Origin of the sequence: Lysobacter enzymogenes (assembly GCF_023617245.1) — a bacterium.
Classification (GTDB): domain Bacteria; phylum Pseudomonadota; class Gammaproteobacteria; order Xanthomonadales; family Xanthomonadaceae; genus Lysobacter; species Lysobacter yananisis.
The window spans coordinates 112,976-169,483 of the sequence record NZ_CP067396.1 but is presented as its reverse complement, the minus strand read 5'-3'; the positions used below and the strand labels follow the sequence as shown (position 1 = coordinate 169,483).

Annotated in this window: 48 protein-coding genes and 2 pseudogenes (2 of these 50 only partly in view); 25 read left to right on the top strand and 25 right to left on the bottom strand. The window is 70.4% G+C overall.

Annotated elements, in window-relative coordinates:
* Window positions 1–203, top strand: the end of a protein-coding gene (locus JHW41_RS00720; protein ID WP_250448679.1) for a YceI family protein. It extends 517 nt beyond the left edge of the window; the window shows 203 of its 720 coding nt (coding positions 518–720); its start codon lies off the left edge, out of view; it ends in the stop codon at window positions 201–203.
* Window positions 204–246: 43 nt separating this feature from the next.
* Complete coding sequence (locus tag JHW41_RS00715; RefSeq protein WP_250448677.1) at window positions 247–2,313, top strand: phospholipase D family protein; 2,067 nt, start codon at window positions 247–249, stop codon at window positions 2,311–2,313.
* A gap of 289 nt (window positions 2,314–2,602) precedes the next feature.
* Here JHW41_RS00715 and JHW41_RS00710 read toward each other — a convergent pair whose 3' ends face one another.
* From JHW41_RS00710 to JHW41_RS00700, 3 genes are read right to left on the bottom strand one after another with little or no spacing between them, the layout of a single operon-like run.
* Entirely contained in the window at window positions 2,603–3,172 is a 570-nt protein-coding gene (locus tag JHW41_RS00710; protein WP_057949615.1) for a hypothetical protein, read from the bottom strand.
* Between the two features lie 48 nt (window positions 3,173–3,220).
* Window positions 3,221–4,429 (bottom strand): lipase family protein, encoded by a 1,209-nt coding sequence (locus JHW41_RS00705; protein ID WP_250448676.1) that lies wholly within the window; start codon window positions 4,427–4,429, stop codon window positions 3,221–3,223.
* Entirely contained in the window at window positions 4,426–5,016 is a 591-nt protein-coding gene (locus JHW41_RS00700; protein WP_057949617.1) for a hypothetical protein, read from the bottom strand. The genes JHW41_RS00705 and JHW41_RS00700 overlap by 4 nt, the downstream gene beginning before the upstream one ends.
* A gap of 477 nt (window positions 5,017–5,493) precedes the next feature.
* Here JHW41_RS00700 and JHW41_RS00695 point away from each other — a divergent pair, with 477 nt between their 5' ends.
* From JHW41_RS00695 to JHW41_RS00685, 3 genes are all read left to right on the top strand, one after another.
* Window positions 5,494–5,673, top strand: coding sequence for a hypothetical protein (locus JHW41_RS00695; RefSeq protein WP_250448674.1), 180 nt, complete (start codon window positions 5,494–5,496; stop codon window positions 5,671–5,673).
* A gap of 358 nt (window positions 5,674–6,031) precedes the next feature.
* Entirely contained in the window at window positions 6,032–6,391 is a 360-nt protein-coding gene (locus tag JHW41_RS00690; RefSeq protein WP_057950347.1) for a hotdog fold thioesterase, read from the top strand.
* Between the two features lie 70 nt (window positions 6,392–6,461).
* The gene (locus tag JHW41_RS00685; protein WP_057949619.1) at window positions 6,462–7,508 is read left to right on the top strand and encodes a LacI family DNA-binding transcriptional regulator; all 1,047 of its coding nucleotides are present in this window, start codon (window positions 6,462–6,464) and stop codon (window positions 7,506–7,508) included.
* 146 nt (window positions 7,509–7,654) lie between these two features.
* On the opposite strand, the gene eda is transcribed toward JHW41_RS00685, so the two are convergent.
* The 5 genes from eda to zwf all read right to left on the bottom strand — a co-directional run bounded on the left by eda (window position 7,655) and on the right by zwf (window position 13,615).
* On the bottom strand, window positions 7,655–8,290 hold the full coding sequence (gene eda, locus JHW41_RS00680) for a bifunctional 4-hydroxy-2-oxoglutarate aldolase/2-dehydro-3-deoxy-phosphogluconate aldolase (RefSeq protein WP_428995438.1): 636 nt from the start codon (window positions 8,288–8,290) through the stop codon (window positions 7,655–7,657).
* A 31-nt stretch (window positions 8,291–8,321) separates the two neighbouring features.
* On the bottom strand, window positions 8,322–9,002 hold the full coding sequence (locus tag JHW41_RS00675) for an HAD family hydrolase (RefSeq protein ID WP_057949621.1): 681 nt from the start codon (window positions 9,000–9,002) through the stop codon (window positions 8,322–8,324).
* A 240-nt stretch (window positions 9,003–9,242) separates the two neighbouring features.
* Entirely contained in the window at window positions 9,243–11,075 is a 1,833-nt protein-coding gene (edd, locus tag JHW41_RS00670) for a phosphogluconate dehydratase (RefSeq protein ID WP_078996551.1), read from the bottom strand.
* A 283-nt stretch (window positions 11,076–11,358) separates the two neighbouring features.
* Entirely contained in the window at window positions 11,359–12,114 is a 756-nt protein-coding gene (gene pgl / locus JHW41_RS00665; protein ID WP_250448670.1) for a 6-phosphogluconolactonase, read from the bottom strand.
* Complete coding sequence (gene zwf / locus JHW41_RS00660; RefSeq protein WP_057949623.1) at window positions 12,098–13,615, bottom strand: glucose-6-phosphate dehydrogenase; 1,518 nt, start codon at window positions 13,613–13,615, stop codon at window positions 12,098–12,100. Before zwf ends, pgl begins: the two co-directional genes overlap by 17 nt.
* 158 nt (window positions 13,616–13,773) lie before the next feature.
* Here zwf and JHW41_RS00655 point away from each other — a divergent pair, with 158 nt between their 5' ends.
* Genes JHW41_RS00655 through nagA form a run of 3 tightly spaced genes read left to right on the top strand, consistent with a single transcriptional unit; the run spans window position 13,774 to window position 16,725 of the window.
* Window positions 13,774–14,526: a GntR family transcriptional regulator gene (locus JHW41_RS00655; protein WP_250448669.1), complete on the top strand. Its 753-nt coding sequence runs from the start codon at window positions 13,774–13,776 to the stop codon at window positions 14,524–14,526.
* Window positions 14,527–14,576: 50 nt separating this feature from the next.
* Entirely contained in the window at window positions 14,577–15,587 is a 1,011-nt protein-coding gene (locus JHW41_RS00650; RefSeq protein WP_250451326.1) for an SIS domain-containing protein, read from the top strand.
* A 4-nt stretch (window positions 15,588–15,591) separates the two neighbouring features.
* Window positions 15,592–16,725, top strand: a complete 1,134-nt coding sequence (gene nagA, locus JHW41_RS00645; RefSeq protein WP_250448667.1) for an N-acetylglucosamine-6-phosphate deacetylase — start codon at window positions 15,592–15,594, stop codon at window positions 16,723–16,725.
* A 103-nt stretch (window positions 16,726–16,828) separates the two neighbouring features.
* On the opposite strand, the gene JHW41_RS00640 is transcribed toward nagA, so the two are convergent.
* The gene (locus JHW41_RS00640) at window positions 16,829–17,269 is read right to left on the bottom strand and encodes a hypothetical protein (protein ID WP_250448666.1); all 441 of its coding nucleotides are present in this window, start codon (window positions 17,267–17,269) and stop codon (window positions 16,829–16,831) included.
* 218 nt (window positions 17,270–17,487) lie between these two features.
* Window positions 17,488–17,835, bottom strand: a complete 348-nt coding sequence (locus JHW41_RS00635) for a hypothetical protein (RefSeq protein ID WP_250448664.1) — start codon at window positions 17,833–17,835, stop codon at window positions 17,488–17,490.
* Window positions 17,836–18,071: 236 nt separating this feature from the next.
* On the opposite strand from JHW41_RS00635, the gene JHW41_RS00630 reads away from it, so the two are divergent.
* Window positions 18,072–21,770 (top strand): indolepyruvate ferredoxin oxidoreductase family protein, encoded by a 3,699-nt coding sequence (locus JHW41_RS00630; protein ID WP_250448662.1) that lies wholly within the window; start codon window positions 18,072–18,074, stop codon window positions 21,768–21,770.
* A 255-nt stretch (window positions 21,771–22,025) separates the two neighbouring features.
* Window positions 22,026–23,405: a type II toxin-antitoxin system HipA family toxin YjjJ gene (yjjJ, locus tag JHW41_RS00625; protein WP_250448660.1), complete on the top strand. Its 1,380-nt coding sequence runs from the start codon at window positions 22,026–22,028 to the stop codon at window positions 23,403–23,405.
* Between the two features lie 54 nt (window positions 23,406–23,459).
* On the opposite strand, the gene JHW41_RS00620 is transcribed toward yjjJ, so the two are convergent.
* Window positions 23,460–24,218 (bottom strand): anti-sigma factor family protein, encoded by a 759-nt coding sequence (locus JHW41_RS00620; RefSeq protein ID WP_250448658.1) that lies wholly within the window; start codon window positions 24,216–24,218, stop codon window positions 23,460–23,462.
* A 40-nt stretch (window positions 24,219–24,258) separates the two neighbouring features.
* On the bottom strand, window positions 24,259–24,774 hold the full coding sequence (locus tag JHW41_RS00615) for an RNA polymerase sigma factor (RefSeq protein ID WP_250448657.1): 516 nt from the start codon (window positions 24,772–24,774) through the stop codon (window positions 24,259–24,261).
* A 167-nt stretch (window positions 24,775–24,941) separates the two neighbouring features.
* Between JHW41_RS00615 and JHW41_RS00610 the strand changes: the two genes are divergently transcribed.
* Window positions 24,942–26,018: a catalase family peroxidase gene (locus tag JHW41_RS00610; protein WP_250448655.1), complete on the top strand. Its 1,077-nt coding sequence runs from the start codon at window positions 24,942–24,944 to the stop codon at window positions 26,016–26,018.
* Window positions 26,015–26,572, top strand: coding sequence for a cytochrome b (locus JHW41_RS00605; RefSeq protein ID WP_250448653.1), 558 nt, complete (start codon window positions 26,015–26,017; stop codon window positions 26,570–26,572). The genes JHW41_RS00610 and JHW41_RS00605 overlap by 4 nt, the downstream gene beginning before the upstream one ends.
* A 72-nt stretch (window positions 26,573–26,644) precedes the next feature.
* Here JHW41_RS00605 and JHW41_RS26130 read toward each other — a convergent pair.
* The 4 genes and pseudogenes from JHW41_RS26130 to JHW41_RS00590 all read right to left on the bottom strand — a co-directional run.
* A pseudogene (locus JHW41_RS26130) lies at window positions 26,645–26,749 on the bottom strand (DUF6053 domain-containing protein); the annotation flags it as partial.
* A gap of 6 nt (window positions 26,750–26,755) precedes the next feature.
* Entirely contained in the window at window positions 26,756–27,343 is a 588-nt protein-coding gene (locus tag JHW41_RS00600; RefSeq protein ID WP_250448650.1) for a 3'-5' exonuclease, read from the bottom strand.
* Between the two features lie 169 nt (window positions 27,344–27,512).
* The gene (locus tag JHW41_RS00595; RefSeq protein WP_250448648.1) at window positions 27,513–29,396 is read right to left on the bottom strand and encodes a M61 family metallopeptidase; all 1,884 of its coding nucleotides are present in this window, start codon (window positions 29,394–29,396) and stop codon (window positions 27,513–27,515) included.
* Between the two features lie 179 nt (window positions 29,397–29,575).
* Window positions 29,576–31,033 carry a serine hydrolase domain-containing protein gene (locus tag JHW41_RS00590; RefSeq protein WP_250448646.1) on the bottom strand — a complete coding sequence of 486 codons (1,458 nt, stop codon included), beginning with the start codon at window positions 31,031–31,033 and terminating at the stop codon, window positions 29,576–29,578.
* Between the two features lie 407 nt (window positions 31,034–31,440).
* Here JHW41_RS00590 and JHW41_RS00585 point away from each other — a divergent pair, with 407 nt between their 5' ends.
* On the top strand, window positions 31,441–33,036 hold the full coding sequence (locus tag JHW41_RS00585; RefSeq protein WP_250448644.1) for a glucan biosynthesis protein: 1,596 nt from the start codon (window positions 31,441–31,443) through the stop codon (window positions 33,034–33,036).
* A 346-nt stretch (window positions 33,037–33,382) separates the two neighbouring features.
* On the opposite strand, the gene mnmG is transcribed toward JHW41_RS00585, so the two are convergent.
* The 3 genes from mnmG to JHW41_RS00570 form a co-directional block, all read right to left on the bottom strand.
* The gene (gene mnmG / locus JHW41_RS00580; protein ID WP_250448642.1) at window positions 33,383–35,272 is read right to left on the bottom strand and encodes a tRNA uridine-5-carboxymethylaminomethyl(34) synthesis enzyme MnmG; all 1,890 of its coding nucleotides are present in this window, start codon (window positions 35,270–35,272) and stop codon (window positions 33,383–33,385) included.
* A 708-nt stretch (window positions 35,273–35,980) separates the two neighbouring features.
* The gene (locus tag JHW41_RS00575) at window positions 35,981–36,526 is read right to left on the bottom strand and encodes a hypothetical protein (protein ID WP_175429344.1); all 546 of its coding nucleotides are present in this window, start codon (window positions 36,524–36,526) and stop codon (window positions 35,981–35,983) included.
* Between the two features lie 82 nt (window positions 36,527–36,608).
* Complete coding sequence (locus JHW41_RS00570) at window positions 36,609–36,764, bottom strand: hypothetical protein (RefSeq protein WP_157490459.1); 156 nt, start codon at window positions 36,762–36,764, stop codon at window positions 36,609–36,611.
* 418 nt (window positions 36,765–37,182) lie between these two features.
* Between JHW41_RS00570 and JHW41_RS00565 the strand changes: the two genes are divergently transcribed.
* From JHW41_RS00565 to JHW41_RS00525, 11 genes are all read left to right on the top strand, one after another.
* Window positions 37,183–37,857 (top strand): ABC transporter ATP-binding protein, encoded by a 675-nt coding sequence (locus tag JHW41_RS00565; RefSeq protein WP_250448640.1) that lies wholly within the window; start codon window positions 37,183–37,185, stop codon window positions 37,855–37,857.
* A 4-nt stretch (window positions 37,858–37,861) separates the two neighbouring features.
* A complete protein-coding gene (locus JHW41_RS00560; protein ID WP_250448638.1) occupies window positions 37,862–38,836 on the top strand; it encodes an HlyD family secretion protein in 975 nt (324 codons plus the stop codon).
* On the top strand, window positions 38,833–39,834 hold the full coding sequence (locus JHW41_RS00555) for an HlyD family secretion protein (RefSeq protein ID WP_250448636.1): 1,002 nt from the start codon (window positions 38,833–38,835) through the stop codon (window positions 39,832–39,834). Before JHW41_RS00560 ends, JHW41_RS00555 begins: the two co-directional genes overlap by 4 nt.
* Window positions 39,831–41,138: an efflux RND transporter periplasmic adaptor subunit gene (locus JHW41_RS00550; RefSeq protein WP_250448634.1), complete on the top strand. Its 1,308-nt coding sequence runs from the start codon at window positions 39,831–39,833 to the stop codon at window positions 41,136–41,138. The genes JHW41_RS00555 and JHW41_RS00550 overlap by 4 nt, the downstream gene beginning before the upstream one ends.
* Window positions 41,135–42,388 carry an ABC transporter permease gene (locus JHW41_RS00545; protein ID WP_241833684.1) on the top strand — a complete coding sequence of 418 codons (1,254 nt, stop codon included), beginning with the start codon at window positions 41,135–41,137 and terminating at the stop codon, window positions 42,386–42,388. Before JHW41_RS00550 ends, JHW41_RS00545 begins: the two co-directional genes overlap by 4 nt.
* Window positions 42,389–42,529: 141 nt before the next feature.
* On the top strand, window positions 42,530–43,531 hold the full coding sequence (locus JHW41_RS00540) for a pyridoxal-phosphate dependent enzyme (protein ID WP_078996566.1): 1,002 nt from the start codon (window positions 42,530–42,532) through the stop codon (window positions 43,529–43,531).
* Between the two features lie 220 nt (window positions 43,532–43,751).
* Window positions 43,752–44,555: a V4R domain-containing protein gene (locus tag JHW41_RS00535; RefSeq protein WP_078996567.1), complete on the top strand. Its 804-nt coding sequence runs from the start codon at window positions 43,752–43,754 to the stop codon at window positions 44,553–44,555.
* Window positions 44,556–44,755: 200 nt separating this feature from the next.
* Complete coding sequence (locus tag JHW41_RS00530) at window positions 44,756–45,454, top strand: MHYT domain-containing protein (protein WP_250448631.1); 699 nt, start codon at window positions 44,756–44,758, stop codon at window positions 45,452–45,454.
* Between the two features lie 68 nt (window positions 45,455–45,522).
* On the top strand, window positions 45,523–45,576 hold the full coding sequence (locus tag JHW41_RS26125) for a hypothetical protein (RefSeq protein WP_428995606.1): 54 nt from the start codon (window positions 45,523–45,525) through the stop codon (window positions 45,574–45,576).
* Window positions 45,566–45,646 carry a hypothetical protein gene (locus JHW41_RS26120; protein WP_428995605.1) on the top strand — a complete coding sequence of 27 codons (81 nt, stop codon included), beginning with the start codon at window positions 45,566–45,568 and terminating at the stop codon, window positions 45,644–45,646. The genes JHW41_RS26125 and JHW41_RS26120 overlap by 11 nt, the downstream gene beginning before the upstream one ends.
* Window positions 45,643–46,068: a ketosteroid isomerase-related protein gene (locus tag JHW41_RS00525; protein ID WP_057949645.1), complete on the top strand. Its 426-nt coding sequence runs from the start codon at window positions 45,643–45,645 to the stop codon at window positions 46,066–46,068. The genes JHW41_RS26120 and JHW41_RS00525 overlap by 4 nt, the downstream gene beginning before the upstream one ends.
* A 567-nt stretch (window positions 46,069–46,635) precedes the next feature.
* On the opposite strand, the gene JHW41_RS00520 is transcribed toward JHW41_RS00525, so the two are convergent.
* The 5 genes from JHW41_RS00520 to JHW41_RS00500 all read right to left on the bottom strand — a co-directional run bounded on the left by JHW41_RS00520 (window position 46,636) and on the right by JHW41_RS00500 (window position 53,909).
* Complete coding sequence (locus JHW41_RS00520; RefSeq protein ID WP_250448630.1) at window positions 46,636–48,087, bottom strand: efflux transporter outer membrane subunit; 1,452 nt, start codon at window positions 48,085–48,087, stop codon at window positions 46,636–46,638.
* A complete protein-coding gene (locus JHW41_RS00515) occupies window positions 48,080–51,253 on the bottom strand; it encodes an efflux RND transporter permease subunit (RefSeq protein ID WP_057949647.1) in 3,174 nt (1,057 codons plus the stop codon). Before JHW41_RS00515 ends, JHW41_RS00520 begins: the two co-directional genes overlap by 8 nt.
* A gap of 225 nt (window positions 51,254–51,478) precedes the next feature.
* On the bottom strand, window positions 51,479–52,699 hold the full coding sequence (locus JHW41_RS00510) for an efflux RND transporter periplasmic adaptor subunit (RefSeq protein WP_078996570.1): 1,221 nt from the start codon (window positions 52,697–52,699) through the stop codon (window positions 51,479–51,481).
* Window positions 52,696–53,685, bottom strand: coding sequence for an SDR family NAD(P)-dependent oxidoreductase (locus JHW41_RS00505; RefSeq protein ID WP_250448628.1), 990 nt, complete (start codon window positions 53,683–53,685; stop codon window positions 52,696–52,698). Before JHW41_RS00505 ends, JHW41_RS00510 begins: the two co-directional genes overlap by 4 nt.
* The gene (locus JHW41_RS00500) at window positions 53,682–53,909 is read right to left on the bottom strand and encodes a DUF2798 domain-containing protein (RefSeq protein WP_158229807.1); all 228 of its coding nucleotides are present in this window, start codon (window positions 53,907–53,909) and stop codon (window positions 53,682–53,684) included. Before JHW41_RS00500 ends, JHW41_RS00505 begins: the two co-directional genes overlap by 4 nt.
* 570 nt (window positions 53,910–54,479) lie before the next feature.
* On the opposite strand from JHW41_RS00500, the pseudogene JHW41_RS00495 reads away from it, so the two are divergent.
* Window positions 54,480–55,442 (top strand): annotated as a pseudogene (locus tag JHW41_RS00495) (LysR substrate-binding domain-containing protein); the annotation flags it as partial.
* Window positions 55,443–55,915: 473 nt separating this feature from the next.
* On the opposite strand, the gene recD reads toward JHW41_RS00495, so the two are convergent.
* A protein-coding gene (gene recD / locus JHW41_RS00490; protein ID WP_250448625.1) for an exodeoxyribonuclease V subunit alpha crosses the window boundary here: on the bottom strand, window positions 55,916–56,508 show its 3' portion. It continues 1,306 nt past the right edge of the window; the window shows 593 of its 1,899 coding nt (coding positions 1,307–1,899); the start codon falls outside the window, past its right edge; its stop codon occupies window positions 55,916–55,918.

The window sequence follows — 56,508 nt, the reverse complement described above, 5'->3', positions numbered from 1 at the left end:
GCCCGGGCGAGGATTGCGACGCGATCGCCCACGGCAGCGTCAGCCGCGACGACTACGCCTTGGACGGATGGCAGTTCGCGTTGGGCAACCGGGTGCGTTTCACCATGCAAGTGAGGCTTGAGTCCACGCAAAATAAGCCTCTCTCGCCGCGGCCGCCGTCGCCGCGCCCCCCACCGAGCGCGCCGGTCCCGCCGGAACGCTGACCCGTCGCCGCGGCCGCCGCCGCAGCGCCAAGGAGCCCCACCGTTGAACCCCGTGTTGCGCGGCCTCGCGGCCCTGCTCGCCCTGTCCCTGGCGGCCTGCGCCTCGCTGAGCCCGGCCCAGCGCGACCGCGCCACCGCGATCGCCGCGGCCGCGCGCTCGACCCAGATCGACTGCGCCGGCGCCGACGCCTGCGCCCAGCCCTCGGCGCTGTACGCGCTGGGCCCGCAGGCGGTGGCCGAATCCACCGAACAGCAGCCGCGCCACTACACCGTCATCCTCGACCGCGGTCCCGACGCGCTGCTGGCGCGGATCAACCTGATCCGCAGCGCCCGCCACACCCTGGACCTGCAGACCTACATCTTCGAAGAGGACGACGCCGCGCGCCTGGTCCTGGACGAACTGCTCGCCGCCGCGCGCCGCGGCGTGCGCGTGCGCCTGCTGATCGACCAGCTCGCCGCGATGCGCCACGTCGACACCCTGGCCGCGCTGGCCGGCGCCCACGTCGACTTCGAGATCAAGCTCTACAACCCGGTCCTGCACCGCGCCCGCATCACTTACCCGCAGTACGCCCTGGCCGCGGCCTGCTGCTGGCGCCGGCTCAACCAGCGCATGCACACCAAGCTGCTGCTGGCCGACGGCCGGGTCGGCATCTCCGGCGGGCGCAACTACCAGGACGACTATTACGACTGGGACGACGAGTACAACTTCCGCGACCGCGACGTGCTGGTCGCCGGCCCGGTCGCGCAGGTCATGGGCACCGACTTCCAGGTGTTCTGGAGCGACCGCCGCAGCGTCCCGGTCGAGCGCCTGGCCGACGTCGGCAAGCGCATCCTCGAACAGGGCGTGCCGGCGCTGCCGCCGAGCCACTTCGAGCGCCCGCAGCGCGCCCAGGCCATGCGCGAGGCCGCCGCCGATCCGCAGCAAATACGCGAGCGGCTGCTGTCGCAGGTGATCGCGGTCGGCGCGGTGCGCTACATCTCCGACACCCCCGACAAGCACCGCGAGGACGCCGAGGCCAACGCCCTGGCCTCGGATTCGCTGCGCAACCTGATCGCCAACGCGCGCGACGAGGTGATGGTGCAAACGCCCTATCTGGTGCTGTCCAAGTCGGCGCAGGACCTGTTCCGCACCCTGCACGCGCGGCCGGACCGGCCGCGGGTGATCGTCTCGACCAACTCGCTGGCCTCCACCGACGCCTTCATCGCCTACGCGCTGTCGTACAAGTACAAGCGCCGCTACCTGCGCGAGTTCGGCTTCAACATCTACGAGTACAAGCCCTTCCCCGCCGACGCGCCGATCGACATCGCGGCCACCGGCGCGCAGTTGCCCGACCTGGGCCTGGCCGGGCTGGCCGAAGCCGACGCCGCGGCGCCGGCCGACGCGCTCGCCGCGCAGGCCGAACCCGCCGGCGCGGACGCCGCGACGCCGCGCGGCGCGATTGCCGAAGGCGCCGATCCCAACGAAATCCGCGGCGCCGGCCTGGCCGAATCGCGTCCGCGCCGCGCCGAACGCGGCGAGCCGGACCGCAGCAGCGTGCTCTACCGCCAGCGCTACCGCCAGCCGCTGACCCAGGAATACGCGGCGATGCGCTACGCGCGCCGGCGCACCAACGAACCGGTGCCGCTCAAGCGCGCCGGCGTGCGCATCGGCATGCACGCCAAGTCGATGGTGATCGACGGCCGCATCGGCGTGATCGGCACCCACAACTTCGACCCGCGCGGCGACCACTACAACACCGAGAGCACGGTGGTCATCGACGACGCGGTCTTCGCCCAGGCGCTGGCGGCGAGCATCCGCCGCGACATCGCGCCTGAGAACTCGTGGGTGATCGCGCGCCGCGACAAGCCGCCGATCTTCTCCGGGCTGGAGTACTCGATCGCCAAGATCTCCGAGCACCTGCCGATCTTCGACCTGTGGCCGGTGCGCTACGCCACCAGCTACGAATTCGTGCCCGGCCCGGACTGCCCGCACCCGCTGTACCGCACCGACCCGGGCTTTCGCGCCTGCTACAAACCGGTCGGCGATTTTCCCGAGGTCAACCTCGGGGTGAAGAGCCTGACCACGCGCATGTTCACCGCCTTCGGCGCGGGCCTGGCGCCGATCCTGTAGGCATCGGCGCCGCCGGCCGGCCGCGTTTCAGACTGTAGGAGCGACGCGAGTCGCGACCGCGACACCGCAACCTGCAGCGAAACGTTCGACGTAAACGCATTGGCGCGGTCGCGGCTTGCGCCGCTCCTACAGGGGCTTCGGCCAGGTTCGTTTCATGCTGTAGGAGCGACGCGAGTCGCGACCGCGAGACCTCAACCTGCAGCGAAACGCTCGACGTAAACGCATCGGCGCGGTCGCGGCTCGCGCCGCGCCTACAGGGGCTTCGGCCGGGTTCGCGTGCGCGTCGCCGTTACCGCGCCTGGATCGGCCGGTACTGCTTCTGGTCGCCGTAGGCCTTGCCCTTCTCGTCCACGTTCGCGCACAGGCGGCCGTCGCACAGGGTCACGTCGGCCTGGTTGTAGGCGCGCAGCAGTTCGGCGGAGATGCGGTTGTGGTCGATGTCGGCGCGGTACTGCCACAGCAGCCAGCCGCCGCCGAGCAACAGCAGCAGCACGCTGCCGAACGCGGCGCCGACCACTTTCCACACCAGGTGCTTGTGCAACTCTTCCATCCGCTTGAGCTGCCCGGCCAGGGTCTGCGAGCCGGCGTGCAGCAAGGTGCCCGCGTCCTTGAGCCGCTTCTCGTAGGCGCCCACCGGCTCGGACAGGCCGCTCTCGAGCTTGCCCATCACCGCGCCGGGCAGGGTGCGCAGGCTGTCGTCGGCGGACTGGCGCAGCACGCCGGGCACCTGCTGGGCCAAGGCCTGCAGGTGCTCGGCGACGGTGCGCTGGTGGCGCTCGAGTTCCTCGCAGCGCCGTTCGAACTGCTCCATCAGCACCGCGGTCTTGCTGATCAGCGCCATCAACTCGTCTTGCTGCATCGCGTCCTCTTGGCGTTCGCCGCCGCTGCCGTGCCGATGCCCGCCCGGTCAGGCCATGCGCGGGCCGCGCGAGGGCGCGTCCGGCTGCTCGACCTGCGGCTTTTGCGCCTGCTGCGCCAGCGCCTGCTGTTCCTGGCGATCGACCGTGGCCACCGCCTCCTGGCGCAGGTTGCGGCCGGGATCGTTCGCGGCGGCGGCCTGGGTCGCCTGGCGGAACGCGTCGCGGTCGCCGGACTGGGCCGCGGCGAGCATGCGGTCGACCATCGAAGACGGATCGTCGGCCGACGCGCGCAGCCCCATCGCCGGCTGCAGGCGCGGCAGCGTCTCGGGCGCGTCCAGGCTGGAATGGCGCTGGCGCTCGCGTTCCTCGCGCCGCGCCGGTTCGCCGGCCGGCAGCGGGCCGCGGATGCCGTCGATCGCGTCCTCGACGGTGCCCAGCGGCGAGCGCAGCGCGCCGGTCAGGCCGCGCCGCGCCGCCATCACGTCGCCGCGGTACTTGTCGATCATCGGATCGAAGTCCTGCGCGCGCTGCTGCGCCTGCGGATCGGTCAGCACCGAGCGGTCGGGCCGGCCGTTGCCGTCGACGTTGGTGAAGTTGTGCATGCTGTGCGAGCCCATCAGCGAGCCGGCCGCGGTCAGCGGATTGCGCAGGTCCCAGCCGCTGCGGTTGTTCTCGTAGCCCTTGTCGCGCAGGGTGTCGATTTCCTGCTGGTTGGCGTACACCCGCACCTGGCCGTAGTGCTGGCTGGCGGCGCTGACCGGGTCGCCGGCCATGACATGGTTGACCATGCGGTCCCCGCCTTCGGGGATGCGCCGGTTGAGGCTGACCGCGCCGTAGGCGTTGAAGGTTTCGCCGCGCAGGTCGAAATGGTGCGCGCTGACCTGGGCCAGGGTGCCGCCGAGCGAATGGCCGGTGACGGTGACCTCCGGCGAGGTGCCGCTGGCGCGCGCGATCTGCATCGCTTCGCGGGTCAGGGCGATGGCGTCGTTGGCCTGGACGTTGGCGCGGCTGGTGACCATGCCCGCGTCGGTGAGGCCGTCGCGGACCGGCTGGCGGTCGAACTCGGTGCCGCGATGGGCCACCACGATCTCGCCGGTGTCGGCGCGCTGGTAGATCGTGCCCTGGTAGCCCGAGGGACGGTCGACGTGGCGCAGGACGTTGTAGCGCACGCCGTCGAGCTGCACCTCTTCGCCCTGGCGGCGCGGATTGTAGGAGTCCTGCGCGAGCGCGGCGTACTGCTGGCTGTTGAGGCTCATTGCGCACCTTCCTTGGCGGTCATGGTGATGGTGAACAGCTCATTGCGCAGTTCCGGCTGGAAGCGCGCCGGATCGGCGGCGCCGGCGTCGGGGAAGTCGCTGACCGTCTCGCTGCGCGGGTAATGGGCCTTGGCGTAGTACTTGGTGCGTTCCTGCTGGCCCTGCACTTCGCTGCCGAGCAGGTTGGACACGAACGAGGTCTCGGCCTGTTCGCCGCTGGCCTTGAGCTGGGCGTTGACGCTCGCCACCTGCCAGTGGCACACGCCCTTGCCGAGGTAGTCCTCGTCGAGCATCGCGTCGGCATAGACCGTGGCAGCGTAGGTGGTGTCGTCGACGCGGCTGAATTCCAGGTCCAGCGCCTTCATCGGATGGGTCGGCACGCCGGCCACCGGATCGGGGATGTAGACGCAGTCCGGCGCTTCGTATTGGGCGAAGCCGCGCACGTTGGCGAGCGGGCCGGGCGCCTGGGCGACCTTGAGCAGCACCCGGTAGGCGCGCTTGGGCGCCGGGTTGCGCTGGAACTTGGCGGCCAGGGCGGCGGGGTCGGGGCCGGCGGCGCCCGGGATCGGATCGGTCTGGGTGGTCATGGCGGTCTCGGGAGCGCTGCAGGCGGAAAGGCTCAACGCCAGCAGGAGGGCGAGGGGGCGTAACGGGCCGCGCATCGATGCCTCCATGGCGAAAGAACGGGGTGGCCGCGTCGCGGCCGGCGGCCGGGCGGCGGAACCGCCCTCGGCCGGAAACGGCGCAGGCGGCGGTCCGGCGAGCCTACGACAGGCCCCCAGCCGGAGCAAACCGTCATACCGCGGGCTCTGCGACCAGCGACCGGGGTCACATCCAGCCCGGCGCCGCCGTCTAGGTCGTCAGTCATGGCAACCCCGGCCGCCCCCGGCTCATCCATTGCCTTGAACCCGGTCGCCACGCCCCGCCGGCCCGCCCCAGGAAACGCACCGGGGCATGACCAAAGGGGGATATGACTTCCAGCACATAGCAAGCCCCGCCCAGGTGTTGTACTTTACCAACACACCGAAGCACTACACCTCCACGACAGCAGAAAGGACGAACCCATGAACGCCACCGCCACCACCCGCACCGCCCCGACCGCCAAGACCCCGGCCACCACCGCCCCGGTCCGCCACGTCCACCGCCAGCGCGACTTCGGCGTCGGCTACGGCAACTCCAGCGGCTACGCCAGCAACCGCAGCTACGCCAGCAACTGGGTCCAGCCGCGCTTCCGCTTCGCCTGATCGCCCACTCGGCGTCCATGGATCGCTCGTCCGCGGCCCTATCGGTTCTCCGGCCCGGATCGGCGCAGTAAGCGCTCCCGTTCCCCGACTCAGCGCGCGCCGATCCGGCCTTTTTCCGGCCCACGGCACGATCCAGCCGCCGCACCCGCAGCACCGAAGCCCGTCGCACCCGCAATCCCCGGCGCAAGCGGCCATGTCCCGGCTGGTCCGGTCGCCGCCTCGCCGCTATCGTGAGCCGATGAGCGCATCCGACCCGACCAGCCCCGCGGCGCCCGCCGCCCAGCCGCCCGCGGCCAAACCCTTGTTCCGCGGCGCCACCACCGTCGACGACCTCAACCGGCTCTCGCGCAACACCGCGATGGAGCCGCTCGGCATCGTCTTCACCGAGATCGGTCCCGACTACGTGCGCGGCACCATGCCGGTCGATCCGCGCACCCACCAGCCCTACGGCCTGCTCCACGGCGGCGCCTCGGTATTGCTGGCCGAAACCCTCGGCAGCAGCGCCGGCAACCTGTGCTGCGCCGCCGGCAAGGTCTGCGTCGGCATCGAGATCAACGCCAACCACGTGCGCGGCGTGCGTAGCGGCACGGTCGTCGGCACCGCCCGGCCGATCCACGTCGGCGCCAGCACCCAGGTCTGGGACATCCGCATCGAGGACGAAGCCGGCCGCCTGGTCTGCGTCTCGCGCCTGACCCTGGCCGTGGTACCCAAGCCCTGAGCCGGCGGGTAGGCTAAGGCTCCGCGTGGCGCGGCCTTCGCGCCCGCACCGCGCCCACCGCCGAGGCTCCGTGCGCCGACCCACCATCAAAGATGTCGCCGAACTCGCCCAGGTCTCGCTGAAGACCGTCTCGCGGGTCATCAACGACGAGTCCGGCGTGCGCGCCCGCACCCGCGCGCGGGTGCACGAGGCGATCGCCGAACTCGACTACCGTCCCGACCCGTCCGCGCGCAGCCTGCGCAGCGCCCAGCCGTATGCGCTGGGCGTGGTCTACGACAACCCGAACCCGTACTACATCATCAGCGTGCAGAACGGCGTGCTGGCCGCCTGCCGCGAGACCGGCTACGGCCTGCAGATCCATCCCTGCGATTCGTCCTCGCCGCTGCTGGCCGCCGACCTGATCGACCTGGTCCAGGGCGCGCGCCTGGCCGGCCTGGTGTTGGCGCCGCCGATGTCCGAGCGCATGGAGCTGGTCAGCGAACTGCTCGCGCACGGGATCAAGCTGGTGCGCATCGTCTCGGCCGCCGAGGACCCGCGCGACGGCGCGCCGTGCGTCTGGGTCGACGACCGCGACGCCGCCTACGACATCACCGAACACCTGATCCAGCTCGGCCATCAGCGCATCGGCTTCCTGTGGGGCGGCAAATCGCACCGTTCCAGTTGGGAGCGCTACAAGGGCTACGCCCAGGCGCTGACCGACTACGGCATCGGCGAAGACGAAAACCTGGTGCTGCCGGGCGACTACTCCTTCGACGACGGCTTCCGCGGCGCGCGCCGCCTGTTCGCCCTGCCCGACCGGCCGACCGCGATCTTCGGCAGCAACGACGAAATCGCCGCCGGCGTGCTGGCGGCGGCGAAGTCTTCCGGGATGCACGTGCCCTACGACCTGTCGATCGCCGGGTTCGAGGACAGCCCGTTCTCCAAGCAGTCGTGGCCGACGCTGACCACCGCGCGGCAGGCGACCGAGGAGATCGCGCGGCATGCGGCGTATCGCTTGATCGCCGAATTGCGGCGCGAGAGCGACACCCCGGCGGAAGCGCCGGCGAACGAGGGCTTCAGCCCGATCCTGGTGGTACGCGGGTCGACCGCGCCGCCGCGGCCCGCCGGCGGCGGTTGAGCCCGTCGCCTCCCGGCATCGTTGCGTAGGCCCATGTAGGAACGACGCGAGTCGCGGCCGTGCCATCGCAACTGCGGCGCAACCGTCGACGTAACCGCATTGGCGCGGTCGCGGCTTGCGCCGCTCCTACAGGAGCTGCGGCCCGATCACTTCAGCACCGCCGCCTCGCGCGCCAGCGCTTCGACCTTGGCCCAATCGCCGGCCTTCACCGCCGCCGCCGGCGCTACCCACGAGCCGCCGACGCAAGGCACGTTCGCCAGCGCCAGGTACTCGCGCGCGTTGTTCGCGCCGATCCCGCCGGTCGCGCAGAAACGCAGTTCCGGCAGCGGGCCGCCGAGCGATTTCAGCGCGGTCGCGCCGCCGATCGATTCGGCCGGGAAGAACTTGAGCTGGGTGTAGCCCTGTTCCAGCAACGCCATCGCTTCCGAGGCGGTGGCCGCGCCCGGCAGCCACGGCAGGTCGATCTCGCGCGCGGCGGCGATCAACCCCGGCGAACTGCCGGGCGAGACGGCGAAAGTGGCGCCGGCCTTGAGCGCATCGACGAAATCCTGCGGCCGGCGCACGCTGCCGACACCGACCGCGGCGCCTTCGACTTCGGCGGCGATCGCACGCACCGCCTCCAGCGCGACCGGCGTGCGCAGCGTCACTTCGATCGCCGGTAAACCACCGGCGACCAGCGCGCGCGCCAACGGCACGGCGTGGGCGAGGTCGTCGATCACCAATACCGGCACCACCGGCGCCAGCGCCAGCACCGCGCCGACGCGCTTTTGCAGATCCTGCATCGCAGTCATTGTTCGATTCCCGGAAGAAGACTCAGGCGCGCGCGGCGACTTCGTCGATGTGCTTGAGCAGGTCGGCCGGGTCTTCGTAGACGCGGAAGCCGCCGGCGCGTTCGAGTTCGTCCTGGCCATAGCCGCCGGACAACAGCCCGACGCCGAGCGCGCGCGCGCGGCGCGCGGCGAGCAGGTCCCAGATGCTGTCGCCGACCACCACCGAATGCTCGATGTCGGCGCCAAGCTTGTCGGCGGCGGCGAGGAACAGGTCGGGATCGGGCTTGGCGTAGCGCACCATGTCGCGGGTGATCACCACGTTGCGCTCGGGATCGACGCCGAGCGCGACCAGGTTGTGGCGCGCGGTTTCCATGCGGCCGCTGGTGGCGATGGCCCAGGGGATGCCGTTGTCGGTCAGGTACGCGAGCAGCTCGACCGCGCCCGGCAGCGGCCGGATCTGCGTCGCCTGCGCCGCATAGGCCTGCGCGTGCAGCTTGTGCAGGCGCTCGACCCGCTCGGGGGTGATGTCGATTCCGGTCTCGCGCAGCAGGATGTTGGTGAACAATCCGCCGCTCATGCCGATCTTGCGATGGATGCGCCACACCGACAGCGGAATGCCGTCGGCGTCGAGGGCTTGTTTCCAGGCCAGGACGTGCTGGTAGACGCTGTCGACCAAGGTGCCGTCGAGGTCGAACAGGAAGGTGGTGCGGATGGGGGCGGGCATGTCGCTGCCTTTTCGGAATCCGGGAGGGGTGGGCAACTTCGTTCTTACCTATCGTCATTCCCACGAAGGCGGGAATCCAGAGACTTTAGAGTCATGTCGCGATGAAGCCCTGGATTCCCGCGTTCGCGGGAATGACGGTTGTCGCCATCGCGATGAAGCCCTGGGTTCCCACCTTCGCGGGAATGACGGTGGAGGCGACGCGAGGCTTCGAACGAATCGACGCCCACACCACCGCCGCAATCACAACGGCACCGGCCCGAACACGCCCGCGCCCCGATCGGCCGGCGCGGCCGCGTCGCGGAACGCGGCGAACAGTTCGCGGCCGAAGCCGACGTGGTGCGCGGACAGGTCGGCCGTCGCGTTCTCGCGCGCCGCCCAGTCCGCCGGTTCGATCACGCTCAAGGTCCCGGCCACCGCGTCCACGCGCAGCACGTCGCCGTCGCGCAGTTTCGCCAGCGGTCCGCCGACCATCGCCTCGGGCGTGACGTGGATCGCCGCGGGCACCTGGCCCGAGGCGCCGGACATGCGGCCGTCGGTGACCAGCGCGACCCGATGCCCGCGCTTCTGCAACACGGTCAGCGTCGGCGTCAGCTGATGCAGTTCGGGCATGCCGTTCGCGCGCGGGCCCTGGAAGCGCACCACCACGATCACGTCGCGATCCAACTCGCCGCGCTCGAACGCCTGCTTGACCTCGTATTGCTCGGTGAACACCCTGCACGGCGCCTCGACCGTCCAGCGGTCTTCCGGCACCGCCGAGACCTTGATCGCCGCGGTGCCGAGGTTGCCGGTCAGCACGCGCAAACCGCCGTCGGCGCGGAACGGTTCGGCGACCGGACGCAGCACCGCGGTGTCGCAGCTGGTCGGCGTCGACGGCACGTACTGCACTTCGCCGTCCTCGCCCAGGCGCGCTTCGACCCGGTAGCGATCCAGGCCGTGGCCGGCGACGGTTTCGACATCGCCGTGCAGCAGGCCGTGATCGAGCAACTCGCCGATCAGGAACGCCAGCCCACCGGCGGCGTGGAAGTGGTTCACGTCGGCGCTGCCGTTGGGATAGACCCGCGCCAGCAGCGGCACCGCCGAGGACAGCGCGTCGAAGTCCTCCAGCCGCAGTTCGATGCCGGCGGCGGCGGCCATCGCCACCAGATGCAGCAAGTGGTTGGTCGAGCCGCCGGTGACGTGCAGGCCGATCACGCCGTTGACGATGGCGCGCTCGTCGACGATGCGGCCGATCGGCCGGTAGTCGTCGCCGAGCGCGGTGATCTGCGCGGCGCGGCGCGCGGCCAGCGCGGTCAGCGCGTCGCGCAGCGGGGTGTTGGGATGGACGAAGCTGGAGCCCGGCAGGTGCAGGCCCATCATCTCCATCAGCATCTGGTTGGAGTTGGCGGTGCCATAGAAAGTGCAGGTGCCTGGGCCGTGGTAGCTGCGCGCTTCGGCTTCGAGCAACTCGTCGCGGGTCGCTTCGCCGGTGGCGTAGCGTTGGCGCACGCGCGATTTCTCGTCGTTGGGCAGGCCCGAGGTCATCGGCCCGGCCGGCACGAAGATGCCCGGCAGGTGGCCGAAGTTCAACGCGCCGATCAGCAGGCCGGGCACGATCTTGTCGCACACGCCCAGGTACAGCGCGGCGTCGAACATGTCGTGCGACAGCGCGATCGCGGTCGACATCGCGATCACATCGCGCGAGAACAGCGACAACTCCATGCCTTCGCGGCCCTGGGTGACGCCGTCGCACATCGCCGGAACGCAGCCCGCGACCTGCGCGGTCGCGCCGGCGTCGCGCGCGGCGGCCTTGAGCAGATCGGGATAGCGCTCCAGCGGCTGGTGCGCGGACAGCATGTCGTTGAACGAGGTGACGATGCCGAGGTTCGGCGCCGCGCCGCTGCGCAGCGCCTGCTTGTCGCCGACGTTGCAGGCGGCGAAGCCGTGGGCGAGATTGCCGCACGACAGCCGGCGCCGGTGCGGACCGCTGCCGCACGCCGCGTCGATACGGGCGAGGTAGGCGGTGCGGCGCGCGCGGCTGCGTTCGACGATGCGTTGCGTGACTTGCGCGACGACAGGATGCAGTTGGGTATTCACGTGGACCTTGGTCGATGCGGGGCGCCGGCATCGGCGCCTGGCCGGTGACTCGAAAAACGCGACTCCCCCGAAAAAGGGAGAGAGGGGGGATTTGCCGTTCCTACACCTTCCGCAGAAGCACCGGCAAAAGCAAATCCCCCCGCGTCCGCGGTGCGGACGCGGCCCCCGGCGAAGGGGGCGACAGCAAAAGCCTTAACTGGGAGGGGAGGGAGTCAGGGCTTGGCTGTCTGCGGAACCCAAACCAACGCGGGCTCCGAAAAATCGCGGATCTCAAAGTGCGGGGTTACGGACTCCAATACAGGGTCGGCGCGTTCGGCGCGCCCGCCAATGCGGCGCGGATCGGCAGGGTCGAACGCGGATCGCTTCGCGCGGCGTCGAGCACCGCGCGCTTGCTCTCGCCTTCGATATGCAGGTACAGCGCCGGCGCGGTGAAGATCGCGCTCAGGGTCAGGGTCATGCGCGGCTCGGGCATCGCCGCGGTGCGCACCGACATCACCGGCGCGCGCCCGCGCGGCTGCAGACCGATCTCGCGCAGCGCCGGGTTGTCGTGGCCGAGGTCCGGGAACAGCGACGCGGTGTGGCCGTCCTCGCCCATGCCCAGCACCGCCACGTCCAGCGGCAGGCCTTCGTTGGCGATCTTGGTCAGCACCGGCATCAGCGCCATTTCCGGCGTCTCCACCGGACGGTACAGCGGCAGGAAACGCGCGGCCGCCGCATTGTTCTGGAACAGGTGCTCGCGCAGCAGGCGTTCGTTGGATCGCGGATGTTCGGCCGGCACCCAGCGCTCGTCGATCGGCAGCACGGTGACCCGCGCCCAATCCAGCGTCTGTTGCGACAACAGCTGGAAGAAACGCTTGGGCGTGTTGCCGCCCGACAGCGCGATGCTGGCCTCGCCGTGACGGGCGAGCGCGGCGCGCAGGTCGGCGGCGACTTGCCGCGCCAAGGCCAACGCCAGCTGTTCGCCGTCGTCGAACAGTTTTTCGTGCAAGGGCAGCGGCAAGGGTTCGATCACGGTCAGTCGCTCAGCTTGCATCTTCATGCCACGTCCTCCCATCGCGTTCGATCAGCGCCACCGCGGCGCTCGGGCCCCAGCTGCCGGCGGTGTACGGGCGCGGCGCCTCGGCGCTCGCGGCCCAGGCCGCGCGGATCGGGTCGATCCATTTCCACGCCGCGTCGACTTCGTCGCGGCGCATGAACAACATCGGATTGCCGCGCACCACGTCCATCAGCAGACGTTCGTACGCATCGGCCTGGCGCCCGCCGAACGCGGCGGCGAAGCTCATGTCCAGCGGCACGTGGCGCAGGCGCAGGCCGCCGGGGCCGGGCACCTTGTTCATCAGCCACAGCTTCACGCCCTCGTCGGGCTGCAAGCGCAGCACCAGCTTGTTCGGCTGCAGGCGACTGGACGGGTCCTGTTCGGTCAGGCCTTCGAAGATCGAATGCGGCACCTGGCGGAACGTCACCACGATTTCCGAGACGCGCTCGGCCAGACGCTTGCCGGTGCGCAGGTAGAACGGCACCCCGGCCCAACGCCAGTTCTTCACTTCGGCCTTCAGCGCGACGAAGGTTTCGGTCAGCGACTGCGCGCCCAGTTCCTGCGCATAGCCCGGCACCGCGCGGCCCTCGACCGCGCCGGCCTTGTACTGGCCGCGCACGGTGAAGGCGGCGGCGTTGCCGTTCTCGATCGGGCGCAGCGCGCGCAGCACCTTGAGTTTTTCGTCGCGGATCGCGTCGGCGGCCAGCGACGAGGGCGGCTCCATCGCCACCAGGCACAGCAGCTGCAGCAGATGGTTCTGGACCATGTCGCGCAGCGCGCCGGACTTGTCGTAGTACGGCGCGCGCGATTCGACGCCGACGGTCTCGGCCACGGTGATCTGCACGTGGTCGATGTGCTCGGCCTTCCACAGCGGTTCGAACAGCGCGTTGCTGAAACGCAGCGCGGTCAGGTTCTGCACCGTTTCCTTGCCGAGGTAATGGTCGATGCGGAAGATCTGGGTTTCGTTGAACACCCGCGCCAGCGCGTCGTTGATCGCATCGGCGCTGACGCCGTCCTTGCCGAGCGGCTTCTCGACCACCACCCGGGTCTTGGGGTTGACCAGGCCGTGCGACTGCAGCCGGTCGGAGACCACACCGAACAGGTCCGGACCGACCGCGAGGTAAAACACCCGCACCCGCTCGGCATCGGTGAATTCGGCGGCGAACTCGGGCCAGCCGCTGTCCGAGCTCAGGTCCAGGCGGCGGTAGGACAGCAGCGCCAAGAAGCCGTCGAGCACCTCGGTCTGCTGCGCCTGCTCGCCGGCGAACTGGATCAAGGCCTCGCGGATCTTGCCGCGGTAGGCCTCATCGCTGCGCTCGTCGCGGGCGATGCCGACGATGCGCGCGCCGGCGACGATCTGGCCGTCGGCATACCGGTGGAACAGCGCCGGCAGCAGCTTGCGCAGGGCCAGGTCGCCGGTGCCGCCGAAGATCACCAGATCGAACGGGGCCAACGGCGCGAGGTGCGGCGGTTGCGAGGTGGAAGGCACGGAATAGACGCTCATGGACGGTCCGGCGGGGTCTCGACTGGTCTCGGTGAAACCATACCAGCAAAGATACCAGTAAGATACCACCTGTGCAAAACAACCATGAATCAATGGTTTAAACAGGTTTAGCACGTCTTTGTTGCCGCCAATGGTCTGCCACTGGTATCTTTTCCGGCATGCAGGACTATCTGCAAAGCGAATTCCGCCGCCAGTCCGACGCGCGCCGCGCGCCGGCTTATCAACACCTGCGCCGCACTCTCCAGCACGCGATCGAGAACGGCGAACTGACCGCCGGCCAGGCCCTGCCCGGCGAGCGCGAGCTCGGCAAGCTGCTGGATCTGTCGCGGGTGACCGTGCGCAAGGCCATCGCCGGCCTCGTCGGCGACGGCCTGCTGGTGCAGCGCCAGGGCGCCGGCACCTTCGTCGCCGAGCGCATCGTCAAGTCGTTCTCGCGCCTGACCAGCTTCACCGACGACCTGCGCGCGCGCGGGCTCGACCCGCGCTCGACCTTCCTCGAACGCGGCCTCGGCGACGTCACGCCGGAAGAGGCGATGGCGCTGAACCTGTCGCCGGGCGCGGCGGTGATCCGCTACTACCGCCTGCGCACCGCCGACGGCGTGGCCCTGGCGCTGGAACGCACGGTGGTGCCGGCCGCGGTCATCGGCGACCCGGACCTCGTCGAAAACTCGCTGTACGAAGCCTTCGCCAAGCTCGGCATCCGCCCCACCCGCGCGCTGCAGCGCCTGCGCGCGATCGCCTTCGACGCCGAGCAGGCGCGCCTGATGAACCTGCCCGAAGGCGCGCCGGGATTGTTCATCGAACGCCGCACCTTCCTCGACGACGGTCGCGTCGTCGAGTTCACCCGATCCTTCTACCGCGGCGACGCCTACGACTTCGTCGCCGAACTCCAGAGCGAACCCACCCCGTGAGCGCCGACACCCTGCCCGACCCCACCCCGCTCGACCCCAGCAGCACCCGCATGTACGCCGAAGCGCAGGAAGCCGGCGATGCGGTCGCCCGCCAGTTCCAGGCCAACGCCGACATCGTCGACGAACTGACCCAGCGCCTGCGCGCGCAGCCGCCGCGCTTCATCGTGACGTGCGCGCGCGGCAGCTCCGATCACGCCGCGACGTACGGCAAGTATCTGTTCGAGACCCAGCTCGGCCTGGTCACCGCCTCGGCCTCGCCGTCGGTGGGCTCGGTCTACGCGATCAAGCCGCAATTGCAGGATTCGCTGTTCGTGGCGGTGTCGCAGTCGGGCAAGAGCCCCGACCTGGTGCGCAACGCCGAGATCGCCAAGAGCGCCGGCGCGCACGTGCTGGCCCTGGTCAATGTCGCCGACTCACCGCTGGCGCGGATCGCCGACACCGTGCTGCCGCTGCACGCCGGCCCGGAGAAGAGCGTCGCCGCGACCAAGAGCTACCTGTGCTCGCTGGCCGCGATGCTGCAGCTGACCGCGCGCTGGAGCAGCGACGCCAAGCTGTTCGACGCCGTGCACGCGCTGCCCGAGGCCTTGCGCCAGGCGTTCGCGCAGGATTGGTCGCCGCTGGTCGAAGGCCTGCGCGAGGCGCACAACCTGTTCGTGATCGGCCGCGGCCTCGGCCTCGGCGCGGCCCAGGAGGCCGCGCTGAAGTTCAAGGAAACCTGCGCCCTGCACGCCGAGGCCTTCAGCAGCGCGGAAGTGAAGCACGGCCCGATGGCGATCGTCGGCCCAGGGTTCCCGGTGCTGGCCTTCGCCCAGGACGACGGCACCGGCGACGGCACCGTGGCGGTGGCGCGCGAGTTCCGCCAGCGCGGCGCGCCGGTGTGGCTGGCCGCGCCGGGCATCCACGGCGGCGACGCGCTGCCGCTGGCGCGCTCGCTGCATCCGGCGATGACGCCGCTGCTGACCGTGGCCAGCTTCTACAAGGCGGCCAATGCGCTGTCGGTCGCGCGCGGGCTGAATCCGGACGTGCCGCCGCATCTCAACAAAGTCACCGAGACGGTCTGAGGCCATGACCGCGACCGCCTTCGTCAACGGCCGCGTGCTCAGCGAGCGCGGCTTCGAGTCCGACCTCAGCGTGATCGTCGAGGACGGCTGGATCGTCGCCGTGCTGCCCGGCCCGGCGCCGGCCGGCGCGCAGGCGGTGGACCTGCAAGGCCGCTATCTGGCGCCGGGCTTCATCGACACCCAGGTCAACGGCGGCGGCGACGTGCTGTTCAACGACGCGCCCACCGTCGAAGGCCTGCGCACGATCGCCCGGGCGCACCGCCGCTTCGGCACCACCGGGATGATGCCGACGCTGATCAGCGACGACGTCGCGGTGATGCTGCGCGCGATCGGCGCGGTGCGCGAGGCCATCGCCGCGGGCGTGCCCGGCATCCTCGGCATCCATCTGGAAGGTCCGTACCTGGCGCCGGCGCGCAAGGGCGTGCACAACCCGGACAAGTTCCACACCCCGGGCGAGGACGAGCTCGACCGCATCGCCTCGCTCGACAACGGCAAGACCCTCCTGACCCTGGCGCCGGAGCGATTCGACGACGCCACCCTGCGCGCGCTGGCCGCGCGCGGCGTGCTGCTCAGCGCCGGCCACACCGCCGCCGACTACGATCGGTTGCGCGCGGCCTTCGCCAACGGCGTCAGCGGCGTCACCCACCTGTTCAACGCGATGACTCCGCTCGGCAGCCGCGAACCCGGCGGCGTCGGCGCCTGTCTCGACGATCCCAACGCCTGGTGCGGGGTGATCGTCGACGGCGAACACGTGCACGACGCGTCGCTGCGCATCGCCATCGCGGCCAAGCCGCGCGGCAAGATCATGCTGGTCACCGACGCGATGCCGCCGGTCGGCGGCGTCAGCGAAGACTTCGTGCTGTACGGCGAAACCATGACCTGCCGCGACGGCAAGTGCACCACCGCCAGCGGCACCCTGGCCGGCTCGGCGCTCGACATGGCCAGCGCGGTGCGCAACACCGTCCAACGCCTGGGCCTGCCGCTGGACGAAGCCTGCCGCATGGCCTCGACCTACCCGGCGCAGTTCCTCGGCCTGGGCGACCGGCTCGGCAAGATCCTGCCCGGCTACCGCGCCGACCTCATCGCGCTGGACGACGCGTTGGCGGTGCAAGACAGCTGGATCGGCGGCGCGCGCTGAGGCACCGTGCGCCAGCCGCCGCCGCTGCGCCGCGGCGCATCGGAAGCGTCGTCGGCAACGCGGCGGCGATGCATCGCGACAACGCGGATCGCCGGTCGCGACCTCAGTCGCCGAAACTGACGCCGCGGCAGTCGCGGCGCGCGCGGCCCTCGCGCTTGCCGCGCTCATCGCTACCGGCTTCTCGCATCTGCTTGATCGAATGCGCGCAGCGCGTGCGTTGGTTCTCGCTGTCCTGGCGCGTGCGCTGCGGATCGCCCTCGCCCCAGCGCACCAGCGGCTGCGGCGACTGCAGATCGAAACCGGGTTCGCCCGGCTCGGCCAGGCGCGCGGCGGCCGGGCTTTGTCGGTAGAGCTCGTCCTGCGGCCGCTGCGCGCCCGGCGGCGCGTGCGTTTGCGGCGCCTGCGGCTTCAACGCCGGCGGCGCGAGCTTGGGCGCGGGAATGGCGGCTGACTTGGTCGCGATCGGCTTGGCGGCAGGCGCCTGGGCGAAGGCCGGCGCCGACAACAACAGCGCGAGCGCTGCGGCGAGGGGGAGACGGAGCATGTGCGCAGTCCTGGTGTCGCCGGATCGTCGCCGGCCTTGCGACTGTAGCGGCATCGGCGGCGCGCGTGCAGACCTGCGGGCGCTGCGAGCGCTGTATCGCGACGAAGACGGTTTGCGCGATCTGCTCGCACGCCGAACGACTGCGCCGCACGCGCTCGCCCGTATCGCGCGCGACCGCGCCGCCTCCCGTCATGGGCGCGCAAGCGCGCCGTTGCGCTTCACCCCGGCGCCAGCGCGCGCGGATGGCCGCAGGCCGCGCACAGCGTCGCCTGCGGCGTGCGCAGCGGCTTGCCGCAAAGCGCGCAAGGCGGTCCGTAGCGCGATGCCTGGTGATGCCAGATCGCCTCGAAGCTGGTTTCGCGATAGCCGGTCAGGCGCTCGTAGAAATCGAAGGCGTCGCGCCCCGCCCCCTGCATCGCCTCGTGCGGGCCGACGCGGTGCTGGCGGCAATGGCGCTTGATCCGCGACCAGGCCTGGCTCAGCACCGGTCCCATGCGCGCCCATTCGTCGTCGTCGAGCATCGGCAGCACCTTGTCGCAGCGCCAGCAATACAGCTCCGTGGCCATGCCGTCCCTCCCCGCGGGGTCGCGCCCGCTTCCTGAATGCGATAACCGTATACGCATTCAGTGCAATCACCAGCAGACGCACAAACGGCACACCCCGCCCGTCTGGCGGCCCGATTGCGCACACAGGCTATAATTCCGAGTCTTTGCTCGGCTCCCGGCCCGCCACACCGGACCGCACGGACGCCCACCGCACCGCCCCGCCAGCCCACCCGCGGCATCGCCGCGAGAGCCCGCCCATGACCAGCACCGCAGAACTCAGCTCGCCCTCGTCGGCGAACACCGGCTTGACCAACTCCGTGCTCGATCCGGACTACACCCTGGAGCACAAGTACACCCGTCAGGAAGGCCGCATCTATCTGTCCGGCGTGCAGGCGCTGGTGCGCCTGCCGCTGATGCAGCGCCTGCGCGACCAGGCCGCGGGGCTCAACACCGCCGGCTTCATCTCCGGCTACCGCGGCTCGCCGCTGGGCGGGTTCGACCTGGAGCTGTGGCGCGCGCGCAAGCACCTGGAAGCGGCGGGCGTGAAGTTCACCCCGGGCCTCAACGAAGACCTCGGCGCGACCATGGTCTGGGGCACCCAGCAGACCAACCTGTTCCCCGGCGCCAAGGTCGAAGGCGTGTACGGCATGTGGTACGGCAAGGGCCCGGGCGTGGACCGCACCGGCGACGTGTTCAAGCACGCGAATGCCGCCGGCACCAGCAAGCTCGGCGGCGTGCTGGCGCTGGCCGCCGACGACCACGCCTGCCGCTCCTCGACCCTGCCGCACGGCTCGGAAGGCGAGTTCACCAGCGCGATGATGCCGATCCTCAATCCGGCCGGCGTGCAGGACATCCTCGACATGGGCCTGATCGGCTGGGCGATGTCGCGCTACACCGGCCGCTGGGTCGGCTTCAAGACCATCGCCGAAACGGTCGAATCGTCGGCGTCGGTGGACGTCAATCCGCTGGCGCTGCAGATCGTGACGCCGGACGACTTCGTCATGCCGCCGGGCGGGCTCAACATCCGCTGGCCCGACCCGCCGATGGACCAGGAGATGCGCCTGCACCAGTACGCAGTCAAGGCCGCGCAGGCGTTCGCGCGCGCCAACCGCATCGACCGCATCGTGGTCGATTCGCCGAATCCGCGCCTGGGCATCATCACCACCGGCAAGAGCTACCTCGACGTCCTGCAGGCGCTGGAGTACCTGGGCCTGGACGCGCGCGCCTGCGCCGACCTCGGCATCCGCGTGTACAAGGTCGGCATGACCTGGCCGCTGGAGCCGGTCGGCCTGCGCGCGTTCGCGCGCGGCCTCGACGACATCCTGGTGGTCGAGGAGAAGCACGCCTTCATCGAAAGCCAGATGAAGGAATCGATGTACAACTGGGACGGCGGCAAGCGTCCGTCGATCGTCGGCAAGTACGACGAGAACGGCGAGTGGATCCTGCCGTCGACCGGCGAGCTGACCCCGGCGCGCATCGCCGGCGTGATCGCGCGCCGCATCCAGCGCTTCCACGATTCCGAGCAGATGCGCAACGTGCTGCGCTGGATGGAAGAGAAGGAAAGCGAGCTGGCGCTGCCGCGCGCCGCGTTCCCGCGCGTGCCGCACTACTGCTCGGGCTGCCCGCACAACACCTCGACCGTGGTGCCGGAAGGCTCGCGCGCGCTCGGCGGCATCGGTTGCCATTACATGGTCACCTGGATGGACCGCGACACCAACACCTTCACCCAGATGGGCGGCGAAGGCGTGACCTGGTGCGGGCAGTCGGCGTTCACCGAGACCGAGCACGTGTTCCAGAACCTCGGCGACGGCACCTATTTCCACAGCGGCTCGCTGGCGATCCGCCAGTCGGTCGCCGCCGGCGTCAACATCACCTACAAGATCCTCTACAACGACGCGGTCGCGATGACCGGCGGCCAGCCGGTCGACGGCACCCTGTCGGTGCCGCAGATCGCGCACCAGGTGCGCTCCGAGGGCGTGCACACGATCGTGCTGCTGTCCGACGACATCGCCAAGTGGAACAAGCGCGAGCTGTTCCCGAGCGACGTCGAGTTCCACGACCGCAAGGAACTCGACGCGGTGCAGAAGCGCCTGCGCGAGACCAAGGGCGTCAGCGTGCTGATCTTCGACCAGACCTGCGCGACCGAGAAGCGCCGCCGGCGCAAGCGCGGCAAGATGGTCGATCCGCAGAAGCGCGTCATGGTCAACACCCTGGTCTGCGAAGGCTGCGGCGATTGCGGCAAGAAGTCGTTCTGCGTGTCGGTGCTGCCGAAGGAAACCGAGTTCGGGCGCAAGCGCGAGATCGACCAGTCGAACTGCAACAAGGACTATTCCTGTGTCAATGGCTTCTGCCCGAGCTTCGTCACCGTCGAAGGCGGCGGGCTGAAGAAGAAGAAAGGCTCGTCGGCCAAGGATCGCTTGAACGATCTGCCGCTGCCGACGCTGCCCGCGCTCGACCAGCCCTGGAACATCCTCATCACCGGCGTCGGCGGCACCGGCGTGGTCACCATCGGCGCGCTGCTCGGCATGGCCGGGCACCTGGAAGGCAAGGGCGCGAGCGTGCTCGACCAGACCGGCCTGGCGCAGAAGGGCGGCGCGGTGACCACCCACATCCGCATCGCCAAGGCCCCCGACGACATCCACGCCGTGCGCATCGCCGCCGGCGAGGCCGATCTGGTGCTGGGCTGCGACATGGTCGTGGTCAACGACTACTGGGCGCTGTCGAAGATCCGCGCCGGCCGCAGCCAGGTCGTGCTCAACAGCTACGAAGCGATGCCGGGCACCTTCACCACGCGTCCGGACATGCAGTTCCCGGCCACCGACATCGTCGCCGCGATCAAGCTCGCGCTCGGCGAGCAGGACCCGCACCTGGTCGATGCGACCCAGCTCGCCACCGCCCTGCTCGGCGACGCCATCGCCGCCAACCTGTTCATCCTCGGCTACGCCTGGCAGCGCGCGCTGGTGCCGATCAGCTTCGATGCGCTGATGCGCGCGATCGAGCTCAACGGCGCGGCGATCGAGATGAACAAGACCGCGTTCGCCTGGGGCCGCCTCGCCGCGATCGACCCGCGCGCGGTGGCCGAGGCCGCCGGCGTGACCCGCAAGGTGCCGACCGCGGCCGAAGCGACTCCGCACGACCTGCCGCACCTCAAGCCCGGCGAGTGGGAAGGCAACGAGTGGGGCGCGACCTCGGCGCCACGCGCGACCCGCAACGAAGACGAACTGCGCCACCTGCCGGCCGGCGCCAAGGCCGACGGCGACAACGTCGCCTTCCTGCCGCTGGACGACCTGCGCCTGTCGCGCTCGCTCGACGAACTGGTCGCGCGCCGCGTGGTCTTCCTCACCGACTACCAGGACGCCGCCTACGCCAAGCGCTATTCCGACTTCGTCGCCAAGGTGCGCGAGGCGGAGCAGAAGCGGGCCCCGGGCTCGACCGACCTGGCCGAGGCGGTGGCACGCTACTTCTTCAAGCTCATGGCCTATAAGGACGAGTACGAAGTCGCGCGCCTGTACACCAGCGGCGAATTCAAGCGCCGCCTGGAGCAGCAGTTCGACGGCGACTACAAACTCAAGTTCCACCTCGCCCCGCCGCTGCTGGCGAAGAAGGACGCGCAGGGCCGGCTGATCAAGCAGGAATTCGGCCCCTGGGTGTTCACCGCGTTCAAGTGGATGGCCAAGCTGCGCGGCCTGCGCGGCGGCACCTTCGACATCTTCGGCTACACCGAGGAGCGCAAGATGGAGCGGCGCCTGATCGGCGAGTACGAGCAGACCGTCGGCGGCCTGCTCGACCGGCTCGACGGCGGCAACGTCGACCTGGCCGCGGAGATCGCCAGCATTCCCGAGCACATCCGCGGCTACGGCCACGTCAAGGAAGACCACCTGCACAAGGCCAAGGCGCGCGAGGCGGAGTTGCTGAAGGAATTCGCCAATCCGCTGCGGATTGTGCAGGCGGCGTGACTTCTCGGCTTGACAGAGTTGACCAAATGCACCGATGCTGGCGCCGCGGACGCGGCGCCAGCATCGGTCGAGATTGACTTGACAAGATCGCATCGCTCTGGTGCGGTCCGGCTTCGCGCAGCGAAGCCGGACCGCACCAGAGCAGGATCAATTCAAATATCTATTCAAACAATCTCGACTGTAACCTCCTAATCCCTTGATCTATAGCAATTTTTAAGTTGAACTATCTATTCATAGATAGATTCAACATTTGCTATGAGCATGCATTCGACCAGGCTGGAAACCCTGCTGCGGTCCGGCCCCAAGACCGCCGCCGAACTTGCTGCTGCCGCAGGCATCAGCCAACCCACTGTTTCCCGTGCACTTGCCGACCTGGGTACCAGGCTCGTTCGCATCGGTCGCGCCCGGGCAACGCGCTACGCATTAGCGCGCCCCATTGGACGCGCGGACCATGCTTGGCCACTGCATCGGATTACCCACAACGGGCAACCCGATCTGTTGGGCACCCTGCTTTCACTGCATGGAGGCTGGCTATTGCAGGCCAGTCGACCACTGCCCTTGTATCAGCACGGTGAGTTCGCCGAAGGCCTGTATCCGGATCTGCCCTGGTTTTTGGACGATCTGCGCCCCCAAGGCTATCTCGGCCGCGCTTTCGTCCGTCGCCACGCCATCGATTTGAACGCACCCGCCGATTTGAATCGGTGGCAATCCGAAGATGTCGTAACCGCGCTGCTACGCCAGGGAGCCGACCTGCCCGGCGACCTGGTTCTTGGCGACCTAGCGTTAGAGACGGCATTGCTCGATACGGTGTTCGACAGCCCCGATACGCTCATCCCCGTGGATCTTCGCGAATTCAACTATCCCGCACTGGCCGAACAAGCCGAGGCCGGCGATGCCGTGGGTTCTTCCGCAGGCGGCGAGCAACCCAAGTTCACCGCGGTACTGGAGACCGCCTCACGAGAACGCCAGTGCGTGATCGTCAAGTTCGCACGCCATAACCCCGAGAACGCCGCTGCGCGACGTTGGGTGAATCTGCTGGGCTGCGAGCACTTGGCTAATGAAGTGCTGCGCGAGCACGGATTCGAAACCGCGACCACCCGCATCATCGACCACGCGGGTTGGCGCTTCCTGGAATCTGTGAGATTCGACCGCACCGCGCAGCGCGGCCGCCGCGGCTTAGTTTCGTTGCGCGCATTGGACGCCGCTTATGCCGGGAACGACCCCGGCGACTGGCTGGCCTCGGCAGATTCGCTGCTCGATCAAGGCATCCTCGGCACCGACGATGCGGAAAACATCCGAAAGCTGCATCTGTTCGGCCGCTTCATCGGCAACACCGACATGCATTCGGGCAACTTGAGCTTCCTGGTCGATCCCGATTGCCTGCAGGTGCGTCTGGCACCGGTCTACGACATGTTGCCCATGCAGTATCGACCGAGCGCGGGCGGCGAGATCCACGAGCGCCCGCTGACGCCGCCGATGGCCCTGGGCGACGTACAACGTTGGCGCTGGGCCGCCGATGCCGCGAGCGATTTTTGGAATGCCGTCGCCGGCGACGACCGAATCGGTCCCGCGTTTCGCGCAATTGCCCAACAGAACCTGCAACGAGTCGGATCGGTGCAGGCCCGGTTCGGCTGAAGGCGCTTCTCTCGTTCTCGCTCCGCAGGCGACGTACGCCCCCCCGATGAAATCTCAAATCGCCCGCAACGCGCGCCGCACCACCTGCGCGCTGGCATCGTCCCCGGCGCTGACCATCGCGTAGTTGTAGCCGCCGCGCGACCAGTACTGCGCCAGCAAGCCGCCGTCGCGACGGTCGCCGCGCGGCAGCAGGTGGTGGCGCGGGCCGGGCGGGCGGATGTAGAAGCTGATCGCCTCGCCGCCGGCGTGCTGGTACACCACCAGCGCCGCGGCGCCCTGGTCGGTGGCGAGCAGGCGCGCGCCGACCGGGCGGTAGCCGGCGGCGCTGAGGTCGGGCAGGCGCATGGGCTCGCGGAAGTTCGCGTCGAGCCACGGCTGCACGTCGTTGGCGACGGTGTCGGCGCGCAGTTCGCCGCGCGCGGCGAACAGGCGGTGCGCGGCGATCGCGTCGGCCATCGGCGCGGCCGCCAGCGTCGCCGACGGCGCCGCGGGGCGGCTCCATTCGCGCGCCTGCCAGCCGCCGATGCCGCCCACGCCCAGGCTCAGCAGCACCGCCGCGGCGACCGCGTAGCGCGCGCTGCGGCGGCGGGCGAGGCCGGCGCGCAGGCGCGCGGGGTCCAGCGCCGGTTCCGGCGCCGGGGCGGCGCCGGCGAGCGCGGCGCGCAGTTGCTGCGCGTCGCGCTGCCAGGCCTGCAGCTCGGCCAGCCGCTCGGGCTGGCGCGCCAGCCAGGCCTCGACTTCGGCGCGGCGCGCGGGGTCCAGGCGGCCGTCGATGTAGGCGTGCAGGTCGTGTTCGTCGGGAACGTGGGTCATACGGAACTCGCAAGCGAAAACGAAGGACGCAGCGCGCGGATCATTTCAGCAATCTCAGCGGCGCGGTCGCGGTCTCGCCGTCGCTGAGCCGGCGCAGCGCCTGGCGCGCGCGCGACAGCCGCGACATCACCGTGCCGATGGGAACCTCGAGGATGGCGGCCACTTCCTGGTAGCTCAGGCCTTCCACCGACACCCACAGCAACAGGCTGCGCTGCTCCACCGGCAGCCGGTGCAGCGCGTCCAGGGCCGAGCGCGCGAGCGTTTCGCGCTCGGCCGAGGGCTGGCTGTCGGCCGCGCCCAGGCCGATGCGCGCGAGCAGGCCGGCGTAGCGCTGGGCGCGGCGCTGGCCGTCGAGGAACTGGCGGTAGAGGATCGAGAACAGCCACGGCCGCAGCGCGGCCTCGTCGCGGCGCTGGCTCCAGCCGGCGATGGCGCGCTCCAGTGCGCTCTGCACCAGATCGTCGGCGGCGTGGGAATCGCGCGCCAGCCAGCGCGCGAAGCGCCGCAGCGAGGGCAGTTGTTCGCGCAGGGCCTGGTCGAGTTCGTGCGGGGACATGGGCGCGGGGCCGGGTCGGATTCCGAGTGGATTGGGGGTGGGTTCGTCGGTAGGACGCCGCCGCGCGCAGTTTATTCCCGGCCGCGTGTTCGCCCCGCGCAGGGAATAAGCCGCGGCGGCGCGCGTCGTACCCCTATCGACCCACTGACGCAGCCACGCCCAAGGCCATGAACGAGCCCACCGCCCCGCCCCGACCGCCCTTCCCGCTCGCCCGCTGGACCCTGATCGCGCTCGCGGTCGGCGGCCTCGCCGGCGCCTTCGCCTATGTCGCCGGCTACCTCGACCCGCAACGGCTGACGCCGGCGCGCGTGGTCGATCAACTGCAGGCCAACGGCGGCGTCCACCCCGGCTACCGCCGCAACCACGCCAAGGGCGTGTGCGTGATTGGCCGCTTCGACAGCAGCGGCAAGGCGGCGCCCTACTCGCGCGCGGCCTTGTTCGCCGCCGGCGCGCGCACGCCGCTGGTCGGGCGCTTCGCCCTGCCCGGCGGCAATCCCTACGCACCCGACGGCGGCGTGCCGATCCGCAGCCTGGCGTTGCGCCTGACCCAGGCCGACGGCCAGCAATGGCGCACCGGCATGAACAACATGCCGGTGTTCCCGGTCGCCACGCCGCAAGCCTTCTACGAGCAACTGCGCGCGACCGCGCCCGACCCGGCCACCGGCAAGCCCGACCCGGCCAGGCAGAAGGCGTTCTTCGAAGCGCACCCGGAGACCGCCGCGTTCCGCGCCTGGATCAAGGACCAGAAGCCTTCGGCCAGCTACGCCACCGATGCCTACTACGGCCTCAACGCGTTCTACTTCGTCGGCGCCGACGGCGCGCGCCACGCGGTGCGCTGGCAGGTCGAACCCGACAACGGCGCGGCCGCCGCGCCGCTGGGCGCGCAGGACGTGAACACGCTCGCCGCCGAACTCGAACGCCGCCTCAATCAGGCGCCGCTGCGCTGGCGGCTGTGGGCGACGCTGGCCGCGCCCGGCGATCCGGTCGACGATGCGACCCAATCCTGGCCCGCGCAGCGCCCGCGGATCGACGCCGGCACGGTGATCCTCGAACGCGCCCAGGACCAGGACAGCGGCGAATGCCGCGACATCAACTACGACCCGCTGGTGCTGCCCGACGGCATCGTCGCCTCGGCCGATCCGCTGCTGCCGGCGCGCTCGGCCGCCTACGCCGAGTCTTATCGCCGTCGCACTTATGAGGAAGCGCGCGCCGGCGGCCGTCCGCCGCGGGAGGCCGCGCGATGAACCGCGAAACCGCAACGACGATGTTCTGGTGGCCGGCGCGGGTGCTGCACTGGCTGATGGCGGCGATGATCCTGGCGATGCTGTTCGTCGGCGCCGGCCTGGTCGCGAGCGTGTCCGAGCGCCACGCCTGGCTGCTGGCGCTGCACAAGCCGCTCGGCATCGCGATCCTGCTGCTGGCGGTGCTGCGGCTGGCGCTGCGGTTGCGGCATCGGCCGCCGCCGCTGCCGCGCGACCTCGCCCCGGCCGTGCGCCTGGCCGCGCACGCCTCGCACTGGCTGCTGTACGCGCTGATGCTGGCGATGCCGCTGATCGGCTGGGCGATGCTGTCGGCCGGCGGTTATCCGGTCGAGCTCGGCGCGGGCGTGCGGCTGCCGCCGATCGCGCCGTTCGACCCGACTTGGTTCGCGGCCTTGCGCTGGCTGCATCGGGCGCTGGCGTACGCCTTGTTCGCGCTGGTGCTGGCGCACCTGGGCGCGGCGCTGTACCACGGCCTGATCCGGCGCGACGGAGTGCTGCGCAGCATGCTGTGGCGGCAACGCAGCGCGCCGGACTGAATCGTCGCGTCCGCAGCCCCTGTAGGAGCGGCGCGAGCCGCGACCGCGATACCGCGCTTACGGCGCGAACGGCTAGCCCGCGGTCGCGACTTGCGTCGCTCCTACAGGGAGCAGGCCGTTTGTCGCGGACAGCGTGGGAGGGACTTCAGTCCCGATGCTTTTCGCTCGGATCGCCGCGCGCGTTCAACGCTGCGCGCGCGGAAACTCGGCCCGTCCCAACGCATACGGCAACAACCGCGCGATGTTGCGCGCATCGTCGATGCCGCGGTGGTGGGTGCCGGCGAAGTCCAGCCGCACCCGCTTCACCCCGCCGTCGAGGCCGAACTTGCGCCCGGAACCCTCGCGCTGCGCGAACAGGCGCTTGATGTTGTGGTGCGGCGCGCCGACCGGGTTGCACACGCGGTGGAAGTCGCAGTCCTGTTGCAGTTGGTTGCGGTCGTAGTCGCCCCACGAGCCCCAGACCAGGTCGGTGTAGCCGGCGCGCCAGGCCTTGAGCGCGGCGGCGGCTTCGGCGAAGCCCGGCGCGGCGTCGACGTCGGCCTGGGCGATGCTGGTGAGCCGGGTACAGAACGCGGTCAGGCGCGGATGCCGCACCGGCCGCACGAAGCTTTGGAATTCGCCGATCACCGCCAGCGATGCGGTGTCGACCATCACCGCGCCGATCTCGATGATCTCCATCTGATGGCGCGGGACGGCGCCGTCGTCGGCGCAGGTGGCTTCGAAGTCGATCAGCAGGTAATGCGTGGGTTGTCGTTCTATGGTTTCGTTCATGACGCGGCAGTGTCTCGCGAGCGATGTGCGGGTGTAAGGCCTTCGGTCGGCCGCCGGGCGGTTGCGCAGCGGCTGGTGCAAGAGCATCGGGCCTGAAGGCCCTCCCACACCACCCGCTCGATCGAACCGCGGCGGTTCCCGCAACACCGGCGCGCTCGAGCCGCGCGGCTCACTTGGGCGCGAAGATCTTCGACAGTCGGTCCGGCGTGCCTTCGATGCGTTCCAGGCGCGGGTAGCGCAGGCCGCCGCGGTAGTCGATGCGCAGCGTGCGCACGACATCGCCGTTGCGCACGATCAATTCGATCGGCTTGCCGTCCTTGGCCGCGGTCACCGCGTCCTTGAGCCGCTCGCCGTTGGCGGCGTAGCCGTTGATCGCCATCAGGTTGCTGCCCGGGGCGATGCCGGCGTCGAAGGCCGGGCCGTCCCAGCGCACCGCGCCGACGGTGTTGTCGTTGGACAGGGTCAGGCCCAGCGAATAGGTCAGGTCGGTGAGCTTGCGGTCGCTCTCCACCAGCTTGCCGGTCTCGGTCGGGGTGTCGGCGAAGGCGAGCTTCCAGCCGCTCGCGGCCAGCCCGTCGATCGGCGCGGCGCGCGCGTCCAGGCGTTCGCGCAGGAACCCGGCCCAGTCGAACGCGACCACGCCGTTCAAGGCCGCGACCACGTCCTCGAATTCGTACGGCTTGACCTCGTAGTCGCCGTCGGCGCCGTGGAAGAAGACGCGGGCGAAATCGTCGAGCGAACGCTTGTCGCCGCTGAGCGCGCGCAGCTTGGCGTCGACCGCCAGCCAGATCAGTTGCCCGCCGCTGTAGTAGTCCTCGCTGAGCTGGTAGCTCGGATAGGCCTTGGGCCGGCGCATCGCGATCACCGGATCGAGCGTGGTGTCCTGGATCGCGCGCCAACCCAGGCCCGGACGGTCCTCGGCGTAGCGCGCGGCGACCAGCGCCAGCGTGTCGCGCGCGAACTGCGGTTTCCACAGGCCCGAACGCGCCGCCAGCACATAACCCCAATACTGGGTCTGGCCTTCGTACACCCACAGCAGGCTGTCGCGCAGCGGCTGGTTGAAGTTGCCGGCGACCAGCCCGGCCGGGCGCCGGAACTTGCCGTTCCAGGCGTGCACGTACTCGTGCGCGAGCAGGTCGCGGCCGGTCGCGGCGGTGCCGTCCCAACCGGTGAAGTAGTCCACGTCCACGCCGTTCTCGCTGGAGCGGTGGTGCTCCAGGCCGATGCCGCTCATCTGGCCCGACAGCGACAGCAGGAATTCGTAGCGGTCGTAAGGCTGCGAGCCGAACAGCTTGATCGCCTGGGTCACCAGCTCGCGATGCGGCTTGAGCTGCTCGGGTTTGGCGTCCAGGTACTTGGCCGCGTCGGCGACCAGGTTGAGCCGCACCGGAATCTTCGCGCCCGGCGCCAGATCGATCTGCTTGTAGTGGCGGCCGGCGAACACCGGCGAGTCCAGCAAGGTGTTGAGCGGGACCTCGCGATAGCGCAGCACGTCGCCCTGGCGCGACTCCAGTTCCAGCGCGGTGCCGGCCTGCCAGCCCGCCGGCAGCTTCAGGCTCGGCGCGACCTGGATGCCGCGCGCGTAATAGCCGGCCGGATACAAGGCGACCTGGTTCCACTGCACGTTGAGCGTATCGGCGGTCATCACCACCCGGCCCTGGTTGCCCGCGGTCGGGGTGAGCATGTCGAACTCGACGTCCAGTTCGCCCACGCCCTGCGGCACGTCGAGCTTGAACGCGTACACGTCGAGCGGATCGCGGGTCCAGGCCAGCGCCTGGCCGTTGCCGCGGATGCGCAGGCCGGCGAGCTTGTCGATCGGCCCGGTCGGCGAGTGGTTGCCCTGGATCCACTGCGGGAACAGCAAGGTCAGCGGCCCGGCCTGGACCGGAATGCGCTGGCGCGCGTGCAACACGCGGCGGGCGATGTCGCTGGCGTCGACCTCCAGTTGCAGCTTGCCCGGATACGGCCGGTCCTGCGGCGGCGCGGTCTGCGCGTGCAGCGGCAGCGCGGCGGCGATCAGCAGGGGCAGCAGGGCGAGCGGGGATCGGCGCATGGACGGACTCCGGCGGTACGGGAAAGACGATCCCGCATCCTAACCAGCCCGGCGCGGCCGGCCCCTGCCATTGAGCATGCACGCGCGCCGCCGGGCCCGCCGCGGCGGCGTGGCGACCGATTGCGCACAAGCGCGCGCCCGTGGCGGAACAGCGGCGCCTGGCGTTGCCGCCGCCGCGCTCAGCGCGCCGGCAGGGCTTCCTCGCTGCGCGCGCTGCGTTCGGACTCGCCCTCACCGTCGGCGAAGTAACGCATCGCCGCGACCTTGCCCGTGCCGTCGCGTTCCAGCCGCAGCCGGGCGATGCCGTCGGGGTAGACGAAGGTGTCGGCCGCGACCGGGGTCAGCCGCTGCGGCGCGCCGCCGCCGATCCGCTGCACCGCCAGGCTGCCGGCATCGGCGCGCAACGCCCAGGCCCGTTGCGGATCGAGCCGGTACACGCCCTCGGCCGAGGCCAGCGCGGCGGCATCGACCGGCACTGCGCGCGCCGGCGGATACGGCACGCCCATCGCCATCGCGCCCAGCTGACGCGCGATCGCCTCCAGGCCGATCCCGCCCGGCGCGCCGCTTTCGTCGTTGCTCAGCACCGCCACCGTGGTCGCGCTGGTCGGTTCGTACAGCAGATACGAGGCGAAGCCGAAGATCCCGCCGCCGTGCGCATAGGTCAGGCGCCCATGCATCGGCATCCGGCCGATGCCGTAGCCATAGCCGTACTCGCCGTGGCGGGCCTTGCCGTGGGCGCGGGTCATCTCGCGGTAATGCTGCGCGCTGAGCACCCGGCCGCCGTGCAGGGCGCGGTTCCAGCGCCACAGGTCGTCGAGCGTGGACACCAGGGCGCCGGCCGCGTGCGGCTGGCTCATGTCCAGGAACGCCATCGGCAGCACCGCGCCGTCGCGCCGCGCATAGCCGGCGACCATGCCCGGAATCAGCGTGCGCACGTCGCCGTAGCGGGTATGCGCCAGGCCCAGGGGCTGCAGCAGCGTCTCGCGCAGGTACTCGTGCCAGGGCCGGCCGCTCGCCGCCTCGATCACCGCGCCGAGCAGCACGTAGCCGGAGTTGTTGTAGCGATAGTCCTGGCCCGGCGCGAAGTCCGCCGGCAGGTCCTTGAACACCGCGATCAACTCCCCGGTGTTCAACTCGCGCTTGATCGACTCGTGCATGTAGCCGTCGATGCCGGTGTAGCTCTTCACCCCGGAGGTATGGTCGAGCAGTTGCCGGACCTGGATCGCATCGCCGTTGGGGTAGTCCTTCACGTATTTCGACAGCGGATCGTCGAGCCCGACCTTGCCGGCCTCGACCAGCTTGAGCAGGCCGGCGGCGGCGAACTGCTTGGTCACCGAGCCGATCCGGAACACCTGATCCGGGCTCAGCGGCACGCCGAGTTCGACCTCGGCCAAGCCGCGCGCGCCGCGGTAAAGCACGCGGTCGCCGCGCGCGACCAGCACCGCGATGCCGGGCGCGCCCTCGGGCGCGTTCTGCGCCAGCAGGCGATCGGCCAGCGCGCGCAGTTCGGCGTCTTCGGCGGCCTGCGTAGCGGCGGGCGTGGGTGCCGCGGCCGACGCCGGCACGGGCGCGAGCGCCAGCCCGGACAGCAACGCCGCGCAGGCGGCCGACAGCAGCAGGGATCGGGCGGGCGGCATGACGACTCCATTCGCAGGTGCGCAGCGCCGGACGTTAACGGCGCCGCCACGACGGCCGCTACCGCCGGAAGTCCCGACGACTTTCGGCCAGGGATTTCTGGCCAGGGATTTCGCTCGGAAGTTCCGGCCGGGAATTTCGCCAACGACTTCGACTTCGACCAGGGCCAGGGCCAAGAGCTTCGGCCGCGCCTGCCGGGCGCGACGCCGCCCCCGCCGCGTTCGGCCGGAACCTGAAGCCGACGCCCGACCGCGACCGCGACCGCAACCGCGACCGCGACCGCGACCGCGGGCGAGCATCCGCGCCCTTACTGAACGACCGGTTTTGCATTTCCACAAACGCCTAACCCGGCGCCCGCGGCGATTGGCTAGCATGCGGCGTTTCCGTCGTCCCCTGCCCGACCGCCCCGATGATCCGACGCCAGTTCCTTAAATCCGCGGCCGCCGCCCTGGCCTCCTTCGGCCTGCCCCTGCCCGCGCTGGCCCTGGCCGGCGCGACCGCGCCGAAGAAGCTCGGCGCGCCGCAGCCGTTCGACTACGCCACGCTCAAGGGCCAGGCGCGCGCGCTGGCGCAACAGGCCTACGCGCCGCGCAGCACCACCCTGCCGCCGGCGCTGGCCGGGCTCAACTGGGACCAGTACCAGTCGATCCGCTTCCGCCGCGACCACGCGCTGTGGGGCGACGGCGACGGCAAGTTCCTGGCCCAGTTCTTCCACCTCGGCCTGTTCTTCAAATCGCCGGTGCGCATGTTCGAACTGGCCGACGGCCAGGCGCGCGAACTGGCTTACGACCCGGAAATGTTCGACCGCGCCGCCAGCGGCCTCAAGCCCGGCGCGCCGCTGCCGCCGGACCTGGGCTTCGCCGGCTTCCGCCTCAACACCCGCAAGGACCCCGAGCGCGACTTCGCCGCGTTCCTCGGCGCCAGCTACTTCCGCGCGGTCGGCGCGGAAGGCCAGTACGGCCAGTCCGCGCGCGGCCTGGCCATCGACACCGGCAGCGGCCGCCCCGAGGAGTTCCCCGACTTCGTCGCCTACTGGCTGGAGCGCCCGTCCAACGACTCCGACACGGTCGTGGTCTACGGCCTGCTCGACTCGCCCAGCATCGCCGGCGCCTACCGCTTCGCCATCACCCCGGGCGAGGTGCTGCTGATGGACATCGACTGCGCGCTGTACCCGCGCAAGACCATCGAACGCCTCGGCCTGGGCCCGTGCACCAGCATGTACCAGGTCGGCGAGAACGACCGCCGCATGGACTGGGACTGGCGCCCGGAGATCCACGACACCGACGGCCTGGCGATGTGGACCGGCAGCGGCGAGTGGATCTGGCGTCCGCTGTGCAATCCCGAACAGCTGCGCTTCAACATGTTCGCCGACGACAACCCGCGCGGCTTCGGCCTGCTGCAGCGCGACCGCAACTTCGACCACTACCAGGACGACGGCGTGTTCTACGAGAAGCGCCCGTGCCTGTGGATCGAACCCAAGCGCGGCTGGGGCGCGGGCTCGGTGCAACTGGTCGAGATCCCGACGCTCGACGAGACCTTCGACAACATCGTCGCGTTCTGGAACCCGCGCGAAAAACCGCAGGCCGGGCAGGAACTGCTGTACGGCTACCGCCTGTACTGGGGCGCGCAACCGCCGGCGGCGCCCAAGCTCGCCCACTGCGCGGCCACCCGCACCGGCCTGGGCGGCCGCATCGGCTTCAAGCGCGAGACCTTCTCCTGGCGGTTCGCGGTCGACTTCGTCGGCGGCGACCTGGCCGCGCTGGCCAAACGCGACGCCACCGTCGAACCGGCGCTGCAGATTTCCAAGGGCAGACTGGAAACCGTCTCCTGCCGCCCGCTGCACGAAATCGACGGCTACCGGGTCATGTTCGACGTCGTGCCGCCGGGCGACGGCACCGACCAACTCGACCTGCGCCTGTTCCTGCGCGACGCCAGCGGCGCGCTCAGCGAAACCTGGCTGTACCAGTGGTCGCCGCCGCCGAAGGGCGAACGCAAGCTCTACTGACGCCATCGCGGACCCCGACCGCTGCGGCGACGGCTCCTTGCAGGAGCGGCGCAAGCCGCGACCGCGACAACGCGGCTACGACGAAACCCACGGCGTAGTTGTATTGCCGCGGTCGCGACTCGCGTCGTTCCTACAATCGGAATCGCCACATCGATCCGTCTCGAACCCGGCCTGTCGCGCTCTTCCTAGCCGCGCCAATGTCGCAACGCTCCCTGTAGGAGCGACGCGAGTCGCGACCGCGACAACGCAGCCACGACGAAACCGACGACGCAGTCGCGTCGCCGCAGCAATCAGAATCGCGACACCGCCCAGCCCGGCACCACCGCCGGCCGCCGCCCTGCCCCGCTTACGCCACCCGCGAACGCCGCGCGCGGGTCAGGTGCACCAGCAACAACGAGATCGCCGCCGGGGTCATTCCGGGAATCCGCTGCGCCTGCCCGATCGTCTGCGGCCGCACCCGTTCGAGTTTCTGTTGCGCCTCGGCCGACAGCCCGCGCACCGCGGCATAGTCGAAGCCATCGGGAATCGGCGTGTTCTCGTTGCGCTGCTGGCGCTCGATCTCTTCGCGCTGGCGATCCAGGTAACCGGCGTACTTCACCCCGATCTCGATCTGCTCGGCCACTTCGGGCGCGCTCACGCCTGGGCCCAGCGTAGCCACCTGCATCAGCTTGGCGTAGTCCAGTTCCGGCCGCTTGAGCAGGTCGCGCGCGCTGCTCTCGCGGCTGACCTCGATGCCCAGCGTCTGCGCGATCTCGCGCCCGAGCGCGTTGTTCGGCGCCGCCCACACCGCGCCCAGGCGCGCGGTCTCGCGCTCCACCGCCTCGCGCTTGCGCGCGAACGCGTCCCAGCGCGCCGCGTCGACCAGACCCAGTTCGCGCCCGACCGGGGTCAGGCGCAGGTCGGCGTTGTCCTCGCGCAACTGCAGCCGGTACTCGGCGCGCGAGGTGAACATGCGGTACGGCTCGCTGGTGCCGTGGGTGATCAGGTCGTCGACCAGCACGCCGAGGTAGGCCTCGTCGCGGCGCGGGCTCCAGCCCTTGGCGCCGCGCACGAAGCGCGCGGCGTTGACGCCGGCCAGCAGGCCCTGCGCGGCGGCTTCCTCGTATCCGGTGGTGCCGTTGATCTGGCCGGCGAAGAACAGGCCGGCCACGGCCTTGGTCTCCAGCGTGGTCTTGAGCCCGCGCGGATCGAAGAAGTCGTACTCGATCGCGTAGCCGGGCCGGGTGATATGGGCGTGCTCGAAGCCGCGGATCGAACGCACCAGGTCCAGTTGCACGTCGAACGGCAGCGAGGTCGAGATGCCGTTGGGGTAGATCTCGGTTACCTCCAGCCCCTCGGGCTCGACGAAGATCTGGTGGCTGGCCTTCTCGGCGAAGCGCACCACCTTGTCCTCGATCGAGGGGCAGTAACGCGGGCCGATGCCCTCGATCTGGCCGGTGTACAGCGGCGAGCGGTCGAGCGCGCCGCGGATGATCTCGTGGGTGCGTTCGCTGGTGTGGGTGATCCAGCACGAGACCTGACGCGGATGGTCGGCCGGCGTGCCCAGGAACGACATGACCGGACGCGGGTCGTCGCCCGGCTGCTCCTCCATCACCGCGTAGTCGAGGCTGCGCCCGTCGATGCGCGGCGGCGTACCGGTCTTGAGCCGGTCGACCACGAACGGCCCTTCGCGCAGGCGCACGGCCAGCGCGGTCGCGGGCGGGTCGCCGGCGCGGCCGGCGGCGTAGGTGGTCTGGCCGACGTGGACCTTGCCGGCGAGGAAGGTGCCAGCGGTCAGCACCACCGCCGGCGCGCGGAAGCGCAGGCCGGTCTGGGTCAGCACGCCGGCGACGTGGCCGGCGTCGAACTCGATGTCGTCGACCGCGGCCTGGAACAGGGTCAGGCCCGGCTGCGCCTCGACCGCGCGGCGGATGAAGGCGCGGTACAGCGAGCGGTCGGCCTGGCAGCGGGTCGCGCGCACCGCCGGCCCCTTGCTGGCGTTGAGCCGGCGCCACTGGATGCCGGCGGCGTCGGCGGCGCGCGCCATGATCCCGCCGAGCGCGTCGATCTCCTTGACCAGATGGCCCTTGCCGATACCGCCGATGGCCGGGTTGCAGCTCATCGCCCCGACCGTCTCCACCGAGTGGGTCAGCAGCAGCGTGCGCGCACCCGCGCGCGCGGCCGCCAGCGCGGCCTCGGTCCCGGCGTGGCCGCCGCCGACCACGATGACGTCGTATTGGTAGAAGGAGTCGGACACGGGATCGGAGCTTCGGGGTTCGGAAAACCGGACTGCCCGGCGAGGGCGAGGGCGAGGGCGTCATTTTCGCACGCTCGAGCCGAGCCGGCCTTCAGTTCGGAGCGCGACCCATGGCTACGAATGCCGACACCCGGATCGCATTCCGAACTTGGCACAGTTCATGCTTGAGTTATCCATGCACCTTGCGGGGCAGGCGCTAGACGCCGGCTGGAATTGGAACAGGGGCTGGCCAAGCGCTCGCGGGGGAAGCCGGGGGCCGAATGTCGGGGGACATTCGGCCCCTTTTTATTGCCTGTCGTTTGGGCCAGGCCCGCTCGGGCCGCTGCCTGTGGGGCTGCCGCTCCGGCCGCATCGCCCCGCTGGGGCCTTCGATGCAACCCATTGATCCCAAAAGAAAAGCGCGCGTAGATACGCGCGCTTTCCGGTCGCGCCCGCGATGCGGGGCGGAATGGGCGCCGACGCCTGACGGGGACGGAACAGGGGGGATCCGTGATTCCTCGCCAGGCGCCGACATAGAAACCTGTCCTTACCGAAAACGTCCAAATGCGACGTAAGCGGTCAGTAGCGGTAGATTGCTGTCACTTCGTCAGGAACGCAAGTGCGCGCGGTTCCAGTTCCAAGCAAAAAGGGGCCCGCAGGCCCCTTTAGGTGTTACGAACGGTCGTAATCGGCCGACAACCGGTGTCCGCCTATTCAGCGGACCCCGGATCAGCGCTCCACGTCGCGCCAGGCGCGGCCGCCATCGCGACGCACGGACGGTGCGGCCGGAGCGCGCGGCGCCATTTGCGGCCGCGCCATCTGCATCTGCGGACGTACCTGCGGCGTCGCGCCCGGGTTGTTGTTGCGCGGGCCCCAGGCGCCGCCGCCGACCGGGCGGGTGTCGCGCCACGGCAGGCCGCCGTCGCCGCGGCTGGGCGGGTTGCCGCTCGTGGGCGGATTCGGCCGGTTGGGCCGGTGCGGGCGGTTGGGGTAGTAGTAGCGCGGATAGCCGTAGTAGTACGGGTTGCCGTAATACCCGTAGTACGGATTGCCGTAGTAGCCGCCGTTGCGGAAACGGTAGGACTCGCCGTACGGGTAATAGCCGTAGCCCGGCCCGTAATAGCCGCCGCCGTAGCCGCCGTAATAGTTGTAGTCCACGCTCGGCCGGCCGTAGTAATACGTGCCCGGACCGCCGCCGCCGCGGGCGGTGTAGTCGGTGACGCAGCCGGCCAGCAGGCCGGCTGCAAGAAGCGGAATCATCAGTTTGCGGATCATGGCAGACCCCCCGGTTAGGGTTTCAGATTCTGCCTGAAGCTTTGAACTCGGGCTTAACTCTCCCGACCCGCAAATGTCAGGTTCAGGCCGCTTCGGCCGGGGCCGCGTCGTCGCTCAGGTCGACGTGGGGCGCCTGCTGCGGATGGTCCGCGGTGGGATTCATCACCGGCGGCGGGTAGCAGCCGGTGAGCAAGGCCGAGAGCAGGCTCGCAGCCAGGCAGAGCGAGAGTTTGCGCATGGAACATCCCCTGTGTTGGGCGCCGACGCGGGGCGTCGCGGGTCGTGGTGGTCCGGATGCGCGGGCGCGTCCGGGGTGGCGAGGAACCAACATGGCCGTCGGATCCGCGGATGGCCAGCCGGCGCAACCGACGACCGGCCGCCCGGCACGCGTCCGATGCGCCATCGCCCATTGCGCGACCGGCACTCCTGCGGGTCTTCCTTAAACTATCGGCGAAGAACGGCGCGATTGCGGTACGGGTTCACAAATCGTTGCGTATCGATACAGGCGGACCTGCACCGCGCCTGACTTTAGGGGATTGCGCCGGACCGCGCCGTCGCGGGAACCTTCACCGATGCGTCCGGTCGCACCTGTACCGGCCGCGACCGTCCGTGCTGCGGCCGCGACGGCGTCTTTCTACTTCCCCGGCCGGTACTCGATGATCGAATTGGATGCGGTCCATCGTCGCTACGAAATGAATGGACAAGCGGTGAATGCGTTGGCCGGGGTGGACCTGAAGATCGGCGCGGGCGAGTTCGTCGCGATCACCGGCGCGTCCGGCTCGGGCAAGTCGAGCCTGCTCAACATCCTGGGCTGCCTGGACCGGCCGACCCGCGGCCGCTACCTGATCGAAGGCCGCGACGTGGCCGAGTTCGACGACGAGGCCGCCAGCGACATCCGCAACCGCCGCATCGGCTTCGTGTTCCAGAGCTTCCACCTGCTGCCGCGGCTGACGGTGCTGGAAAACGTGCTGCTGCCGCTGCGCTTCCACCGCCAGCCACCGGGCGACGCGCCCGAGCGCGCGCAGCGGCTGCTGGCGCGGGTCGGCCTGGGCGAGCGCAGCGCGCACCGGCCGAGCGAGCTGTCCGGCGGCCAGCAGCAGCGCGCCGCGATCGCCCGCGCGCTGCTGCTGCAGCCGGCGCTGCTGCTCGCCGACGAACCCACCGGCAACCTGGATTCCAAGAGCGCGGCCGACGTGCTCGACCTGATCGGCGAAGTCCACGCCGGCGGCCAGACCGTGGTGCTGGTGACCCACGACCGCGACCTGGCCGCGCGCGCGCCGCGCGAGGTGCGCCTGCACGACGGCAAGGTCGATCATGATTCGGCGGCCTGAGCGCATGGCTGCGCGCGCGTGCGCCGTGGTGCTCGCGCTGGCGGCGCCGGCCGCGGGCGCGGTGGTGCTGACCGGCGAGGTGCGCTCGGCCGGCGCGCAGCAGATCTACACGCCGCAGGCCAACACCGCGCCGGTGTCGATCCGCTACTTCGTGCCCGAGGGCCAGGCGGTCAAGGCCGGCGAGGTGGTGCTGCGCATCGATCCGGGCCAGGCCGGCACCCAGATTCCCGAGCTCGATGCCAAGATCGAACAGGCGCGGGCCAAGTCGGCCAAGGAATTGGCCGAGCTCGAGGTCAAGGCGGTCGACGCCGAAGTCGCGCTCGCCGACGCCGACGCCGCGCTGGCCACGGCCAAGGTCGAGGCGGCGATCCCGCGCGGGCTGATCTCGCAACTGGACTACGACCGCCACCAGGGCGACCTGGACAAGGCCGTGCGCGAGCAGCGGCTCAAGCGCGAACAGCTCGACGCCGCGCGCGCCGCGGTCGCGCGCCGGCGCCAGGACGGCGAGCTGGAAACGCGCAAGCTCAGCGTGCAGCGCGACTACTACGCCGCGCTGCTGCGCCAGTCGGAAGTGCGCGCCGAGCGCGACGGCATCGTCCTGCACGGGTTCAACAACAACTGGATCGGCGGGCGCATCGACGAAGGCAGCTCGACCATGCCCGGCAGCAAGGCCGGCGAGGTGGTCGGCAGCGGCGGCGCGATGCAGGTGCGGGCCTGGGCGCTGGAGCCCGACCGTCCCGGCCTGCGCGTCGGCCAGGACGTGCGGCTGAGTTTCGATGCGTTGCCGCGGCGCGAGCTGCGCGGACGCATCACCGCCATCGCCGGCGCGCCGGACCGCAAGTCCGAGTGGGGCGAGGGCCGCTACTTCGCCATCGACATCGACCTGCCGGCCGGCCACGGCCTGGCGCTGCTGCCGGGCATGAGCGTGCGGGTGACCGCGCCGGGCGCGGCCGTGGGCGGCGCGGGAGCGGGGCGATGAGCCGGTTCCTTTGCCGCGCCGCGGCGCTCGTCCTCGCCGCCGCGTCCTTCGCCGCGGCCGCCGCGGCGCCGCTGCGCGTGGACGGCGAGGTCTACGCGCGCCGCTCCTCGCCGCTGATGCCGCCGAACGTGGAACGGATGTGGCAGTTCGCGATCACCCAGCTCGCGCCCGACGGCGCGCCGGTCAAACGCGGGCAGACCGTGATCAGCTTCGACAGCAGCGACGTGATCAAACAGCTCACCGAGAAGCGCAGCCAGCTCAAGGAAAAACAGAGCGAGCTGGAGAAGCTCGACCTGGAACTGGCCGAACGCGAACGCACCGAACGGCTGGCCACGGCCGAGGCGCTGGCGGCGCTGGAGAAGGCCAAGCGCAAGACCGAGCAGCCGGCCGAGCTGATCGCCGGCATCGAGTACCGCAAGCTGGTGGTCGCGCGCCAGCAGGCCGAGCGCAAGATGGAACTGGCGCGCAAGCGCGAGGCGCTGTCGGCCGAACAGCGCCGGCAGGAACGGCGTCTGCTGGCCGCCGAGCGCGACCAACTGCAGGCCGACGTGGATCGCCTGCAGCGTTCGCTCACGGCGCTGGACGTGGTCGCGCCGCGCGACGGATTGATGATGCACCGGAGCAATTTCGAGGGCGAGAAGTTCGACGTCGGCTCGCAGGTCTGGGTCGGCCAGACCGTGGCCGAGATTCCCGACATGGCCACGCTGGCGGTGCGCGCGGAACTGGCCGAGCGCGAGTTGTCGCAGGTCAAGGTCGGCGCGCCGGTGCGGATCGTGGTCGAGGGCGGCGCCGGACGCGCGTTGCGCGGCAAGGTCGCCTCGGTCGGGCGCGCGGTGCGCAGCAAGTCGCAGGTGCAACCGGTGCCGGTGCTGGACCTGGACGTGCAACTCGACGACGCGCACGCGCCGTTGCGGCCGGGACAGGCGGTGCGGGTGGAGATTTCGGCGGCCGCGAGCGCGAGCGCGGCCCGAACGGCGAGCGCGGGAGCCGGACGATGACGCTGCGCACGAAGCTCGCGGCCGCCGTGCTGGCGGCCTGCGCATTGGCGCTCGCCGCGTGCTCGGACGAGATCGCCCCGGCGGCGACCGAGACCGTCGCCGCCGCGCCGTTGCGCCTGAGCGTGCGCGGCGAAGGCGAGCTGAAGTCGGCCAAGGCGACCCCGCTCAACGTGCCCGGCCGCAACTGGGCCGCGCGCCAGGTCGAGTGGATGCTGGCGGAAGGCAGCGCGGTCAAGAAGGGCGATCTGATCGCGCGCTTCTCCGCCGACCAGGGCAAGCAGGAACTGGCGCAGACCCTGATCGACCTGCAGCGCAACCAGCTCGCGCGCGCGGCCAAGCAGGGCGACCTCGACACCGCGCAAAGCAAGGTCGGCGTCGACCTGGCCCAGGTCGCGGTGCAGTTGGCGATCGCCGAGCGCTACGCCAGCGCGGACCTGAGCACGATGGCGCGCAACGAGGTGCTCGACGCGGTCCAGGACCGCAGCTTCCTGACCGAGAAGCAGGACATCCTGCAGTGGCAGCGCAGCCAGTCCGGCGTGCGCGGCAACGCCGAACTGGCGGTGCTCGACGCCCAGCGCGCCACCTACGACATCGCCGCCAAGGCCCGCCAGTCCGACCTGGACGCGCTGGAACTGCGCGCGCCCAACGACGGCGTGCTGATGCTGGCGAGCAACTGGCAGGGCGACAAGCCGGCGATCGGCGCGACCCTGCGCGCCGGCTTCGACTACGGCAGCCTGCCCGACGCCTCGGCGATGGAACTGGAATTGAACCTGCCGCAGATCGAGACCCAGGGCATCCAGGTCGGCAACGCCGTGGAGATGTTCCCGGTCGGCCGGCCCGAGCAGAAGATCCTCAGCAAGCTGTCCTGGGTCGCCAGCGCGGCCAAGGTGCGCAACCAACAGAGTCCGGTGAAGTACCTGAGCATGAAGGCGCCGATCCCGGCCGAGGCGATCGCGCGCTACAAGCTGGTGCCGGGCCAGCAGTTGGAAGCCAGGGTGCTGTTGCTGGATGCGCCGAAGGCGATCAGCGTGGCCAACGTCGCCATCGACAGCGACGAAGGCCGCGACTATGTGCGGGTGAGCGACGGCGGCCAGTTCCGCCGCCGCGAGATCGAGCTCGGCGTGCGCGGGCCGGCGCGCTCGCAGGTGCTGTCGGGCCTGCGCGAGGGCGATCGGGTGCTGCTGGCCGAGGCCGGCGCGATCGACGCGCCCACCGCCAAGGCCGAGGACGCGGCCAAGCAGGCCGCGGCCGAACAGGAAAAGGCGCAAGACAAGCCGCAGCCGGCCAAGGCGGTGCGCCCGTGAGCCGGTTGCTGGCGTGGCTGCCGCCGATCTGGCGCGAAGCGGTCGAGGAACTGTGGCGGCGGCGCCTGCGCACGCTGCTGACTTTGCTCGGCCTGATCTTCGGCGTCGGCGCGATCGTGGCGATGCAGGCGGTGGGCGAGGGCAGCCGGCGCGAGGCGTTGCGCCTGGTCGAGAGCCTGGGCCTCAACAACCTGATCGTCGAGGCCAAGGTGCAGCAGGACGAGAACAGCCTGCGCGAAATCCGCGCGCGCAGCCTCGGCCTGAGCCTGGCCGACGCCGACGCGGCGTTGGCCGTGGTCCCCGGCGCGCAGCGCTACGCCGCCGAGAAACCCATCCGCACCCACTCGGTGTTCAGCGACGACGGCCGCAGCGACGCCCAGGCCAGCGGCGTGAGCCCGGATTATTTCCAGCTCTCGTCGCTGCGCGTGGCCAAGGGCCGCGCGCTGACCGCGCAGGACGACCGCGCGCTGGCGGCGGTGGCGGTGCTCGGCCACCAGGCCGCCGCCGACCTGTTCCCCGGCGCCGATCCGCTCGGCCGCTATCTCAAGGTCAACCACGTGTGGCTGCAGGTGGTCGGCGTGCTCGCCGACCGCGACCTCAGCAAGGACCAGTTCGAAGGCGTGCAGCTGGGCTTGGAAAGCAACCGCGTGTACGTGCCGCTGGCCAGCGCGCGGGCGCGGTTCAAGTTCAATCCGCAGGAAGACGAGGTCGACCGCGTCCTGCTGCGCCTGGGCGATCCCTCGCAGCTGGCGCAAGGCGCGCGGGTGCTGTCGACCGTGCTCGGCCAGCGCCACGCCGGCAGCGCCGACTTCCGCCTGGTGGTGCCGCAGCAGCTGTTCCAGCAGCACCAGAAGACCCAGCGCATCTTCCGCGTGGTGATGGGCGCGATCGCCGGCGTGAGCCTGCTGGTCGGCGGCATCGGCATCATGAACATCATGCTCGCCAACGTGCTCGAGCGGCGCCGCGAGATCGGCTTGCTGCGCGCGCTCGGCGCGCGCCGGCGCGACGTGGTCGCGCAGTTCCTGCGCGAGGCCACGGTGATCTGCGTCAGCGGCGCGGCGCTGGGGCTGTTGTTCGGGGTGCTGCTGGCCTACCTGATCGCCGCGTTCGCCGGCTGGCAGGTGGCGTGGGCGCCGATCCCGGTGCTGTTGTCGGCGACGTTCTGCGCGGCGGTCGGATTGGCGTTCGGGGTGTATCCGGCGCGGCAGGCGGCGCGGCTGGATCCGATCGCGGCGTTGCGCCACGACTGATCCGGGATTCGGCAGCGCCGCCTCGGGAAACGCGCGTGCACGATGGGGCAGGGCGGCGTGGCCCTGCCGCGCGCCGCGGCGACCGGAGCATCCGCCACGCCCCGCATCCTGGCGCCGCGGCGCCTGCGCTACGCTTGTGCGATGAACGCACACGACTCCTCGACCCCGGCCGCGCCCGCCGACGCGCCCGTCTACACCGACATCCTCGCCGCCGCCGCGCGGATCGCGCCGCATGCGCACGCCACCCCGGTGCTGACCTCGCGCGCGCTCGACGAACTGGCCGGCTGCCGGCTCCACTTCAAGTGCGAGAACCTGCAACGCGGCGGTGCGTTCAAGTTCCGCGGCGCCTGCAACGCGGTGTTCTCGCTCAGCGACGAGGACGCCGCGCGCGGCATCGTCACCCAGAGTTCGGGCAACCACGGCGGCGCGCTGGCCCTGGCCGCGCGCCTGCGCGGCGCCCGCGCCACCGTGGTCGCGCCGCACAACACGCCCAAGGTCAAGCTCGCCGCGATCCGCGCCTACGGCGCCGACGTCGTGTTCTGCGAACCCGGCCAGGCCTCGCGCGACGAAGTCACCGCGCAGGTGCTGGCGCGCACCGGCGGGGTGCTGGTGCATCCGTTCAACGATCCGCGGGTGATCGCCGGCCAGGGCACGGCGACGCTGGAGCTGATGGCCGCCGCGCCCGGATTGGACGCGGTGATCGCGCCGGTCAGCGGCGGCGGCCTGCTCTCGGGCACCGCCATCGCCGCGCAGGGCGCCGACCCCGCCATCGCCGTCTACGGCGCCGAACCGCTCGGCGCGCGCGACGCCCACGACTCGCTCGCGCAGGGCCAACGCATCACCGGCCGCGCCGCCGACACCGTCTGCGACGGTCTGCGCGCGGAGTTGGGCACGCTCACCTTCCCTATCCTTCGCTCACGCGTGCGCGAGGTGTTGCTGGTCGACGACGCGCAGGCGATCGCGGCGATGCGCTTGATCTGGGAGCGCATGAAGCTGGTGGTCGAACCGTCCGGCGCGGTGCCGCTGGCGGCGGTGCTGGCCCATCGCGACGCATTCGCGAACAAAAGCGTCGGCCTGATCGTCTCCGGCGGCAATGTGGACCTCGATCTGGCCGCGCAATGGTTCGCCGCGAAGCCGTCGTGACCGGTTGCCGATTCGGTTTGCGTTTGTTATGCGGCATGCGTTGAGGCGGTGCACACGGGCCGCATAAAACGCATAAAAACCAGACTTTTCTGTGATAAGCGTTTACGTTTTTTGTTAACGCAACTGGCACGCTGCGCCATCGCGCGCCAGTCCCTGTCATGCCGCGCGGACCGCTCCGAACAGGGCGATACGGACCAGCGCACAGGCCGGGGAGTTTTGCATGGTGGATGTCGAGTTTCGCGTGGTCTCCGAGCGCCGCGACGGCCTGTTGCTGGCCCTGGGACAGGTGGTCATCGCCAACGGTTTCACCTTGCTGCGCCAGCGCATGCTCAACAGCGACGAGGGCGTGGTGCTGGTGATGGTCGTGCGCGGGCCGGCCGATCAATTGCTGGTGCTGGAAGAGAAGCTCGGCACCCACCATCTGGTGCAGAGCTTCGAGGCCTCGCCCTACGAAGGCGGCAGCGCGCCGCCGCCGCCCGTGCGCGCCAACGGCGCCGGCAACGGCAACGGCCATGCGTCCGCCCCGCCGCCGCCCGCGGCCTCGGCGCCGCCGCTGGCGCCGACGCCCGCCACCGCCGCGCCGATCGACGTGCAGCGGGTGGAAACGCTGCTGCCGCAGCTGGCCCGCAACTATCCCAACATCCTGCTGCAGCTGGTCGCGCTGGAACGCGAGCTGCCGCCGGCCCAGCGCGAGGCGACCTTGCGCTACATCGGCCAGCGCGTCGGCGCCTGGGTCTACAAGCGCGACTTCGCCCTGGGCGGTCAGCTGCCGCTGGCCGACTCGGTGCGCCGCATCGCCTTGCCGGCGATGCGCCAGTTGGTCCAGGCCGAACTGCAGGACGACGTCCTGCGCGTGCGCAACAGCCCTTTCTGCCATCGCGGCGAACACGGCGAGTGCTGCCATTTCCTGCGCGGCATGCTCGGCGGCCTGCTCGAAGGCCAGCACGGCGGAACCGTGCGGGTGGTCGAGAGCCAGTGCCGCAATACCGGCGCGGAGACCTGCCGGTTCGAATTCGAAGCCTGACCGGATAGACCGGTCGACCGCCGCGGCCGGGACGCCGCGGCGCCACGCGCCGACGCACGCGCCGGCGTGGGATGCCGCTTTGGCGCGGGACGGCGCCCGGGCGGCCGATTGCTGTTCCTATCCAGCCGTACAACCCATCCACCAGGGGGTTCGCCATGCCGCTCGACCATGCGATTCAATGCGTCCACGACCCGTTGCTCGTGATCCTTTCCTATGTGGTGTCGGTGCTGGGATCGTTCACCGCCCTGCAGTTGGCGATCGCCATCCCCGGCGCGACCGGCGCGGCGCGCTGGCGCGCGGTCACCGCGGCCGGCATCGCCATGGGCGGCGGCGCGATCTGGGCGATGCACTTCATCGCCATGCTCGCCTGCCGCATGAACGTGGAGGTGACCTACGACCTGCCGCTGACCCTGGGCTCGGCGGTGGTCGCGGTGGTCTCGTGCATGGCCGGCCTGGCCATCGCCGGCACCGGCGTCTTCAACTGGGGCAAGCTGATCCTCGGCGGCGTGCTGATGGGCCTGGGCGTGACCGGCATGCACTACGCCGGCATGGCCGCGATGCTGATGCCGGCCGACACGGTCTACAACAGCACGCTGGTGGTGGCGTCGGCGGCGATCGCCGTGGTCGCCTCGATCGTGGCGCTGTGGCTGGCCTTCAACCTGCGCGGCTGGGGCCAGATGCTCGGCAGCGCGCTGGTCATGGGCGTGGCGGTGTGCGGCATGCACTACACCGGCATGCTCGCGGCGAGCTTCGTCCCGGACAAGAACGCGGCCGCCGCCGGCGGCGTCAGCGGCGGCTACCTGGGCATCGGCATCTTCGTGGTCACCACCGCCCTGCTTGCCGCGGTGCTGACCATCAGCCTGCTGCGCCAGCGGCAGCGCGCGATGGTGCGGATTTGATGAGGGCGCCGGCCTGACCGCGCCGGCCTGAAGCAGGCGCGGCTGTTGTGGGAGGGCCTTCAGGCCCGATGCTTTCGTTTCAGGTCGCTGCGTCGCCACGGAGCGAAAAGCATCGGGCCTGAAGGCCCTCCCACAACAGCCGCGCCTGCGCGATCATGCGCCTGCCCCGCAACGCAGGACGATCGACGATGACCGAAGCCGCACGCCACCACGACCGCGCCACCGAGCTGGTGCTGTCCTATTACGCCGCTTTCAACCGCGCCGACTGGGACGCGATGCTGGCCACGCTCGGCGACGAGGTCGCCCACGACCTCAATCAGGGCGCGCGCGAAACCGGGCGCGAGGCGTTCGCGGCGTTCCTGCAGCGAATGGCGCGGCATTACCGCGAGCAGTTGCGCGACATCGTGGTGATGGCCTCGGCCGACGGCACCCGCGCGGCGGCGGAATACGTGGTGCACGGCGAATACCTGGCCACCGATCCGGGCCTGCCGGAGGCGCGCGGGCAGAAGTACGTGTTGCCGGGCGGGGCGTTCTTCGAGATCCGCGAAGGCAAGATCCAGCGGGTGACCAACTACTACAACCTCGACCACTGGGTCGCCCAGGTCGGCGGCTGACGGCGAGGGCCGCGACGGCCATCGCCGCGCGCATCCATCGACAAAAAGCCGACGAGACGGCCGCGGCGGCTGCGGCGCGGACGCGCTACCAGGTCGCGCCCGCGCGCTGCGCGGCGGGCGGAACCCGTGGCCGCGCCGCGCATGCCGCCGCGACCGGCCCGTCGGACCGAGGAAAGCGGCGCCGCGGCCGCATGGCCGCGGACGTGCATCCGAACCGACCGCCCGGGACGCGCCGCGCGCGCCCCACCGCGAGGATCGCGCGATGCGTCCCGGGCGAATCGATTCTGGAACCGGCGCGGCCCGTGCGGCCGCGCCGTCAGCGTTCAAAAAGACCGACGAGCGGCCTGCGGCGGCAAGAGAGGGGAGGGGCCGCGCCGCAGGCCGGGATCGTCGGTCGGAAAGCGGTGAACCGCAGGGAACGCGGATGAGGCAAGCGCGGGATCGTCGGATGCGCTCATCGCAGTCGTTGCGATTCGCCCATCTCGCCGCGACGGGTCGGGACGTCGTCCCAACCGATCGCGCAACCCGCGCTGCCGTCGACTTGCGTCCCCGCTCCCTGCGTTCGGCTCAGTTGCGCGCCACGCCTTCGCGCACCGGCTCGCGCGCCGGCCAGCCGCCGGCCATCGCCTTGTACAAGGCGATCGCGCCGGTGACCGAACGGGTGCGGCCGTCGGCGAACGCGTCCTGCGCCTGCAGCTGGGTGCGTTCGGCGTCGAGCACTTCGAACAGGTCGGCGGCGCCGGCCTCGTAGCGCACGCGCGCGAGCTTGGCGGCCTTGAGGCTGTCCTGCGCGGCGCGTTCCAGGTGCTGGTCCTCGACCCGCGCGCGGGCGTAACGCACCAGCGCGTTCTCGGTGTCTTCCAGCGCCAGCAGCACGCTTTGCTGGTAACGCGCCAGTTCGCCTTCGGCGCTGGCGTCGGCGGCCTTGATGCGCGAGCGCACGCGGCCGATGTCGAGGAACGACCAGTCGATGCCGAGCGCGACCAGGCGGGTTTCGCTGGCGCGTTCGAACAGCGCGCTGGTGTCGATGGCCTGCGAACCGATCAGGCCCGACAGGGTGAAGCGCGGGAACAGGTCGGCGGTAGCGACCCCTATCCGCGCGGTGGCCGCGTGCAGGCGGTGCTCGGCGGCGGCGACGTCGGGACGGCGGCGCAGCAGTTCGCCCGGGGTGCCGGCGTCGAGCCGCGCCGGCAAGGCCGGCAGCGGCGCGGCCTGGTCGAGTTCGGCGACCAGCGAATCGGGCGTCTGCCCGGTCAGCACCGCGAGCCGGTGCTGGGTCACCGCGACCTGCGCTTCCAGGTTCGGCACCCGCGCCAGGGTCGCTTCGAGCTGGGCGCGCGCGCGCGCCGTGTCGAACTCGGTGCCGCGGCCGGCGTCGAAGCGCGCCTGCACCAGACGCAGCGTCTCCTGCTGGTTCTCGGCGTTCTCGCGCGCGACCCGCAGGCGTTCCTGCAGGCCGCGCAGCTCGACGTAGCTGCGCGCCACTTCGCCGACGATGGCCACCTGCATCGCCTGCAGGTCGGCCGCGCTGGCCCAGGTGTCGGCGCGCTGCGACTCGACGTTGCGGCGCACCCGGCCGAACACGTCGAGTTCCCAGCTCACGTTGGCCTGCGCGCTGTAGCTCTCGTTGTCGCGGCCGCGGTTGTCCGTGCCCGGCATCTGGTCGCTGCTGGAGCGGGTGTCGCTGCCCGTGGCGCTGCCGGTGATGGTCGGGAAGCGGTCGAACTTGGCGCCGCGCAACAGCGCGTTGGCGCGGTCGTAGTTGGCCAGGGCGATGCGCAGGTCGTGGTTGGCGCCGAGCGACTCCTCGACCAGACGCGTCAGCGTCGGGTCGTTGAAGTTGCGCCAGAACTCGGCCGCCGGATCCGGCGCGGCGGTGCCGTCGGTGGCCGCTTCGGCGTCGCCGCGGGCGAACTTGTCCGGCGTGGCCAGGGTCGGCCGGACATAGTCCGGACCGACCGCGCAGGCGGCGAGCGCGAGCGTCAGCAACGCGACCGCGGGGAGCTTGAGATTACGCATGGACCGTCTCCGAAACATTGTGGTGGTCGCCGTGCGAGACCAGCTTGTTGCCGACCATCTTGCGCAGCGCCACGTAGAACACCGGGGTCAGGAACAGGCCGAACAGGGTCACGCCGAGCATGCCGGCGAACACGGTGATGCCGGTGACCGAGCGGACCTCGGCGCCGGCGCCGTGCGACAGCACCAGCGGCACGGTGCCGGCGATGAAGGCGATCGAGGTCATCACGATCGGACGCAGACGCAGGCGGCACGATTCCAGCGCGGCTTCGACAATGCCCTTGCCCTGCAGTTCCAGTTCGCGGGCGAACTCGACGATCAGGATCGCGTTCTTGCACGCCAGGCCCATCAACACCACCAGGCCGACCTGCACGAACACGTTGTTGTCGCCGCCGGTCAGCTTGACGCCGAGCAAGGCCGAGAGCATGCACATCGGCACGATCAGGATCACCGCCAGCGGCAGGGTCCAGCTTTCGTACAGCGCGGCCAGCACCAGGAACGCCAGCAGGATCGCGAGCGGGAACACGATCATCGCCGCGTTGCCCTGGCTGGCCTGCTGGTAGCTCAGGTCGGTCCACTCGATTTCCATGCCGTTGGGCAGGACCTTGGAGGCCACGTCCTTGACCACGTCCATCGCCTGCGCCGAGGACATCACGCGCGGGTCGACGTCGCCGGCGATGTCGGCGGCCGGATAGCCGTTGTAGCGCAGCACCGGGTCGGGGCCGAAGGTCTGCTTGATGGTGACCATCGAACCGATCGGCACCATCTCGCCGCGGTCGTTGCGGGTGCGCAGGTTGGCGATGTCCTCGACGCTGTCGCGGAAGTTGCCGTCGGCCTGGGCGATGACCTGCCAGGTGCGTCCGAACTGGTTGAAGTCGTTGACGTAGGCCGAACCCAGGTAGGTCTGCAGGGTGTCGAACAGCTCGGTCAGCGGCACGCCCTGGGCCTTGGCCTTGACTCGATCCACTTCGGCGTCGAGCTGCGGCACGTTGGCCTGGTAGGTGCTGTTGGCGTAGCCCATGCCCGGGGTCTGCATGATCGTGCCCTGGAACGCGCTGACCGCGTTCTGCAGCGCGCCGTAGCCGAGGTTGTTGCGGTCCTGGATGAACATCTGGTAGCCCGCGCCGTTGCCCAGGCCGAGGATCGGCGGCGGCATCAGCGCGAAGGTGAAGCCTTCCTGGAAGCCGGCGATCTTCTGGTTCAGCTCGGCGGTGATCTCCACCGCGCTGCGGCTGCGCTCGCTGAACGGCTTGAGCGGCAGGAACGCCACGCCGGTGTTGGGCGTGTTGGTGAACTGCACCGCGTTGAGGCCCGGGAAGGCGATCGAGTGCTGCACGCCTTCGGTCTTCATCGCCACGTCGGTCACCTTGCTCAGCAGGGCGTCGGTGCGCGCGATGGAGGAACCCTCGGGCAGCTTGACCGCGGCGATCAGGTACAGCTTGTCCTGCAGCGGGATGAAGCCGGCCGGCACGATCTTGAACATGAAGCCGGTGGCGACCAGCAGCACCGCGTAGACCACGAACACCGCGCCGCGCTTGCCCAGGGTGCGCGAGACCGCGCTCTGGTACTTCTCCGAGCTGGACGCGAAGAAGCGGTTGAACGGACGGAACAGCCAGCCGAACAGGCGGTCGATCAGACGCGTCGGCGCATCCTTCGGCGCGCCGTGCGGCTTGAGCAGGCGCGCGGCCAGGGCCGGCGACAGGGTCAGCGAGTTGATCGCCGAGATCACCGTGGAGATGGCGATGGTCACCGCGAACTGCTTGTAGAACTGGCCGGTCACGCCCGACAGGAACGCCATCGGCACGAACACCGCGCACAGCACCAGCGCGATCGCCACGATCGGGCCGGACACTTCCTTCATCGCCTGGTGCGCCGCGTCGAGCGGGCTCAGGCCTTCCTCGATGTTGCGCTCGACGTTCTCGACCACCACGATCGCGTCGTCGACCACGATGCCGATCGCCAGCACCAATCCGAACAGGCTCAAGGTGTTGATCGAGAAGCCCAGCAGGTACAGCGCGGAGAACGTGCCGACCACCGACACCGGCACCGCGATCAGCGGGATGATCGAGGCGCGCCAGGTCTGCAGGAACAGGATCACCACCAGCACCACCAGCAGCACCGCTTCCAGCAGGGTCGAGACCACCGCCTTGATCGAGTCGCGCACGAAGATGGTGGTGTCGTACACCGCTTCGTACTTGATGCCGTCGGGGAACGACTTGGAGAGCTGGTCCATCGTGCCGATGACCTGCTCCTGGATCTGCAGCGCGTTCGCGCCCGGCGCCTGGAAGATGCCGATGCCGACCGCGTTCTTGCCGTCGAGCTGCGAGCGCAGGCTGTAGTCGCCGGCGCCCAGTTCCAGGCGGGCGACGTCGGACAGCCGCACCACTTCGCCGTCGTCGCCGCGCTTGAGCACGATCTCGCCGAATTCCTTCTGGTCGCGCAGGCGGCCCTGGGCGTTGATCAGGGTCAGGAAGTCGCTGCTGTTGGGCATCGGCTCGGCGCCGAGCTGGCCGGCGGAGACCTGCACGTTCTGCTCGCGCATGGCGCGGACCACGTCGCCGGCGGTGAGGCCGCGCGAGGCGATCTTGTCCGGGTCGAGCCAGGCGCGCATGGCGTAGTCGCCGCCGCCGAAGATCTGCGCGTCGCCGACGCCCGACAGGCGCGCCAGGTTGTCCTTGACGTGCAGGCGGGCGTAGTTGCGCAGGTACAAGGTGTCGTACTTGCCGTTCGGCGAGGTCAGGTGCACCACCATCAGGAACACCGGCGACTGCTTCTGCGTCGTCACGCCCTGGCGGCGCACGTCCTCGGGCAGGCGCGCCAGCGCCTGGCTGACCCGGTTCTGCACGCGCACGGCGGCGTCGTCGGCGTTGGTGCCGGGGCGGAAGGTCACGGTGGTGACCAGCACGCCGTCGGAGCCGGCGACCGACTTGATGTACATCATGTCTTCGACGCCGTTGATCGCTTCTTCGAGCGGCGTGGCGACGGTTTCGGCGATGACCTTGGGGTTGGCGCCCGGATACACCGTGCGCACGACCACCGAGGGAGGCACCACTTCGGGATATTCGCTGATCGGCAGGATCGGTATCGAGATCAGGCCGGCGGCGAAGATCACGATCGACAGCACCGCGGCGAAGATCGGCCGGTCGATGAAAAACTTGGAAAAGTCCATGACGGATTCCTTGGTGCGGCGATGAGCCGCATGGGTCCCCGGCCGGGCCCGTTGCTGCGGGCCGGCCTTTGATTGCTTGTGAACCGGCTGGAGATTCGTCATTCCCGCGAAAGCGGGAATTCCGAGACTTCAAGCGTTCTCGCCCGAAAGGCCCTGGATCCCCGCCTTCGCGGGGATGACGACAGGTAGATCCGGCCGGTTCGCGGGGTGGCGGTTAAGTCCGGATCACAAGGCCCCGGCCGCCGCGCCCGGCGCCGCGGGCGCCGGTGCCGGCGCGCCCATGGCGATGTTCTTGGGCTGCACCGGCATGCCCGGGAAGAACACCTTCTGCACGCCGTGGACGATGACCTTGTCGGTCGGCGCCAGCCCGGATTCGACCACGCGCAGCCCGTCGATCATGCGGCCGAGCTTGACGTCCTTGCGCACCGCCGCGTTCTTCGGGCCGAGCACGTAGACGTACTTGCGGTCCTGGTCGGTCAGCACGGCCTTGTCGTCGACCAGCATCGCCTTGAAGTCGCCGCTGCCTTCCAGCTGCACGCGCGCGAACAGGCCCGGGGTCAGCACGCGCTCGTCGTTGGGGACCACGGCGCGGGCGCGGATGGTGCCGGTGTTGGCGTCGAGCTGGTTGTCGGTGAAATCGACCGTGCCGGCGTGCGGGTAGCCGCTCTCGCCGGCCAGGCCGATGCGGACCGGGTTCTTGTCGCCGGCGCGCTCGCCCTTGCGGGCCAGCTCGTTGTAGCGCAGGTAGGTCTGCTCGTCGGCCTCGAAGTACACGTACATCGGGTTCTGCGAGACCACCGTGGTCAGCAGGGTCTGGTCGGCCGAGGCGAGGTTGCCGACGGTGATCAGGGCGCGGCCGGCGCGGCCGTTGATCGGCGAGCGCACTTCGGTGAAGGTCAGGTCGAGCTGGGCCGAGGCCACTGCGGCTTCGGCCGCGCGCACCGCGGCGTCGCCGCCGGTGCTGGCGGCGCGGCGGGTCTCGAACTCCTCGCGCGAGATCGCCTTGGCCTCGACCAGGGTCTGGGCGCGCTTGTCCTGGGTCTGGGCCAGGCGCGCTTCGGCGCGCGCGCGTTCCAGTTCGGCCTGGGCGCGGGCGAGCTCGGCGCGGTAGCGGCGCTGGTCGATCACGAACAGCAGGTCGCCTTTCTTGACGTCCTGGCCTTCCTTGTAGGCGACGCGGTCGACGTAGCCGCTCACGCGCGCGCGCAGCTCGACCGATTCGGGCGCACTGACCCGGCCGGTGAACTCGTCCCACTGCCGGACCTGCTTGCTCAGGACCTGGGCGACGCTGACTTCCGGCGGCGGCGGCGCGCCGCCTTCGTGCGGGGCGGCCTGGCTGCCGCAGCCGGCGGCGGCCAGGGCGATGACGAGGCTCGCGGTCAACGCGAGCACGGAGAGTCCGACGCCGGGCTTGCCGGAGCGGACGGAGAAGTGACGGGTGCTCATCGTGGGGTGGGTTCCTGTTTGGGATTCGGTGCGGTCAGCGACTTCAGCAGGGCGCGCGCGTCGAGCAGACATCGTTGGGTCTTGTCGTCGGACGTGCAGTCCGGTTCTTGCGCGGTTGCGATCGCGGCTGCGGGAAGCGGGACCGTCTTGGGTACGGTGTTCGCGCTGGTAGGGGCAAGACTGGTAGAGGGCGGGCTGGTAGCGGGCGGAGCGGAGCTGGCGGGCGTTGCGTGTTCGCGGCTGGCGGGCGGAGAGGGGAGGTGGATGCGCGGCGGCAACAACGCCGGTCCCGGCGCGCGCACCGCGTACGGCACGATCGGACGCGGCGGTTCGTCGCCGGCGTCGTGGTCGATCAGCGCCAGCGCGCGCTGCCCGACCGACAGCGCGCTGGGCCATTCAGGGCACGAATGGCGTTGGTTGAACTCGGTGCACACCGGCGTGTCGACGGCCAGCAGCTGCACCCGCACGGCCTGCTGGCGCGCTTCGTCGTGCAGCACCCGCGCGAGCATGCGCAGCGCGGCCGCGCCGATCGAGCGGTGGCCGTAGCCGGCCCACGGGTGCTCGCTGCCGGGACCGCCGATCAGCACGTAAGTGCCGCCGCGATCGCTTTCGGCCAACAGCGGCAGCAGGTGACGGGCCGCGGCGAGGTGGGGGAGGAGATCCTCGTCGAGCTTGCGCCGCAGGAACTGCGCCGGACTGTCGAGCAGGCGGCCGCGCTCGGCGCTGCCGCACACCGCCGCGACCACGCCCGCGAACGGCCGGCCGAGCTTGCGCAAGGCGCGCGCGAGCTTGGCGCCGGCGGCGTCGTTGGCGACCGAACCGGCCAGCACGGTCAGGTCGGCTTGGGGGTAGCCGGCCTTGAGCGCCTTGAGTTCGCTGGACCGGCGCGCCACCGCGATGACCGGGCGGCCGCTGTCGATCGCGGCCTGCACGACCCCGCGGCCGACGCCGCCGGTGGCACCGAGTACAACCAAAGGGGCTTTCATTGTCCCGCTCCTGGGACTTTCTCTCCCACAACCGGGATGATCACGTGATGCTTGTCATCCCGGGTGTAGTGCGCGAGCACGGCGCCGATCGCCGGCATCAGCAACATCGCCGCGGGCAGGGCGATGGTGAAGGCCAGCACCCAGGCCAGCATCCACGCTTCTTCGGCGCCCTGGGCCAGGCCCTGGCGAAACACGACCACGGCCAGCCCGATCAGGGCGGACATGGCCACCAGCATCAGTGGCAGGAATGCGTACCTGGCTTGGCGTGGGGTCAACATGGCGGGGGGACCTCGTGACGATGTGCGGCACAGGTTAGAGACGCGAACGGGTCTTGATTAGCCCGGGATTCAGGGAATAATTGTCCCGGCAACGGTCCAATCCCGACCCGAGGCCCCTTGAAGGCCGGATGGCCCGTCCCCAACCCGATAGCGCGCGATAGCGCGGCAAGGGGTCCGCCAGGCAGTGCATCGCACGACGGCGCCACTGTCTCGGTTCGCCCGCGACGACGGCAGTGGAGGCGATCAATCCCTGCCGGTGACAGCCGTCATCACGTACACCGCGCCGGCAGGAGCCGGCGGGCGCCAAGCAGCAAGGGACTGGCCGGCCGCATGCCGGCAGACCGCGATCCGCCCGCGTCGTCGCGACGCACCGCGGGGCGGCCGCGCATCGCTGTTCGCTGCACGTACACACCTACACATCGACACACCTTCCGCCTCGCGTTCGAACACAATCGCTTACCGGCTTCGGGTACGCGCCGCTGTGTTCCGGCCACCGAACCAGGAGTCCATACCCCCATGGCTCACGATCTCAACGACACGCTGATCTTCGTCAAAGTCGTCGAAAGCGGCAGCTTCATCGCCGCCGCGCAGGCGCTGCGCCTGCCCAAGACCACGGTCAGCCGCAAGGTGCAGGAGCTGGAAACGCGCCTGGGCGCGCAGCTGCTGCACCGGACCACGCGCAAGCTCGGCCTGACCGAGGCCGGCAACGTCTATTACGAACACTGCCAGCGCATCGCCCGCGAACTGGCCGAGGCCGAAAGCGCGGTCGGCCAGCTGCAGGGCGGCCCGCGCGGCTGGCTGCGCATCACCGCGCCGTACTCGGTCGGCATCACCTGGATCGCGCCGCTGCTGGGCGAGTTCCATGCGCGCCATCCCGAAGTGCGGGTGGAGATGAACCTCAGCAACGAGACCGTCGACATGATCGACCAGGGCATCGACGTCGCCCTGCGCCTGGGCAGCCTGCCGGACTCGAACCTGATCGCGCGCAAGCTGGCGGTGTTCCGCACCCAGATCTACGCCAGCCCGAACTACCTCGCCCGCCACGGCGAGCCGCTGCACCCCGACGACCTGCGCCACCACCGCACCCTGGCCATGCCCAAGTCGCGGCGCAGCAACAACGAATACGTGTGGCCGCTCAGCGACGGCGAGCGCACCGTCGACTACGTGGTCGATCCGGTCATGGTCGCCAACGACCCCGGCCCGCTGCGCGGCGCGCTGCTGTGCGGCGAAGCGCTGATGCTGGCCGCCGACGTCACCGTCAAGGCCTTCGCCGAACAAGGCTACGTGCAGCGCGTGCTGGCCGGCTGGACCGGCCCGGAGTACGAATTCAACGCGGTGTTCCCGCGCGGCCAGGTGCAATCGCCGAAGGTGCGCGCGTTCGTCGACTTCCTGGTCGAACGGCTGAACTTCGACGCCGACTACATGCAGGTGCTGTGCCCCGACGCCAAGCGCTTCCGCAAGGCCTCCGAGGAAGCCGAAGCGGCGATGGCGCACGGCCTGGCCAAGGAAGCCGGCGACACCCGCGCGATCGCGGTGCCGGTGGTGGAAGCGATCGAGGCCATCGCCGAAGCGATGGACAACGGCGGCAAGCGCCCGGGCAAGGCGCGCGGCGCGGCCAAGGCCGACGCGGCGCCGGCGCGGCGCGACGATACGCCGAGCGACGAAGACGCCGCGCTGGCCTGATCGCGACGGCGCGCGGCGCCGGATAGTTTCGTTGTGTGGAGTCCCTGTCGTCTCGCGGTCGAGGCGGCAGGGTTTTTTTGAGGCTCGTCGAATCTACCGACCGCTCCCTGTAGGAGCTGCGCGAGCTGCGACCGCGACACCGCGCTTGCGACGTCCGCTTGATGCCCATCGGCCTTCCCGCGCGGCAGCTTGCCGGAGTTTCGTCGTCGTCGCGCTGTCGCGGTCGCAGCTCGCGCAGCTCCTACAGGAAGCGGTTGCGGGTTTAGCGCTCAGCCCAACCGCCAAGCCAACCCCGACACCCGCGCCGCGTGCCGCGCCAGCGCCGAGCGCAGCACCGCCTCGCTCGCCGCCACGTGCAGTTCGCTGCGCGCGCGGGTCATGCCGGTGTAGACCAGCTCGCGCGACAGATGCCGCGCGTCCTGTCGCGGCAGCTGCAGCCACACGCGCTCGAATTCCGAGCCCTGCGACTTGTGCACGGTCATCGCGAACGCGCCGCTGTGCGCGGGCAGGGCGGAGGGGTGGTAGGCGCGCACGCCTTGCGCGCCGCCGGCGAACCAAGCGACGGTACCGGCGGCGGGATCTTCGCGACCGTCGGCCGCGCGCGCGCGCAAGCACACGCCGATATCGCCGTTGAACAGGCCGTGGCGGTAGCTGTTCTCGGTGATCAGCAGCAGGCGGCCGTGGAAATAGGCGGAACGGTGCGCGCCGGCGAGGGCCTCTTCGATGCGCGCGTTGAGCGGGGCGGCGCCCTGGCCGCCGTCGCGCAGCGCGGTCAGCAGGCGCAGGCGCGCGGCCAGGGCCAGCGCCTGTTCGGGGTCCGTGGCCTCGCCGATCGCGCGCCACGCCGGCAGCAGGCGCTCGC

What these genes read in the sequence shown, in the direction of transcription:
- yjjJ (WP_250448660.1), top strand. Translation starts at nt 22,026, where the DNA reads ATGAGCATGCATTCGACCAGGCTGGAAACCCTGCTGCGGTCCGGCCCC.
- nagA (WP_250448667.1), top strand. Translation starts at nt 15,592, where the DNA reads ATGACCGCGACCGCCTTCGTCAACGGCCGCGTGCTCAGCGAGCGCGGC.
- JHW41_RS00615 (WP_250448657.1), bottom strand. Translation starts at nt 24,774, where the DNA reads ATGTCCCCGCACGAACTCGACCAGGCCCTGCGCGAACAACTGCCCTCG.
- JHW41_RS00675 (WP_057949621.1), bottom strand. Translation starts at nt 9,002, where the DNA reads ATGCCCGCCCCCATCCGCACCACCTTCCTGTTCGACCTCGACGGCACC.
- JHW41_RS00555 (WP_250448636.1), top strand. Translation starts at nt 38,833, where the DNA reads ATGAGCCGGTTCCTTTGCCGCGCCGCGGCGCTCGTCCTCGCCGCCGCG.
- JHW41_RS00550 (WP_250448634.1), top strand. Translation starts at nt 39,831, where the DNA reads ATGACGCTGCGCACGAAGCTCGCGGCCGCCGTGCTGGCGGCCTGCGCA.
- JHW41_RS00565 (WP_250448640.1), top strand. Translation starts at nt 37,183, where the DNA reads ATGATCGAATTGGATGCGGTCCATCGTCGCTACGAAATGAATGGACAA.
- JHW41_RS00635 (WP_250448664.1), bottom strand. Translation starts at nt 17,835, where the DNA reads ATGGCCACGGAGCTGTATTGCTGGCGCTGCGACAAGGTGCTGCCGATG.
- JHW41_RS00570 (WP_157490459.1), bottom strand. Translation starts at nt 36,764, where the DNA reads ATGCGCAAACTCTCGCTCTGCCTGGCTGCGAGCCTGCTCTCGGCCTTG.
- JHW41_RS00605 (WP_250448653.1), top strand. Translation starts at nt 26,015, where the DNA reads ATGAACCGCGAAACCGCAACGACGATGTTCTGGTGGCCGGCGCGGGTG.
- JHW41_RS00690 (WP_057950347.1), top strand. Translation starts at nt 6,032, where the DNA reads ATGGAGCCGCTCGGCATCGTCTTCACCGAGATCGGTCCCGACTACGTG.
- JHW41_RS00535 (WP_078996567.1), top strand. Translation starts at nt 43,752, where the DNA reads ATGGTGGATGTCGAGTTTCGCGTGGTCTCCGAGCGCCGCGACGGCCTG.
- JHW41_RS00585 (WP_250448644.1), top strand. Translation starts at nt 31,441, where the DNA reads ATGATCCGACGCCAGTTCCTTAAATCCGCGGCCGCCGCCCTGGCCTCC.
- JHW41_RS00520 (WP_250448630.1), bottom strand. Translation starts at nt 48,087, where the DNA reads ATGCGTAATCTCAAGCTCCCCGCGGTCGCGTTGCTGACGCTCGCGCTC.
- JHW41_RS00695 (WP_250448674.1), top strand. Translation starts at nt 5,494, where the DNA reads ATGAACGCCACCGCCACCACCCGCACCGCCCCGACCGCCAAGACCCCG.
- JHW41_RS00640 (WP_250448666.1), bottom strand. Translation starts at nt 17,269, where the DNA reads ATGCTCCGTCTCCCCCTCGCCGCAGCGCTCGCGCTGTTGTTGTCGGCG.
- JHW41_RS00510 (WP_078996570.1), bottom strand. Translation starts at nt 52,699, where the DNA reads ATGAGCACCCGTCACTTCTCCGTCCGCTCCGGCAAGCCCGGCGTCGGA.
- JHW41_RS00525 (WP_057949645.1), top strand. Translation starts at nt 45,643, where the DNA reads ATGACCGAAGCCGCACGCCACCACGACCGCGCCACCGAGCTGGTGCTG.
- JHW41_RS00610 (WP_250448655.1), top strand. Translation starts at nt 24,942, where the DNA reads ATGAACGAGCCCACCGCCCCGCCCCGACCGCCCTTCCCGCTCGCCCGC.
- JHW41_RS00540 (WP_078996566.1), top strand. Translation starts at nt 42,530, where the DNA reads ATGAACGCACACGACTCCTCGACCCCGGCCGCGCCCGCCGACGCGCCC.
- JHW41_RS00500 (WP_158229807.1), bottom strand. Translation starts at nt 53,909, where the DNA reads ATGTCCGCCCTGATCGGGCTGGCCGTGGTCGTGTTTCGCCAGGGCCTG.
- JHW41_RS00710 (WP_057949615.1), bottom strand. Translation starts at nt 3,172, where the DNA reads ATGCAGCAAGACGAGTTGATGGCGCTGATCAGCAAGACCGCGGTGCTG.
- eda (WP_428995438.1), bottom strand. Translation starts at nt 8,290, where the DNA reads ATGCAGGATCTGCAAAAGCGCGTCGGCGCGGTGCTGGCGCTGGCGCCG.
- JHW41_RS00705 (WP_250448676.1), bottom strand. Translation starts at nt 4,429, where the DNA reads ATGAGCCTCAACAGCCAGCAGTACGCCGCGCTCGCGCAGGACTCCTAC.
- pgl (WP_250448670.1), bottom strand. Translation starts at nt 12,114, where the DNA reads ATGAAGATGCAAGCTGAGCGACTGACCGTGATCGAACCCTTGCCGCTG.
- JHW41_RS00620 (WP_250448658.1), bottom strand. Translation starts at nt 24,218, where the DNA reads ATGACCCACGTTCCCGACGAACACGACCTGCACGCCTACATCGACGGC.
- JHW41_RS00575 (WP_175429344.1), bottom strand. Translation starts at nt 36,526, where the DNA reads ATGATCCGCAAACTGATGATTCCGCTTCTTGCAGCCGGCCTGCTGGCC.
- JHW41_RS00630 (WP_250448662.1), top strand. Translation starts at nt 18,072, where the DNA reads ATGACCAGCACCGCAGAACTCAGCTCGCCCTCGTCGGCGAACACCGGC.
- JHW41_RS00600 (WP_250448650.1), bottom strand. Translation starts at nt 27,343, where the DNA reads ATGAACGAAACCATAGAACGACAACCCACGCATTACCTGCTGATCGAC.
- JHW41_RS00650 (WP_250451326.1), top strand. Translation starts at nt 14,577, where the DNA reads ATGTACGCCGAAGCGCAGGAAGCCGGCGATGCGGTCGCCCGCCAGTTC.
- JHW41_RS00590 (WP_250448646.1), bottom strand. Translation starts at nt 31,033, where the DNA reads ATGCCGCCCGCCCGATCCCTGCTGCTGTCGGCCGCCTGCGCGGCGTTG.
- JHW41_RS00595 (WP_250448648.1), bottom strand. Translation starts at nt 29,396, where the DNA reads ATGCGCCGATCCCCGCTCGCCCTGCTGCCCCTGCTGATCGCCGCCGCG.
- JHW41_RS00505 (WP_250448628.1), bottom strand. Translation starts at nt 53,685, where the DNA reads ATGAAAGCCCCTTTGGTTGTACTCGGTGCCACCGGCGGCGTCGGCCGC.
- JHW41_RS00700 (WP_057949617.1), bottom strand. Translation starts at nt 5,016, where the DNA reads ATGACCACCCAGACCGATCCGATCCCGGGCGCCGCCGGCCCCGACCCC.
- zwf (WP_057949623.1), bottom strand. Translation starts at nt 13,615, where the DNA reads ATGAGCGTCTATTCCGTGCCTTCCACCTCGCAACCGCCGCACCTCGCG.
- JHW41_RS00560 (WP_250448638.1), top strand. Translation starts at nt 37,862, where the DNA reads ATGGCTGCGCGCGCGTGCGCCGTGGTGCTCGCGCTGGCGGCGCCGGCC.
- JHW41_RS00655 (WP_250448669.1), top strand. Translation starts at nt 13,774, where the DNA reads ATGCAGGACTATCTGCAAAGCGAATTCCGCCGCCAGTCCGACGCGCGC.
- JHW41_RS00515 (WP_057949647.1), bottom strand. Translation starts at nt 51,253, where the DNA reads ATGGACTTTTCCAAGTTTTTCATCGACCGGCCGATCTTCGCCGCGGTG.